Here is a 55865-nt window from a genome sequence, read left to right on the forward strand (position 1 = left end):
GAATGAACGAAGCAATGGACAACGAAGGCAAGCTGCGCGTCGCAATCGACATCGGCGGTACCTTCACCGATGGCGTGGCGACCATGGAACCGGCAGGCCGCATCTGGGTCGCCAAATCTCCAACCACCCCCGCCGATCCGGGGCAGGCGGTCTCCACTGTTCTTGAAGACCTGTTGCAGCAGGTTGACGGTTCGCTCGGCAAGGGCACGGCTCAGCTTGAGGAGGTCGTGCATGGCACGACGCTGATCACCAACACGCTGATCGAGCGCAAGGGTGCCAAGACGGCGCTCGTCACCACCAAGGGCATGAAAGACGTGCTCGATATCGGTCGCGAGTGGCGCTACGACATCTACGATCTCGATATCGAATTGCCCCGCCCGCTTATCGATGGGGAACGCCGCGTCGAAGTGGATGCGCGCGTGGATGCCCAGGGCGATGAGCTGGAGCCGCTGAAGGAAGAAGAGCTCGACGTGCTTATCGAGGCTCTGGCGAAGCTCGACGCGGATTCGATTGCCGTTTCGCTCCTACATTCCTACACCAATACGGATCACGAAAAGCGCATTGAGGAGCGGTTGAAAGACGCTCTGCCTGGAAAGGCAGTGTCGCTGTCTTCTGATCTGGCACGCGAAATCAAGGAGTTCGAACGCACCTCCACCGTTGCGGCGAATGCCTATGTAAAGCCCATCGTCGCTGAATATCTCGATGAGCTGGATAACCGCATCGCGCGAACGAAGCCCGGCACGCCCCTTCGCGTGATGGTGTCGAGCGGCGGCTTCTGTTCGGCCAAGACGGGAGCAGCTTCCCCGATCCTTCTTCTGGAATCCGGACCGGCGGCGGGTGTGCTATCAGCGATGAATACCGCCCGCCAGATCGGCGTCGATCATGTGCTGGCCTTCGACATGGGCGGAACCACGGCCAAAGCCTGCGTGGCGGTGGGCGGCGAACCTCCTGTGACGCACAGTTTCGAGTGCGCGCGTGTAGAACGTTTCAAGCGGGGCTCGGGTCTGCCGATCCTCATTCCGAGCATCGAGCTTATCGAAATCGGTGCAGGCGGAGGTTCCATCGCGCATTGCAATCGTCTCGGCCTCCTGAATGTAGGCCCGGAATCGTCCGGCTCCGTGCCGGGACCGGCCTGCTATGGACGAGGCGGTACGGATGTCACCGTCACGGACGCGGATCTTCTGCTGGGTTACCTCAGCAAGGAAAATTTCCTCGGCGGCACCATGAGGCTCGATCTGGAAGCTTCAAAGAAGGCGGTTGCGGACCTCGCTTCCGAACTCGGGGTGGAACCCATCGATGCCACCTGGGGCATCTGCAATGTAGTCAATGAGAATATGGCGAGCGCCGCACGCATCCACATTGCGGAGAACGGACACGACCCCCGCGATTTCACGATGATCGCGACCGGCGGAGCTGGTCCTGTCCATGCGGTAGAGGTGGCGCGCAAGCTGCGCATTCCACGGGTGCTGATACCCATTGCAGCCGGGGCGGGCTCGTGCCTCGGCATGCTCGCCGCACCGCCGCGCATCGACCGCGCATGGTCCAGCCCACAGCGCCTGGCAGATGTGGACTGGAAGCAGGTGACAGACAATCTGGAGGCCCTTCGCAAGGACGCGGAAGGCGAGCTTCTGGCTGCGGGGGCTGACGACATCGAATGGAGCGTCGGCGCTGAAATGCGCTATGAGGGACAAGGAGCCGAGATATCGGTCAGCGTTCCATTCGCCGCCATTCACGGTAAGCCGGGGGCAACCCTGCTTGGTGCTTTCGAAGCCGAATATGAGAAGCTTTATGGCCGGCTTGTGCCCAACGCCGTGGCCCAGGTCATCACCTGGAGGCTGGTTGGACGTTCGCCCAGCAAGGCTCACAATTTCGAATGGGGCGAAGACCGTGCCGGGTCGGAGCCGAAGCCTGCCGCCCATCGTCCCATCTTCCTGCCGCTGCGCAAGGACTACGAGGAAGTCGCAGTCTACGATCGTTATTCCGTCGCGGCGGGAACGACGTTGCAGGGGCCTCTCATTCTCGAGGAGAAGGAATCCACAATCGTCGTGGCGGTCTCTGCTGATGTGACCATTCTCGAGGATCTAACCGTTTCCGTCACGATCAAGGAATTCGAATAAGATGAACAATGTCGAGCGTTTCAATACGGCGGCGAATGAAGAACGTTCCGCTTCGGAAGCGAAATTCAACCCGATCGACCTCGAAATCCTCTGGAAGCGGCTGATCAGTATTGTCGACGAGGCGTCGGCAGCCTTTGTGCGAACCTGTTTCTCGACACTCGTCCGCGACGGCAATGATTTCGCTATCGTGCTGACGGACACCAAGGGGCGTTCGCTTGCCCAGTCCACGATGAGCCTTCCGGGTTTTATCGGCTGCCTTCCGGCGACGGTGCGACATTTCCTCGATCTCTATCCCGCCGAAACCATCAGGCCGGGCGACGTGTTTATCACGAACGATCCCTGGAAGGGCTCAGGACACGTGCATGATATCACGACGGTGACGCCGCTGTTCCACAAGGGAAAACTCGTAGGCTTTGCAGCGGTCGTTTCACACCTTCCCGATATAGGGGGACGGCTGCGCAGCAATTCAAGCCGCGAGATTTATGAGGAAGGCCTGCAGATCCCCATGATGAAGCTCCTGGATGCGGGTGAACCGAACCAGGTGCTGATCGATATCATTTCGCAGAACATCCGTGTTCCCGAGCAGGGGCTTGGCGATATCTGGGCACAGGTCGCCGGTTGCCGCACCATGGGGGAGCGCCTGCATGGTCTTCTCGAAACGGTGAGCCTTGACGATCTGGGGGCGGAGGTGCGCCGGCGCTCGGAAAACGCGATGCGTGACGCGATCCGGAAAATTCCCGACGGTGTCTACAAATCCCAGGTGCAGCATGACGGGTTCGAAGAGCCGGTCATCATCAATTGTTCTCTGACGGTGAAGGGCGATGAGATCGATATCGATTTTGCCGGCACAAGCCCACAATTGCCCTATGCGCTCAATGTGGTTCCGATCTACACTTTCGCTTACACCGTCTATGGCCTGAAGGCGCTGCTTTGTCCGGATATCCCGAACAATGAGGGAAGTTTCATTCCGATCTCGACACATGCGCCTGTGGGATCGCTTCTCAATCCATCCTATCCGGCGGCCTCGGGAGGCCGCAGCGCAATCGGCCACCTCCTTCCGCATGCAGTCTTCCAGGCACTGGCGGATGTGCTCCCGGCACGGGTGTGGGCGGCGGGCTCTCCGAACTCCTCCCTCACCATGTCTGGGGAATACCGTTCGAAGCGTTTTGCCGTGGTCAATTTTCTCAATGCAGGACAGGGTGCGAATTCCAGACGTCCGGGATTCTCGGCAACAAGTTTCCCGGCTAATCTTGGTAACACACCTGTGGAAATGATGGAGACGCTTGCGCCGATCCGCGTTCTGCGCCGCGAGCTGCGTCGCGGCAGCGGCGGTTGCGGCCTGCATGAGGGTGGTTCTGGGATCAGCTTCGAGTTCGAGATCATGCCGGACGCGTCCGACGTCATGACCTCGTTTCTTATGACGCAATGCAAGTCGCCAACGAAGGGGCTTGCGGGAGGCGGCGCCGGCAAACCGGGCCAGCTTCTGCTCAACGGTGACCGCATCGATCCGACGATGCCGCGTGTGCTCAAAGCCGGCGATCGTGTGCTGATGGAGACCGCTGGCGGCGGTGGGTACGGCGCGTCGGACAAGGCTGCCTGAATGGAAGGAAAACCGTATGAACGACAATAGCGATATCAAGCACCTGGACCAGAACAACCGGCGCAGCCGCGCGGTCGTTCACAACGGGCTGGTCTATACGGCGGGTCAGGTGCCGGACGATATGTCGCTCGATATCGAGGGGCAGGCGCGCCAGGTTTTTGCGAAGATCGACCAACTTCTGCATGAGGCGGGGACCGACAAGTCCCGCGCCTTGACCGCGCAAGTCTGGCTGAGTTCGCGGGATGATCTGGGTGCGTTCAACGCAGTCTGGGACAGCTGGGTCGTGCCCGATCATACGCCCACCCGCATTTGCGGACGGGTGGATATGAACAATCCCGCCTGCAGGGTGGAGATACAGGTCACCGCGGCAATCTGATTGCCGCGTCAAAGCCATTCGATTCCGGGGAGGCTCGGCAACAAAAACAAGAAAATGCGCACATCTGGATTAGCAAGAAGAAGCCAAACAAAAGGGGAATGCTATGACTATGAATCGCAGGAAACTGCTGGGCTACGGCGCCCAGCTTTCAGCGCTTTTGGCGCTTGGAGTTCCCGGCAGGGCAGCGGCGGAGACCCGCTCGGTGCCGTTCTCGCTCGACTTCCGCATCTATGGCGGCAACAGTCCCTTCTTCCTGGGCAATGCGGCCGGCATCTATGAAAATGCCGGTTTCACCGCGGCACTTGAAGGTGCCTCCGGTTCTGCCGATTGCGTGCGCCGGCTGGCAACCGGTACGCATGATTTCGGGTTTGCGGACATCATGACGCTGATCGAGTTCTCAGCGGCGAACCCTGATGGCGCTCCCAGGCTCATCATGCCGATCCTCGACCACTCGCCCGCGAGCATCATGACGATCGGCGGCGACAAGATCACCAGCCTCGAACAGTTGAAAGGCAAGAAGATCGGGGTCGCCGCCAACTCGGCGGCCACCAAGATCATGCCGGGCATTCTCAAGCTCAACAACATCGCCCCGGACGAGATCGAGTTCACGGCGGTGGATGTGCGCATTCGCGACACGATGCTTCTCAAGGGCGAAGTCGATGGCGTCGTGGGCTACGACTACACATCGGTTTTCAATTTCGTGGGAAACGGTGTGAAGCGCGAGGATATCAATATCCTCTATTTCTCAGATTTCGGTTTCGATTTCCCGGCAAATGCGCTCATCGCAAGCCAGAAGATGATCGATCAGGAACCGGAGCTCTGCAAGGCGGTGGCGCTTGGCGCGGCGCGTGCCTGGGGGGCAGCCTACAAGGATCCGGGTGCAGCGGTCGATGCCGCAGTCGCGCGCGAGCCGCTTTTGGTGCGTGACGTCGAATTGCAGCGTCTTCAGTTTATTCTCGATACCCATATCTCCACTGAATCGGTGAAGGAACACGGTATCGGCTATCTTGAGCCTGAGCGTATTTCGAAAGGGCTCGCACTGATGGCGGAAGGATTCGGTCTCTCCACTCAGCCTAAGCTGGAAGACTTCTACGCGGATGGTTTCCTGCCGGACGCGCAGGACCTGAAGATCCTTGGCTGACGCCCTCTGTCCCTTGTACGAACACCGGCTCATCAGGGTCGGTGTTCGGCCATAGCCATGCCAAGATCCTCCAAGGACGTAGCTGAACAATATTCACGCTGAGCGGTATTGCGGGCATGATCCGCGAAAAGAGCCAATTCAGGCAATCACGCCGTATCCAGCTTTTGCTGCGCCACCGACGCAGCAGACGGAGCCAGATCAATGAGCGATTTCGTGACACTGGAAAGTGTTGATTTACAATATGGCGGCAAGGGAGGGGTCTTGGCGCTGAGCGGAACGGATATGTCCATCCGCAAGGGGGAGTTCGCTGCGGTTGTCGGCCCCTCGGGGTGTGGCAAGTCCTCCCTCATGAAACTGGTGACCGGCCTGACGCCTTCGACCGCGGGGCAGATCAAGGTCGACGGTCAGACCGTTTCGGGGCCGCTCAAATGCGTCGGGATGGCGTTTCAGAACCCGACGCTTCTGCCTTGGCGCAAGCTCCTGTCGAATGTGATGTTGCCGCTTGAGATCGTGCAACCGCATCGTGGCAGGCTGATGCGTCACAGGCAGGAATATGTCGAGAAGGCGCGGGGGCTCTTGAAGATGGTCGACCTCCAGGGGTTCGAGGAACGCCATCCCTGGGAGCTGTCTGGCGGCATGCAGCAGCGCGCAAATCTCTGCCGAGCGCTGATCCACAATCCGGATCTACTGATGCTGGATGAACCGTTCGGTGCGCTGGACGCCTTTACCCGCGAAGAACTGTGGGGTGTTCTCCAGGATATCTGGATGGAGAAGAGGTTCACGACGATCCTCGTCACCCATGATCTGCGAGAAGCGGCTTATCTGGCCGATGTCATCTATGTGATGAGCGCCCGGCCGGGGCGGGTCATTGCGACCCATCGTGTCGACTTGCCGCGCCCGCGCACGCTGGAGACCACGTTCGAACCGCGCTTCATTGAAATCGTGCATACCATCAGAAATGAGATCGCTCAGATCCGAGAGGAAAGCAGGGCTGCCTAGATGTACAGTTCAAACCGCCGTTCCCTGCACCTCCTCATGCCATGGCTGGTTCTGGCCGTCCTTCTGACGGTCTGGCAGCTCTCGGTGGTGGTGTTCGAAATTCCATCCTTCATCCTCCCGTCTCCCGTCGCGATCTACCATGCCTTCCAGGAATATCGCCCGATCATCCTGCATCACGCCTCCCTGACGATGATGAACACCATGATCGGTTTCGGGTTCGGTGTTATCGTGGGCGTATTGCTCGGCATTTTCATCGGCACGATACCCATGGTTTATTCGGGGCTATATCCGGTGCTCATCGGTTTCAATTCAATCCCGAAGGTCGCCCTGGTCCCGATCATCGTGCTTTGGCTCGGCATCGGCCAACCCACGGCCATAGCCACGGCCTTCATTCTCTGCTTCTTTCCGATTGCCGTGAATGTGGCCACGGGGCTTGCCACGGTTGAGCCTGAAGTGGAGGATGTGCTGCGCTCCTTGGGGGCCAGCAAGATCGACCTGATCAGGAAGATCGGCCTGCCCCGCGCCATGCCCTTCTTCTTCGCCTCGCTGAAAATTTCCATTACGCTTGCTTTCGTTGGAACAGTTATCGCCGAGACCATCGCGTCGAATGACGGCATCGGTTATCTGATGATGCAGGCATCGTCGCAGTTTCGTGTGCCGTTGATGTTTGCGGGCGTCGCCGTCATCGCTGCACTCGGTATTCTCACCTATGTGATCTTCGCTTTCATCGAGAAGAGAATGACCGGCTGGGCCATTCGCGGAAAGAAGTAGGGCGCGGCCGAAAGGGGCTTTCATGAATCTGGTTTCAATCGCGATCGCCTTCTGTGCGATCGCGGTGGGGTCTCTGGTCAAGGGCATCACCGGGCTGGGGCTGCCGGTGGTGGCCGTTCCGGTTCTGAGCTATTTTCTCAACCTTCCCCATGCGGTGGGGGTGCTCATCATTCCCATTCTGGTGACGAACGCGTTGCAGGCCTATCAGACCAGGCACGCAGTGCGGAACGTGCCTTTCCTGTGGCCGATGCTGTTGCTTGGTGTGCCGGGTCTGGCGGGCGGCACCTGGGTGCTGACGGTGGTGGCGGCCGAAAAACTCAATCTCGGTCTCGGGTTGATGCTCTTCTTCTATATCGGATTGCGGGTGTTCAGCCCTCAATTCTCCATCAAGCCCAAGCCGGCACTGCGGCTGTCGCCTTTCGTCGGGCTGGCTGCCGGCTTTGTCCAGGGAGCAGCGGGATTATGCGCTGCCGTTTTCGTACCCTTCGTCCACGCGATGAAGCTCGAGCGCGAGGCCATGTTGTTCACCGTGTCGATGGTCTTCCTGGTGTTTGCCATGGTGCAGGCCGTCTCCCTCACGGTTGCCGGGCTTTTTCAGCCCGTCTATTTCGTCGAGGGGCTTCTTGCGCTCATACCGGTCGCACTTTTCATGCCGCTTGGAAGCTGGCTTGGAAAACGGCTTTCACGTCAGGTCTTCGACCGTGTGTTTCTCGTGGTGCTGGCGTTGATTGGTGCCGGGTTGATCGAAACCGCTTTGCGCTAACGCATATCTCCCGGAAGTGGGAACCGGCTCCGGGATAAAGACATGCGTAAGATCAAGAATTTAAAGCGTAAGGAGCAAATCTGAAAGATCGCGACACGCTTTAGAATGCTTTGCATGTTCCCGAATTGCTTCGGCATCTTGTCTTCAGCCAAGCGTATGCCTGCGTACGCCGGGATGCTCCTGAGGGGGAAGCGATCGCGGTTCCTTCTCAGAGACCGCGTTGCGCCGCGATGGCTTCAATCCGTCCTCCGAATTGAGAATTCGTGCGCCATAGATGGAGTCCATTTCGCGAATGGTCTTCATAAGAATTTCCAAAATGCGCCGCGTGGTGGGCGAGAAGGAACGCAGATGCCTTGTAATAAGGCATATCTCGCGCTCGATCCGGGGCTCGTGCAATTCGCGGAACTCGAATTCCGTCATCTGCCCAGTATGGGCCGCGAGTGATGGCAGTACGGTGATGCGGCTGCCAAGCTTCAGCAGGGCGTAGAGCGACGTGGTGCTCGATGCGTGATCATATTCGGAGCCCTGGTCATCCAGCCTGAGCTCAGGAAAGCGATAGATCAGAGCGCCGATACCGGTGTCCTTGGTAAGGCCGACATATTCGTGATGGCGCAGGTCCGCCCAGGTCAATTTGCCCTTGTGGCGGGCGAGGGGATGGTCCTTCGGATAGACTGCGCCGAATGGGTCTGCCAAAACCGGCGTGTAATCCAGATCGGGGAAGTTGTTGAGCGGTGTCGAAAGGCCGAAATCGGTGGTGCCTTCCAGAATGGAACGCTCGATCTTGTCGGACCCTTCATCATGAACGGAAATCGCCACTTCCGGATAGGAGCGTCGAAAGGCAACCAGCGCCGGAGCAAGCACGTGCGGCATCATGGAGGGAGCGACGGCAATCTTGATGTGCCCCCGTTCGCTTCGCGATACAGCCTGAAGATCGGAAACCGCATTGTCAAAATCGCGCAGGATCCGGCCAGCGACTTCCTTGAACCATAAAGCGTCCTTGGTCAGTTCGACACGCCTGGTCGTGCGGTCGAAAAGCTGGACGCCGGCCAGGTCCTCGAGTTGCTTGATGGTGGCGGTCAGCGAAGACTGCGTTTTGAAGAGCTGCTGCGCTGCAAGCGTGAAGGAGCCAGTCTGGGCAACCGCGAAGAAGCATCTCAGGTGCCGGAGAGATATTTGCGCGCCCAGGATGAGCCTCCTCTGGTGCTGATTTCCCTGCCGAAAGACATATCATCTGTATTGATTAATGTCAGGGTTTTTATGATTTGCAATGGCGGCTGTGACCGATATCTTTTGTTTGCCGGCGTGGGGTGATTGCGCTTTGCGGGTCGCCTCGAACGCTCCGGGCATTGTTGGATTTCGACGGGCGACAGGGTTGGGATGGCTTCAGAAGAGAGCGTGAGCACGGCAGACCAGTGGGTTGGAAAATCCGTGCCGCGCAAGGAAGACAAGCGTCATCTGGCGGGGGCGAGCAACTTCGTCGCAGATATTCGTTTGCCACGTATGGCCGATGTCGCCTTCGTGCGAAGCCCAACGGCTCACGGCAGGATTTCCTCTATCGAGAAGCCGGAGGAGCATGCCGACCGCATCTTTCTTCTGACGGATCTGCAGCCCTTGCACCCTATCTCTGGCGGGCCGGAAATGGCGACGTTTCGAAACGCGGCCTATCCGCCGCTTGCGGACGAAAAGGTGCTTTTCGTGGGGCAGGCCGTCGCCATGTGCATCGGTTGCAGTCGCGCTGTCGCCGAGGATATTGCCGAGACCGTCTTTGTCGATATCGAGGAACTCGAATCGGTCATGGATGCGGTCGGGGCTCTTGAGGACGGTGCTCCGAAACTTCATGAGGAATGGCCTGACAACTCTTTTGTCGATGCGACCATTTCCGAGGGCGACATTGCTTCGGTGGCCGATGCGCCGGTGAAGATCCGTCGACGGCTCAAGATGAACCGTCAGGCGACGAACCCCCTGGAGACCCGGGGCGTGGTTGCCTATTTCGACCACAGGCTGGATGAACTCGTCGTCTACACCTCGTCGCAGGGGCCGCATGTGATGCGGCATGGCCTGTCATTGGCGCTCGGGATGGCCGAGCATCGGATTCGCGTCGTCGCTCCGGATGTGGGCGGCGGCTTCGGGGGCAAGAACCGTCTCATGCCCGAGGAGATCGCGCTTGCAGCGCTTGCGCTGAAGGTGGATCATCCGGTGCGCTGGATCGAAGATCGCAACGAACATCTGACAGCCTCGGTGCATGCGCGTGAACATCATTACGACTTGACGCTGTACGCCAGGGAAGACGGCGAGGTGCTTGGCATCGAGGGAACGGTTCATGTGGATGCCGGCGCCTATGCGCTCTGGCCTTCCGGTCCGTTCATGGAAACGAGCATGGCCGCGCGCAATCTGCCCGGGTCATACCGCGTCAGGCACCTGCAGATCGAGACCCATACGAGCGCGACCAACAAACCGCCCATAGGCCCCTATCGGGGGGTTGCCAGGCCAGGTGCCTGCTTTGCGATAGAACGGATGATCGACGAGCTGGCCGATGAGTTGGGGCTCGAGCCAGTCGAGGTGCGCCGACGCAACCTGGTCGGTCCGGAGCTGATGCCTTATCGCACGGCGGGCGGCTTGCGCCTCGACAATGGGGATTACCCGCAAGCCCTTTCGCAGGCTCTTGGGATGGTGGATTTGCCGGCATTGCGCGAGCGTCAGCATCGTGGCGAGCCGGATGGCCGAAAGCTCGGGATCGGCTTCGCCATTTATACGGAGCAGAGCGGCCACGGAACCGCTGAATGGGTCAAGCGCAAGTCGCGCGTGGTCCCCGGTTTCGAAACGGCGACCATACGCATGCTTCCAGACGGGACAGTCCATCTCCTGGTGGGCATTCAGAGCCATGGGCAGGGGCTGGAGACGTCGCTTGCCCAGATCGCCGCGCAGGAACTCGGTCTCGATCCCTCGGCGATATTGGTGCGGCATGGCGATACCGCGCTTTCTCCCCAGGGTTTCGGAACCTTTGCATCCCGCAGCATCGTCTTTTCCGGGGGTGCCGTTGCAAAGGCAAGCCGCGCGCTTGCCAGAAAGATCAAGTCCATCGGAGCGCATCTTCTGCAGGTGCCGCTCGATCAGGTGATCGTCCGGGGCGGTGCGGTGCACTGCGGTGGGGCGAATGTGGCCATGAAGGAGATTGCACGGGCAGCCAATATCCGTCCGGAAATGCTGCCTGCCGGCCTGGGGCCGGGGCTCGATGTGACCGAAACCTACGAGCCGCCGGAATCGGGCGGGGTGTTTTCCTACGGCGTTCATGCCGTCACCCTGCTCGTGCATCCCGTGACGGGTGTGACCGAGATCATCGACTATGTGGTGGTGGAGGACTGCGGAACGCTGGTCAATCCGATGATCGTCGATGGCCAGATCATTGGCGGCGTCGCACAAGGGATCGGTACGGCGCTTTACGAGGAAATTCCCTACAGTGAAAACGGCCAGCCGCTTGCCACGACATTTGGCGACTACATGATGCCCTGCGCATCGGAAATCCCCGCTTTTCGTATCAAGCATAGGGTCACCCCCGCCGAGAGCACGGAATTCGGCGTCAAGGGCATGGGAGAGGGTGGCGCAATCGCGCCACCGGCGGCCATCGCCAACGCATTGAACGATGCGTTTCGCGGTTCTGGGGCCAAATTCCTTGAGACGCCGATGACGCCGCGGCGGGTTTCCGATGCAGTGGCGGGGGCACGCGCCGGGGAGCAGGCCGCATGAAACCCGCTTCCTTCGACTATGTAAGAGCAACCACTCTCGAAGAGGCCGTCGGGGTGCTTGCTGCGGATGATGGCGTAACCGTTATCGCCGGGGGGCAATCGCTTCTGCCGATGCTCAATCTGCGGGTGACCGCCGCCGAAACGTTGCTCGACATTACGCGCCTTGAGGAACTCAAGGCGGTGCGCGAAACGGGAGAGCAGGTTTTCATCGGCGCTCTCGTTACGCATGCCTCCATCGAAGACGGGATTGCACGGGAGGCGTTCGGCGGGCTTCTGCAACGGGTTGCCTCCAAGATCGCCTACAGGGCGGTGCGCAATCTGGGCACGGTTGGAGGCAGTGTCGTTCTGTCCGACCCGTCTGCCGACTGGCCCGCATGCCTGCTCGCGCTTGACGCTACGGCGGTGCTCGCCTCGGCTTCGGGCCAAAGACGCGTTGCGTTGTCGGAATTTCTCGTCGATGCCTATGAAACGGCACTGGAACCGGGAGAAATCCTGACCGGGTTTGAGATTTCGCGTCGCAATGCAGGCGGATGGGGCGTCGGCAAGGTGGCGCGAAAAAGCGGCGCTTTTGCAGATTCCCTCGCCGTTGCGGTGTTGGGCAGGGCGGGGCAGGCAACGCGCATCGCTCTCTCGGGTACTGCGAGTTGCGCGCAACCCATGGCGCGTGTCGCGGCGCTTCTGGATGAGGAACCCGGTGCCCAGGCGGAGCAGCTTGCAAGGGCGATCCGCGCAGACATCACGGATGCACATGAAGAGGCGACACCCTATCAGGAGCGCTGCCACCTTCATACGGTGATGAGCGCCATCACAGAGGCACGGCAATCATGGAGCTGACGCTCACAATCAACGGCAAAACGGAAACGCTTTCGGTGGATGCCCGTGACAGCCTGTCGGACGTGATCCGCGAAAAGCTGAACCTGACGGGGACGCATGTCGGATGCGATCATGGGGCATGCGGTGCGTGCACGGTTCATCTCGACGGGATTCCGGTGCGCTCCTGCATCGTTCTTGCCGTGCGATGCGAGGGAAGCGAAGTGCGTACCATCGAGGGAACGCGCGGCGACGATGCGATGAACGTGATCCGGCGCCATTTTCACGAAAAGCATGCTTTGCAGTGCGGCTTCTGCACGCCGGGAATGCTTATGATGGCGTCCGATATCATCCGAAGATATGGCCGGCCCGACGAAAAGCAGGTGCGTTCCGAGTTGAGCGGCCAGATTTGCCGTTGCACGGGTTACATGGGCATTGTCGCGGCAATTGTCGCAGCCGCCGACGAACTGGCCGGGGAGCCGGCCGCCGGATGATCGAGGCGAAAGGCCGCCTCAATCCATGCCGAGTTGGCGATAGACGCGCTTGACGTAGTCACCGAAGGCATTGGTCGTCTTGATGTCGAGATGGCGCGGATGCGGCAGGTCGATGCTGAAATAGTCGGCCATGCGGGCTGGCCCCGCAGTCAACACCGCACAATGGGAGCCGAGGAACACCGCCTCCTGGATGCCGTGGGTCACGAACACAAAGGTCTTGCGGCTCTCCTGCCAGATACGCAGCATTTCAAGATTCATCTTCTCGCGGGTGATGGCGTCGAGAGCGCCGAAGGGTTCGTCCATCAGGACGAGCTTGGGATCATGGATCAGTGCGCGTGCGATGGCCGCACGCTGCTGCATGCCGCCAGAAAGCTCGAACGGGTATTTGTCGCCGGCCTTGCCAAGCCCGACCATCTGCAAAAGATCGCGGGCGCGTTCGCGCGCGGCGCGCAATGGCAAGCCCAGAATCTGAGCCGGCAGAATGACGTTCTCGGTGATGGTGCGCCATTTCAGGAGAAGTGGCTGCTGGAACACCATTCCCACGTCCCGGCCTTCCACGAAAGAGCCGTGGCCGTCGCCGATGTTGACGCTGCCGCCATCGGCGCTGTGAAGGCCGGCCAGGATTTTCAGGACAGTTGTCTTGCCGCAGCCGGAGGGCCCTACGACAGACAGGAGATCGCCTTCGTTTATGTCGAGCGTCACATCGGAAACGGCAACGGATTCGGCACCGCCCGTCCGGTAGACCTTGCGCACATTCTGCAGGCGGATGAGCGGGGCCGCAGCGGCGGGTTTCGGTTCAATCTGCGCGGTAGCGTTCATGAAAGCCATCTCTCGCGGTTGGCCGCAACGAAATCGTCGTCGGCAAGGTCGGGATGCGCGGCGTAAATCCTGTCGATCTCGGCAGCCTGCCCGGGGGACAGACCTTCTTCAGGATCGAGGCACCAGATGCCTTCCAGAAGGCCCTGACGCCGCAGAACCTCATGGCAGCCGGCGATGCAGCCATGAAAATTGTTGGCGACATCGAAGAAGGCAGCATTGCAGTCCGTAACACGCGCGTCGAGTGCCATGAGGTCGGCTGGCACCGGCCCGCCAACCTCCACGGCTGCATGAATGCGATCGAGAAGCTCGACCGCCTTGCGTGTCCACACCGACCAATGGCCCAGAAGACCTCCGCGAAAGCGCATGCGCACCGTTTCATCACTGTGGCGCGCGCGCGGGATGTCGAACGGCGTGATCAGGTCGGCGACGATGTGATCGTCATTGCCGGTATAAAGCGTGATCCTCTCCTCGGCTCCGGCCGCCACGATCCCTCGCATGACATCGAGGGTGCGATACCGGTTGAAGGGGGCAACCTTGATGGCCACGGCATTGTCGATGGATGAAAAGCGCTGCCAGAAGGATGCGTCAAGCTCGATGCCGCCGACGGCAGTCTGCATGTAGAAGCCGATGATGGGCATTTCGGCGGCGACGGCCTTGCAGTGCTCGATCAGTTCGTCGCCCGATGCGCCGCGCATCGCGCCCATGCTGACCAACACCGCGTGATAGCCGAGGTCGCGGGCAAGCTGCGCCTCGCCTACCGCTTGTGCGGTTCGGCCCGCGACGCCCGCGACCATTACCGCCGGGCGGTTCGCCCAATCGGCGGCTTCCCGGGCCGCAGCCTCCAGAACGGGTTTGTAAAGACCGGTTTCACGAATGGCGAACTGGGTGGTGTGAACCCCAACGGCGAGCCCACCAGAGCCGGCATCGAGGTAATAGCGGGTGAGAGCACGCTGACGACGCGGATCGAGCGAGCGGGACGCATCAAGCGCCAGCGGATGCGCCGGGATCACGGCACCGCGCCGCAGCGTAGCGAGAATTTCCGGTGGCAGTTCAGAATGATGGAGACCCATGGATGCTGCTTCCTATCCGAATTCGGGGCCGGCGATCACGGCGCTTGCCGCTGGGCTGTCCGGCCAATCGTGCGGTCCCTTCTTCATGCGGAGAAAGGGACGTTGCTTGTTGAAACCCGCGGTCTTCAGGTGCGCTGCAAGTCCGGTGCAGTGCGCAGCCACATCGAGAAAGACCGGCCCCTCCAATGAGGCGATGACCGCGTCCACCAGCTCGATCACGGTGCCTTCATCGCTACCGGTGACTGGTCCGATCTGAGTAGCAAGCCGCCCGTCACGGCCAAAGGCATGGGCTGTGCCCATGCTTCTGAAGGTCATTGGGGAGCGGCGGATAAAGTCGCGCAGCAGAAAGCTTCGATCCGCCCCGAAGGCGACGTTGGCGGCTTTCACGGCGAAGTCGGGTGCTGGTTGCGCGAGAGTTGGCTTCCGCGCGCCGCCGTCACCCTGCCAACGTTCGAAGCGTTCGCCCGGCTCGAAGCCCAGATTGCGATAGATGGGTTCGCCCGCAGGGGTCGCATCGAGAAAGGCCGTGCGGCCTTCCTTCTCGATTTCGGCGATGCAATGTCTGAGCAGAGCCGTGCCGAAGCCCCGCCCACGAAAAGCCTTGCGGGTCAGCACCATGCTGATCCAGGCGATGTTGCTGCCATAGGGCATGACGGCAGCGGTGGCTGCGAGCGTGACCTCTTGGAAAAGGCCGAACACCCGGCCCTGCGCGAGAAACAGGCGCCAATCGTCCGGAAGCTGGTTCCAGCCGGCCTCGCAGGAGAGCTCCATCGCCTTTGCGATGTCGTCCTGCGTCAGGGAGATGGCGCGCGTTTCATCAGTAAGCGCCATCGCGCGCCTCGAAATGGGTGGGCTTGTTGTGGGAGGGCATTTCCCTGGACACCCAGTCTGCCGTCCAGGCGATCATCCGGTCGAGCGGGACCACCGGATAGCCGAACAGGCCATTGGAAAGCTTGGCATTGGAAAGCCATGCGCTGGGCGCTTCCGTTCCGGTAACGAGAGGCTTGCGGCCAAGCAGTTCGCCGAACGTCTTTGCCAGCCAGCGCACGGAAATGACCTCGGGGCCGGTCACGTTGATCGGGCTGGTCGGCACGGTCGCCTGTTTCAGGCAGCGCAGTGCGATGGCGTTGGCGTCGCCCTGCCAGATCACGTTGACATGGCCCATGGTGACGTCAATGGGCACGCCGTCTCGCACCTTGACGGCAACGTCATGAAGCACGCCGTAACGCAGGTCGATTGCATAGTTCAGGCGATAGAGGCGGCCTGGCGTGTTGTGGATCTGCGAAAAATGCTCGATCAGTCTTTCGCGGCCGATGCAGGACTGGGCGTACTCGCCGGGCGGATCGAGCGGGTCGCTCTCTTCAGAGCCCATGCTGTCTACGGGCGTAAAGGCATATACGCATCCGGTGGAGAAGGCGACGATGCGGGAGGCCTTGAAAACCTCGGCAACGACGGCAGGCATATAGGTATTGGTCGCCCAGGTGAGCGGCTGGTTGCCGCCGGAACCGAACTTGCGGCCAGCCATGAAGATGACGTTCTTCGCTTTCGGCAGAGCTTCAAGCGCAGCGCGGTCGAGCATGTCGCAGGCAATCGTTTCGATGCCGTGCTTTTCGAGCTCCGTCCTGGCTGCAGGATCGCTGAAGCGGGCAACGGCGATGATGCGTTTTTCGGGTGCCGCGTTGCTGGCGAGGCGGGCAAGGGTGGGACCCATCTTGCCGCTCGCTCCGAGGATCATGATGTCGCCGTCGAGGGCCGCGAGATCTTCGATCAGGGCGCGGGAAGGCGTTGCGATGAAGGCGTCCAGCTCTTCCGGGCTTTCGAAGCGCGAAGGCAGATGGGAGCCGTCGAGAAGTTCACTGCCCGCGATACCGGAGCCTTGAATATTGGGGTCTGCGTTCACGACATCCTCGCGTCTTTGGGAACGATCATGTGTTCGAGAATAAGCACCGCCATGTAGAGCACGATGCCGATCAGCGTGATGAGGGCGACGGCCATGAACATGGCCGGCGTGTCGAGCGCGGCCTGAACCTGGATCATCAGGTAGCCGAGACCGCGGTCGGAAGCGATGAACTCCCCCACCACCGCGCCGGCTACCGCCAGGATGGCCGCCACCTTCATGCCCGAGAAGATGTAGGGCAAGGCGCCAGGAAGCTGGATATAGGCGAACATCTGCCAGCGCGACCCGCGCAGCGATTTCACGAGATCCAGAAGATCAGGCTCTACCTCGCGCAGACCGCGCACCGTGGTCAACAAAATGGGGAAATAGCAGAGCGAGAAGGTGATCAGGATGTTGGTGGAAATGCCGTAGCTGAACCACACGATGACCAGAGGCCCGAGCGCCACCTTCGGGATCATGTTGAGGGTGACGAGAAGGGGAAAGAGCACCATCAGCATGATGCGCGACCAGGAGAAGAGAAGGGCCGAGGCGACCCCGAGAACGGTGGCCAGAAGATAGCCGCCGACGATCTCCAGCCCTGTGACCCAGCTGTTGCCGATCCAGTCGTAACGACCGGAACCCAGAGTGGACAGGATTTCGCTTGGTGCAGGCAGGATGAAGCGGGGCACCTCGAGGGCGCGCACCAGAAACTCCCACAAGGCGAATGCCGCCAGATGCACGACCACGGTGACGATGCGCATCTGATTGGCGCGTCGCCGCTCCAGGCGGGCTGCTTCGCTGATCGTTGCGTCCTCGGTTGCTGCAACCATGCTTCGTTCCCTCTTTATGGATCGAAGCTAATCCGCTTTTGCGGCGCAGTCAACCAACCAGTTGATTACTTGATTTGCGACAGCAATTTCAGGGACGTAGCGCGGACAGGACGAGCGAAATGACGTGTTCGCGGCGGCGTGCGGCCTGGGCGGGCGATGCCATGTCGCGATCGAAGATGACGGAAAGCGTGCTGCGATTGGCAAAATAGAAGAAGGAGAGGGCGGCAATGGAAAGGTAGAGATTGACCGGCCCGAAGCGGTCGTTGAACACACCCGCCCTGACACCGCGCGTCAGTGTCTCCTCGACGAGCTGAACCAGGGGAGAGTGCATCTCGGTCACCTTGTCCGAGATTTTCAGATGGCGAGCCTCCATGCGGTTCTCGTCGTTGATGAGAGCAACGAATTCCGGGTGATCAGCTAGATAATCGAAGGAGAAGCCGACGAGGCGGCGCATTGCCTCTTCCGGGTCGAGATCGGAAAGATGCAGCTCCTGCTCGCGTTCGCGGATCTGGCGATAGACCTCCTCAAGCGCTGTCTTGTAGAGATCGTCCTTGCTGCCGAAATAATGATAGACGAGCTGCTTGTTGACGCCGGCCTGCCGCGCGATGCGGTCGACGCGGCCGCCCTCGAAGCCGAATTCGGTGAATTCGGCGACGGCTGCATCCAGCAGCGCCCGCCAGGTGGCGGCGGGATCGCGCCGTTGAGGTGTATCCGCCTTCCTCGATCGCTTGACGGTTGCGCTATCTTCCATCCTTTATGCCTCCGATGTAACCAACTGGTTGATTGGTTATTGATCCAGCTTAGCATCCATGCCTATAGTTTGCCACTCGGGCCCTCCGCGATCTGCCGGAAGCGCGGACGCCCCGTCCAGAATGCGCCTTTCGACCTTTCACTTCGCTGGAGACCAAGATGACGCTTCGCAGATCCTTCGTGCTGTCAGCCGCGCTTGCAGCCACTTTTCTTCCGTTCGGCGCTCAGGCCGCTGATGTCAACATGGTGCTGAACTGGGTGCCAACGGCAGACCATTCACCCTACTACTACGCCAAGCAGCAGGGCTGGTATGATGAAGCCGGCATCAACCTGACCATCGAGGCCGGTCGCGGCTCAGGCGCGGCGGCGCAGCGTGTGGGCGCGGGCATCTCGCAAATCGGCGTGGCGGATATGGCAACCGTGCTGCTGGCCAAGGGGCAGGGGGCCAACGCGGTGGCGATCATGACCGTCTATGCCAATTCTCCGCAGGGGTTCTACTGGCTGAAAAGCAACGGTATCGAGGGGCCGAAGGATTTTCCGGGCCGCTCTATCGGCAATCCCCCGGCGGATGCCTCGCGTGTCATGTGGCCGCTCTTCGCCAAGACGGTGGGTATCGACGCGGATTCGGTGAAATTCGTCAATGTCTCGCCACAAGCCAAGCTCACCTCGCTCAAGAGCGGCGCCATCGATATCACCAGCGACTTCTACAATGAGCACGATCTGAAGGTTCGTGAATTCGGTGACGATCTCGGTTTCGTCGCCTGGCGCGATATCGGCGTCAATCCCTATGGCAATTCGGTTATCGTGAACGGCGATTTCCTTGCGGGCAACAAGGAGCTGGTCGCCAAGTTCGCTTCCGTCACGCAGCGGGCATTCGCGGCCTGCGTGAAAGATGTGGAGCCATGCCTCAGCGCGCTGATGGAGCAGGTCTCGGGCCTCGAGCACGACAACCAGGTCGACCAGTGGAACCGCATCACCGAATTGATGACCGACGACACGACGACGACGGTTGCGCTGGGAGCGTTCAATCCTGAGCGGATGGATGCCGACTACAAGATGGTCGAGACCTATTTCAATCTGGAGAAGCCGTTCGATATCAAGGCGGCCTACACGAACGAGTTCCTCGACGAATCCATCAAGATGACGAAACGCTGAGCGGTCACGCTTCTTAAAAGTTCAGCTTTCTACCTAACTCCCCTGGGCGGATACCGACCGGGGGAGTTTCCGTTTCGGGAGTTGTTGCGCGGGCAATCGCGTCCTTGTTTGCGAAACTGCAAAGTTCGTCTCCGGTGCCTCCGATAGCGTCTGCCGCAAATGGCATGACGAGGCTTTGGAGGCCGGGCGATGTTCAGATGGGCAAGGCGGGACCTGACGGGAAATTTCCCGGGCATCGCATGGTGGTTTGCGGCGAGCCTGCTTGCCCTTCTGGTGCTTGCGGGGTTCCCGGCAAAGACCCGCGCCGAGCCCCTGCTCGACCGCTATCTCGAACTCGCGCAGCCCTCTGAACTGGTCCCCGGCGCCGACAGCTATGGCCCCGTGCGTGGCGATCTACCCGTCGCGCCCGCACTCAAGGACGGCAAGCCGGTCGGCTGGGTTTTCCTGACATCGGATTTCGTTCCAACGGCAGGTTATTCGGGAAAGCCCATTCACATCCTGGCCGGTGTTTCGGACGAGGCCGTGATTACCGGCGTGCGGCTGGTCAAGCATTCCGAGCCGATCGTTCTTGTCGGCATCCCGGAAGCGCGCATCAGGGAAGTCACCGAAAAATATGCGGGACTGGACCTTCGCAAGGAGGCGTCTTCCGAGAAGGAAGAGCACGAGCTCGACATCGTTTCGGGCGCGACGGTCACGATCATGATCATCGACGATTCCATCGTGCGCGCCGGCATCAAGGTGGCAAAAGCGCTCTCGCTTGGCGGTCTCACGCCGGACACGGAAACGGTGGCAGCCAGGCGTAGCGTCGACCGTGGTGTCGATGCGGTAGAGGACTGGCAGACGCTGACGGGTGACGGATCGGTTCGCCACTTCACCCTCGATGTGGAAACCATCAATGCGGATTTCGCAGCGCTTGGCGATCCGCGTGCGGGGGCCCACACGGAGCCGGGCCCCGACAGCGATGCCTATATCGATGTCTGGACGGCGCTTGTGAGCCAGCCTGCCATAGGACGCAGCCTCCTGGGCGATGCCGAATACGCAAATCTGAAGGCTCTTTTGAAGGACGGCGATGAGGCGATCCTCGTTGCTGGCCGCGGACGCTGGTCGTTCAAGGGATCGGGCTATGTCCGCGGGGGGATTTTCGACCGTATCCAGGTCATCCAGGGCGACATCTCCCATCGCTTCAGAGATCGCGAGCATCGCCGGGTGGGGCGGCTCGCTGCCGCCGGGGCGCCCGATATGACGGAGACGGATGTCTTCATCATTCCGCAAAAGGCAGGGTTCGATGCGGCGGCACCCTGGCGGCTCCAGATGCTCGTGCAGCGCCCGGTCGGGGCGATCGACAAGCTCTTTCTCAATTATGATCTCGGCTACGATCTGCCCGACCGCTTTCTCGTCGCGCAGGAGGCGCCGGCGGTCGCGGCTCCCGCCGCGCGGCCATCCGCAGAAGAAAGCGCTGTGGCGATCCGGGATGCGCTCTGGCTCAGGATCTGGGATGCGAAGCGGAACGAGGTGGTGATCCTCGGGCTGGGGCTCGCTTTCCTGACGGGTATCTTCTTCTTCCAGACCATCGCCACCCGTAACGAGCGTGTTTTCAACATCATCAGGACCGCGTTCCTCGTTTTCACGCTCGTGTTCATAGGCTGGTATGCGAACGCGCAGCTTTCCGTGGTCAACGTGCTTGCCGTCTTTTCGGCGCTGGTCAGCGATTTTCGCTGGGAAACGTTCCTCATGGACCCGCTGCTCTTCGTCATGTGGTTCGCAGTGGCGGCGGCCCTCCTGTTCTGGGCGCGGGGCGCCTATTGCGGATGGCTGTGCCCCTTCGGCGCCCTGCAGGAACTCTCCAACAAGATCGCGCGGCTTCTGCGCGTGCCGCAGGTGACACTGCCCTGGGGGCTGCATGAGCGACTGTGGCCCGTCAAATACGTGATCTTCCTCGGCCTGTTCGGCATGTCGCTCTACTCGCTCGAAATGGCTGAGCATTATGCCGAGATCGAACCCTTCAAGACGGCCATCATCCTGAAGTTCGATCGGCCGTGGCCCTATGTGCTCTTCGCGCTTGCCATGCTTGCGCCCGGCCTCTTCATCGAGCGCTTCTATTGCCGCTATGTCTGCCCTCTGGGTGGCGGGCTGGCGATCCCCGCGCGGCTCCACATGTTCCGCTGGCTCAAGCGCTACAAGGAATGCGGCAATCCCTGCCAGGTCTGTGCGCATGACTGCCCGGTGCAGGCGATACACCCGACCGGCGAGATCAACCCCAACGAATGCATCTCCTGCCTCAACTGCCAGGTGCTCTACCAGCACACGGCGAAATGCCCGGTGGTGGTGGCGAAGATCAAGAAGCGCGAGCGCTTCGAGAAGCAGAACGGGCTGGCGCCGTCCGGCAGCGGACAACCGCCCGTCAATTACAAGCCGAAGGCAAATGCCCCGGCTGCCTCAAACCTCTGACACAAGGAGACGAGAAGATGAGTGAAACATCGATCACACGCCGGGCACTGCTCGGAAGCACGGCCGGGGGCGCTGCCTTCGCCGGGGCCATGATCGCCGGTGGCGCGGGGGCTGGTATCGTCGGTGCTCCGAGCCTCGCGGCGGCAGCCGAAGGCGCCTATCGTGAAATCCATCCGGGCGAGCTCGACAGTTATTACGGTTTCTGGTCATCGGGCCAGAGCGGCGAAATCCGCATCATCGGCATGCCGTCGATGCGCGAACTCGTACGCATTCCGGTGTTCAACCGATGCTCGGCCACGGGCTGGGGCAGCACCAATGAAAGCCTGAAGATCCTGACGGAAGGGCTGCTGCCTGAAACCAAGGCATTCCTCGAAAAACGCGGCATGCAGACTTATCAAAACGGTGACCTGCACCATCCGCACATGTCGTTCACCGAAGGGACCTATGACGGTCGTTATATCTTTGCCAATGACAAGGCGAACACGCGTGTGGCGCGCATTCGCTGCGACGTGATGAAGACCGACAAGATCGTGGAGATCCCCAACACGTCGGACATTCACGGTCTGCGCCCGCAGAAATGGCCGCGTACAGGCTATGTGTTTGCCAATGGTGAACATCGGATTCCGCTGCCCAATGACGGTTTGATTCTCGATGATCCCACGAAATACGTGTCGATCTTCAGCGCCGTGGACGGCGATACGATGGAGGTGAAATGGCAGGTAATCGTCGATGGCAATCTCGACAATTGCGATGCCGACTACAAAGGCAAATACGCCTTCTCGACCTGCTATAATTCGGAAAACGGCGTGACGCTCGCTGAGATGACGGCCAATGAGCAGGACTGGGTGGTCATCTTCAACATCAAGCGCATCGAGGAAGCCGTCAGCAAGGGCGATTTCAAGGAATATAACGGCGTGCCCGTTATCGATGGGCGCCATGGCTCGCGCTATACGGCTTATGTCCCCGTCTCCAACAGCCCGCATGGCTGCAACATGGCACCGGACAAGCAGCATCTGTGCATCAATGGCAAGCTCTCACCCACCGTCACTGTGATCGACGTGGACCTGATCGACGACCTCTTCGAGAAGGGGGCAGAGCCGCGTTCGTGCGTCGTCGCGGAGCCGCAGCTCGGCCTGGGACCGCTTCACACTGCTTTCGACGGCAAGGGCTTTGCCTATACCACGCTCTTCCTCGACAGCCAGATGTGCAAGTGGGACATCGAAAAGGCCAAGCGTGCCTTCAAGGGCGAGGAAATCGATCCGATTGTCCAGAAGATCGATGTCCACTACCAGCCGGGCCACAACCACACCTCCATGGGCGAGACCCTGGAAGCCGATGGCCAGTTCCTGGTGTCGCTCAACAAGTTCTCGAAGGACCGCTTCCTGAATGTCGGACCGCTCAAGCCGGAAAACGATCAGCTGATCGACATTTCGGGCAGCGAGATGAAGCTCGTGCATGACGGCCCCACCTTTGCGGAGCCGCATGACTGCATCATCGTGCGGGCCGATATCGTCAATCCGGTCTCGATCTGGGACCGTGGCGACAGCATGTGGGAGGAAGCCCGCAAGCAGGCGGAAGCCGATGGCGTCGATCTCGACTACGGTGCCGACGTCATTCGCGACGGCAACAAGGTCCGGGTCTATATGCACTCCGTCGCGCCGTCCTTCTCGCTCGAACAGTTCGAGGTGAACGAGGGCGATGAGGTGACGGTCTATGTCACCAACATGGATGAGGTGGACGATCTCACCCACGGCTTCACGCTGGGCAATCACGGTGTTGCCATGGAGGTTGCGCCGCAGGCCACGGCTTCGGTCACCTTCACCGCCGACCGGCCCGGCGTGCACTGGTACTATTGCCAGTGGTTCTGCCATGCGCTGCACATGGAAATGCGCGGTCGCATGCTTGTGAAGCCGAAGGCGGCGTAAGGGGGACATGATGCGCGCCGTTCTTCTTTTCGGTACGGGACTTTTCCTGTTTGCGCAGGCGCTGCAAGGCGCACTGGCAGCGGAAGTCCGCGTTCCGGACGAACCGGGCGCGCTCATCGCCGCCGTCGGGCAAGCCGAGCCGGGGGATGTCCTCCGGCTCGGCGACGTTCGCTATGACGGCCCCATTCTCATCGACAAGGCCCTGTCGCTCGTCGGCACCGGAAACTCCACGGTGGCAGGACCGGGAAGCGGGACCGTCATTGCGATCACGTCCGGAGACGTGCTGGTTCAGGGCATTCGGGTCGAGGGATCGGGCCAGCGCCTCAACGATCTCGATTCGGGCATCGCGATCGCGCGTTCAGCGCGCAATGTGCGCATTCTCGACAACCGGCTGGAAGGCAATCTGATCGGCATCGATGTGCAGGGCGGGCAGGATGTCGAAATTCGCGGCAACCGCATCGTCGGGCGCAACGATCTGCGCAAGAGCGAACGGGGGCCGGGCATCTATGTTTGGAATGCGCCGGGTCTTCTGGTGGAAGACAACGACATAGCGCGCGGGCGCGACGGCGTCTTCATCACCACGTCCAATCATGCGGTCTATCGCAACAACCGTTTTTCGGAGCTGCGTTTCGCTTTCCATTCCATGTATGCGAACGACATCGAGGTGACAGGCAATGTTTCGCGCGGCAACGACATGGGGTTTGCCTTCATGTATTCGCGCAAGCTCAGGATCAGCGGCAATCTTTCCGAGCAGGATCGCACGCACGGGTTTTTTCTCAACTTTGCCAACCAGGCCGAGATCGCGGGCAACGAGGTCCGCGACGGTGGGGAGAAATGCCTGTTCGTCTACAATTCAAACAAGAACCGGATTGCCGACAATCGCTTCGCCGGCTGCGGAATAGGCATTCATTTCACCGCAGGGTCGGAGGGCAATGTGGTTTCCGGCAATGCCTTCATGGGCAATCGGACACAGGTGAAATATGTCGGCACGCGCTGGATCGAATGGAGCGAGAGCGGCCGGGGCAATTACTGGTCCGAACAGGTTGCCTTCGACATAGATGGCGACGGGATCGCCGACAGCCCCTATCGGCCAAACGATCTCGTGGATCAGATCACCTGGAGCCAACCCATGGCCAAGCTGCTCATGGGGTCGCCCGCCGTGCAGCTCATCCGCTGGTCGCAATCGCGCTTTCCGGGGCTTCTGCCCGGTGGCGTAGTGGACAGCCACCCGCTCATGAGCCCGGTCTCAGCAGGCCTTTCCGCCAGTTCCTCGAAGGGGACAACCAATGACATGTGATGATTGCAGCAATGCCGTTTTGTCCGTTCGCGGCGCGAGCGTGCGGTTCGGAGATTTCCAGGCGCTGAGGCAGGTGTTCCTCACGGTTTCTCCGGGTGAGCGGGTGGCGTTGCTTGGGCACAATGGCGCTGGAAAGACCACGCTGTTCAAGAGCGTGCTCGGCTTTCTCGGACTGGAAGGCGGGGTCATTGACGTTGCCGGGCATAGACCCGGATCGCGCGAGGCGCGGCTGGCGGTCAGCTATCTGCCGGAATCGGTCGCCTTCGCGAAGACCCTGTCGGGCATCGAGATCATGCGGTTTTTCGCGCGGCTGAAGGGGATCGATCCGAGGGAGGCTCTGCCGCTTCTGGAGAGGGTGGGTCTGGCCGATGCCGGTGGGCGCCGGGTGGGTGCCTATTCCAAGGGTATGCGCCAACGTCTCGGGCTCGCGCAGGCCCTCATCGGGAAGCCGCGGCTCCTCTTGCTCGACGAGCCGACAAGCGGCCTCGACCCGGTTTCCCGACGCGAATTCTACGAGATCATCGACGCGGTTTCGGCGGAGGGGACAGCGGTGCTCCTGTCTTCGCACGCGCTCACCGAAGTGGAAGGGCGGACGGATCGTATTGCGATCCTTTCGAAAGGGAGGCTTGTGGCGGATGGCCCGCTGCCGGCATTGGCGCGTGAGGCGCGATTGCCGATCACGGTCAATATCAAGGCGAAGGAGGGCCGTGCGGACAGTCTGCACAGCCGGCTTGGCGGCGTTCGGGCCAATGGCAAATCGGTCATCCTTACCTGCCAGCCCGAAGCCAAGGTCGATCTTCTGGGCCAGATGGCGGCGCTTGGAGCCGAAATCGATGATTTCGACATCACCATGCCGAGCCTCGACGACATCTACCGCCACTATTCGCTCGATCAGGAGAAGGGAGCGCAGCCATGAATACGCCTGCAAGGATCGCGGCGGTCGCGGGAACCGAATTCAAGATCGCGTTGCGCAATCGCTGGGTGCTGCTGGCGACCGTGCTGCTCACGCTTTTTTCGCTGGCGCTTTCCTTTCCCGGCACGGGCGGGGGCACTCTCAAGGCAAGCGCGCTCCTGATGGCGGCGGCCAGCATCTCGACGCTTGCGGTCTATCTCATTCCGCTCATCGCGCTGCTCGTTTCCTACGACAGTTTCGCCGGCGAGGTGGAGCGGGGCACCATGGCTTTGATCCTGGCAACGCCGGTGAACCGGGGAGAACTGCTTTTCGGCAAGTTCCTCGGTCTGTGCCTGGTGGTTTTCATCGCAATCGCCGTCGGTTTCGGGATTGCGGTGGCGGTGACGGTCGGCCTTTACGGTTTCGATGTCACGGGCATCGAAGCATGGCTGCGCCTGCTTGCCACGGCGATTTTCCTGGGGGCGGTGTTCGTGGCCGCCGGCATGGCGCTTTCGACCGCGGTTCCACGCACGGGAACGGCAGCGGCCCTTGCCGTGGGGCTTTGGCTGGTGTTGGTCGTGCTCTACGATCTGGCGCTGCTGGCAGGTCTCGTCGTGGATGAGGGCGGCTTCTTCACTAAGGGTCTCTTCCCCTATTTCGTGGTTCTCAATCCCGGAGATGCGTTTCGCATCTTCAATCTGGCGGGGCTTGAAAGCGCAACGCCGGTAAGCGGCCTGGACGGGCTTGCGAACACGCTTCCATTTTCTCCGGTTCTGGCACTGGCGGCCATGGCCTTCTGGCTCGTCGCAATGCTTGGCGCCGGATTGTTCAGCGCAAGGAGGCTGACGCCATGAGAAAGATTGCAATCGCACTTCTTGCGGGAAGCCTGCTGTCGATGCCGCTCACCGGCTGCAGTGACGAGGCGACCGCCGTGACCCCTGCTCCCATCGCCATGACCGACGATGCGGTTGGCCATTATTGCCAGATGTATGTGCTCGACCACGGAGGGCCGAAGGCGCAGATTCATCTGAAAGGGTTCGAGCAACCCCTCTGGTTCGCGCAGGTCAGTGATGCCGTTGCCTATATGCACGACAAGGAACGGACGGCGGATGTTCTGGCGGTCTATGTGAGCGACATGGAAAAGGCTGTTTCATGGGGCGAGCCGGGCGTGGAGAACTGGGTGGGGGCGGACCGCGCCTTCTTCGTGACCGGCAGCCGCCAGATGGGCGGCATGGACGCGCCGGAAGCCATTCCGTTCGGCACGAGAGAAGCGGCGGAAACCTTCGTTCGACGCGAGGGCGGCAGCATCGTCACTTTCGATGCCATCCCGGAAGAGTATGTGAGACCGCAAGCAGCGATGAACATCGAGGGCGTGCAGCAGCAGCCGATGCATGGACACGGGAGCTGACCATGGAAAAACCAGGTGGAATGAATCTGACGCGCCGCAGGGCGCTTTTCATCGGCGCGACGTTTATCGGTGGGGCGTTGGCCGCACGCAGCTTCGCGGCGGGGTCTGCCGTTTCGCGCTGGAGCGGGCAGGCCCTGGGCGCGCATGCGACAATCGAACTGGCGGGAGCCGATGGAGCGCTTGCGCAGGCTGTCTTCGCGCAAATCGAGCGCGAGGTTTCACGGCTTGAAGCAATCTTCAGCCTCTACCGTGGCGACAGTGCACTCTCGCGCCTGAACAGGACCGGAGAATTGGCCGCCCCTCCGCCGGAACTGCTCGAGCTTCTCGCGTTGGCGGGCGCAGTGCATCGCCAGACAGACGGTCTGTTCGATCCCACGGTGCAGCCGCTTTTCGCGCTTTTTGCCGAGCATTACAGCGCCGGAAAGCGCGGGATGCCGGATGTGGCGCAGGTTGAGGCCGCCTTGGCGCGCGTCGGGTTCGATGCGGTTCGTTTCGATCCGGAGCAGGTTCGCTTCGAGCGTTTCGGCATGGCCATGACGTTGAACGGCATTGCGCAGGGCTACATCACCGACCGCGTTGCGGCGCTGCTGCGGGAGAGGGGCTTCTCCAACGTGCTGGTGGACATGGGAGAAATCCAGGCAATCGGAAGCGGTACCGAGGGCAATGGCTGGCGGGTCGGCATTCGCCAGGGGGGAGGAGAGGATGGCATATCGAAGCGGTTGATGTTGACCGACAGGGCGCTTGCCACCTCGATGATGCTTGGCACGGTGTTCGACCAGGCGGGAACAACAGGCCACATCCTGCATCCCCGCACAGGCGTTGCCAGCCGGTTCAATGCGCGTGCATCGGTGGTCGACCAAAGCGCCGCACGGGCCGATGCCCTGTCGACGGCAGCGATACTGATGGATTCCAGGCAGATCGAGGCCCTCAGGCAAGAGGGTGTGGAGCTTTATCTTTGATGCAAAACGAAAAGGCCGGAGACATGCTCCGGCCTTTTCGTTGGAAACGAGGTTTCTACTGATTGTCCAGTTCGGCAAACAGCTCCTCGAACTTGATCTTGGCTTTCTTGGGAGCCTTTGCCGCTTTTGCCGCCTCGGCATTTACGGGGGAACCGACTTCCACCAGCATCACCATGCCGAGCCCGTAATGGGGCTTGCAACGGATGCCATAGACGCCTTCCTTGTCGAAGGTGACGGTGATCTCCTTGTTCAGGACGCCTTTGAAAGGCGTGGCGCCGTCCGGATACATGCCTTCCACGCTTTCTGCATTGTGGCCCTTGTCGGTCGGCACGAACTTCACGGTATCGCCGGGAGCGGCGCGAACGATTTCCGGTTCAAACACCATCGCTCCCTTTTCGCCCTTGTTGAGCATCTTCACTTCGAATTCGGCGGCGCCCGCCGGAACCAGGGCCGTTGCGAGGAGAGCAGCTGCGGCGAAGGCTGTCAGCGCGTTTCTTACGGTTTTCATGGTCACTTACCTCTGTCGTTTTCGAACACGGCGTTTGCCGTTGGCTCCGTTCTAGAGACATTGGCGGCTGCGAACTTTGTCCGCGGACAAACAAGTGGGACGTGTTTGGCACCAGCGGGCAATCGGCGGCTTGTTTGCGCCGGAGCAACGAAGCTTCTCCCGTTACACCCTATGCGTTGAAAATGGGGCGAGCCGGCTCGAAGCGGTGTTCGGCGGTTACGCGGATGGAAGGGATGGCCAAGAAGACGGAAGTCGATAACGACATGGCGCTTGAGGAACTCATGCAAAGATGGCCGGCGACCATCAGCGTGTTCCTGCGCCATCGGATGCTTTGCATCGGCTGTCCGATAGCGGGGTTCCACACATTGTTGGATGCCGCACGGGAGCACGACATCGATCTCGACATGCTGCTGGAGGAGATTGAGGACGCGATTGCGGGGCGGCCTGCCAACACCGCGTCTAGCCGTCCTTTTTACCCTCGCTGATGAGCATCAGCCGGTGCGGGTCCGTGACGGTTACTTTCTGGCGACCACTCTTGATGACACCGAGGTCTTCCCATGAACTCAGCAGGCGGCTGACCGTGTGCAGGGTGGTTCCGGTCATTTCCGCAATGTCCTGGCGCGAAATGGGGAAGTCGATCAGCAGGCCGTCTTCGGATTTGCGACCGATCTGTCTTACGAGGCGCAGCACGGCGTTGGCCACGCGTTGCTCCACCTGGGCGACGGAAAGCTCGATCACCCGTTCCTGCGTTTCCTGCAGGCGGGCGCCCACGGCCTTGTAGCTGTTGGCGGCGAAGAGCGGGAAACGGGCCGTCAGTTCCGGCCACAGTGCCATCGGCCAGCACAGCACGACGCAATCCACCGCGGCGATGGCGCTCGCGGGATAGGTGGTACGGCCGATGGCCGGAGCAATGCCTATGATTGAGCCGGTGCCGAGATAGCGCGCGATGATTTGATGGCCGTCCTTTGTGGTCTGGACAACGCGAACCGTGCCGTCGAGCAGCAGGAAAAACCGGGATGCTTCAGCCTCCTGCTCGAAGACGGGCTTGTACTTGGGAATCCGGGACGAGTTCGCTCTTTCGAGTATGACATCCAGGTCGTCGGGCGAAAGCCCTGCAAAGACGTCCATATGGGCGATCAGGGAACGGTCGATCCTTGCCATTTCAATTCCAGACTTGCGTTAGCGCAAACTCGGCGGCGCCCGTCCCTCTATAAAGAATTGCCGACGCGGCGACCACCCGCCACGAACAGCCGCCTAACAAGGAAGGAACCCGGACATGCCAATCCCCAGGTTGTGGAACTATGAGGGCCCCGCGATACTGTCCTACGGGTTCCGTCCATTCTTCTTTTTCGGGGCTATTTATTCCGGGCTTGCCGTTCTCCTGTGGGTCCCTCTTTTCCAGGGATGGCTTGAGATTCAGACCGCTTTCCATCCGATTGACTGGCACATTCATGAAATGCTGTTCGGCTTCCTGCCGGCCGTCGTTACAGGCTTTCTGCTCACCGCGGTGCCGAACTGGACGGGCCGGCTGCCCGTGCAGGGAAGCAAGCTCGGCATTCTTGTGGCGCTCTGGGTGATCGGGCGCATTGCCGTGCTCTTCTCCGCGTGGATAGGGGCCATTCCTGCTGCCTGTCTCGACGGGCTTTTTCTTCTGGCGGTGACGGCTGCAACCGCAAACGAAATCGTAAGTGGCCGCAATTGGCGCAATCTCAAAGTGCTCATTCCGCTCACCGTGCTGTTTCTCGGGAACGTGGTCTTCCATCTCGAAGCGTATTTTCAGGGCACGAGCGATTATGCGCGGCGCCTGGGGGTGGCCGCCGCCATCACGCTCATCATGCTGATCGGCGGTCGGATCATACCGAGCTTCACGCGCAACTGGCTGGTGCGCGAAAATCCCGGACGACTGCCGGTGAGCTTCGGCAGGCTCGATGTGTTCGCGGTGGTTGCAAGCGTGCTGGCGCTCGGGCTGTGGGTCGCGCGGCCCGAACTTGTGTTGACCGGGGCGCTCATGGTGGCAGCCGGGGGTGTCAATCTTGTGCGGATGGCGCGTTGGGCAGGCGAACGCACGCTGCGCGAGCCGCTGGTGTTTATTCTTCACATCGCTTTTCTTTTCGTGCCGGCGGGCTTCGTTCTGACCGGGTTAACAGTCCTTCTGCCGGCTTTCGTGTTGCCGCAGGCCGGCTACCATGCCTTCGGTGCAGGAGCCATCGGCACGATGACGCTGGCCGTGATGATGCGCGCGACGCTCGGGCATACCGGCCATGAATTGTCGATGAGCAAGGGCGCAATGGCGGTGTTCCTGCTGGCGCTCGTGGCTGTGGTTACGCGGCTTGCTGCAGCCTTCGATCTCGGCGCGGGAGCGCATCTCATCGAGATTTCCGGCGGGGCCTGGGCGGCGTCTTTTCTCGGCTTCGCACTGGTGTTCGGACCGATGCTGCTCAAGCCGCGATGAGGGCGAATGAGGGTTGCCGGCCCTGATGGATGCCCCATAAGGTAGCTGCCGAATGTGTGGCGGCGAGCGGTTGCTCGCAAGTTCAGAGGGGCAGATGAACCAGCGGCAGATCCAGGCATTTCGTCATGTGATGCGCCATGGCTCCATCACGGCTGCCGCGCAATCCCTGAACATCTCGCAGCCCGCCGTCAGCCGGCTGATCGCCGATCTGGAGCGATCCATCGGGTTTCGCCTTTTCCTGCGGCAGGGCGGCAAGTCCGAGCCCACCACGGAAGCGCTGGAATTCATCCAGGAAGTCGAGCGTATGTTCTACGGGCTCGACCGGCTCGGCCAGACAGCGCGTGAAATCAAGGATTTGCGCCGGGCGACCCTGCATGTGGCGACCATGCCCATGGTCAGTTTCGAGATCATCCCCAATGCGCTGAAAGGCTTTCTCGCGCAGCGGCAGGGCATCAAGGTCACGCATGACGTGCACACATCGGCCCGTATCGTGGATATGATCGCCTCCCGTCAACTCGATCTCGGCGTGGCGCAGACCCATATCGAGCGGCGCGATGTCGAGTTTCTGGCTTCGTACCGAACCTATTGCGTGTGTGTTCTTGCGCCTGAGCATCCCTTGAGCGGGCGTTCCTCGCTTTCGCCGAAGGACCTGCGCGGTGAGCCGTTGGTGGCTCTTGCCCACCACACGCTGACGGCGAATTATGTGACCCAGCGCTTTGCCGAAGAGAATGTGAAGCCGGAAATTGCCATCGAAAGCCAGCCTTCCTATTCGGCCTGTGGGCTTGCGGCCAAGGGCGTGGGTATCGCGATCGTGGACCCCATGACGCCGCGCATCTTCAAGGGGAGCCTGAAGGCCATTCCCTTCGAACCGCGCATCCCGTTCGACTTTCACATCGTCAAGCCGGCGGATTTGCCCCTGTCGCGCGCTGCGGAAGAATTTCGCGTGCATTTGCTGGAGACGCTTGCTTCTTTCTCCGAAATCCATTCTTTGACATAACATTTTTGCATGACGCCAGATTATATTTGTATTTGATTTTATGCCCTCCAGCCTGAACCATTGACGATGAGTGGAACCGGCAAAACCAAAGAACAATCTGGGAGTTCAAACGTGAAAATCAGCAAGCTTCTCCTCGCCGCCGTTGCCGCATTCGGCATGGGTGGTTCGGCCAGTGCGGCAGACTTCAACCTGCGTATCCATACGCTCGTGAAGTCGCCGCATCCCTACAACGACATGGCTGCCTTCCTGAAGGAAGACATCGAGGCCAAGAGCGATGGCCGCATCGCGGTGCGCATCTTCGATTCCGGCCAGCTCGGCCAGGATCCCGCCGTCATCAGCGAAATCGGCCTCGGCACGATCGACATGATGATCAGCACGACCAGCAATGCCGTGCAGCAGGTGCCGGAATACGCGATCTTCACCATGCCCTACATCTTCACGAGCATGGACGATGCACTGGCGAAAGTTGGGCCGGGAACGCCCATCGAGGCGCACTTCCAGAAGGTCTATGAAGAGCGCGGCCTCAACATGAAGCTTCTGGCGCTCGGGGCCTCGGGAACGCGCAACATGTCGACGGCCGAGACGGTTGTGAACGGTCCGGACGATCTCAAGGGCCTGAAGATGCGCACGCCGCCGTCTCCGATGGATTCAAAGACCTGGGCCGCTTTCGGCATGCTGCCGGTAACCGTTGCCTGGGGCGAGCTCTACGCCGCGATGCAGACCGGTGTCGCACAGGCGATGGAAAGCTCGTTGCCGGGCTACACCGGCTCGAAGCTCTATGAGGTGGCGCCCAATCTCGCGCTGACTGCCCATACGATCCAGGTCAACCACACCTCGATTTCGAACCGCACCTGGAACAAGCTGCCGGAAGATCTGCAGAAGATCGTTCAGGCGTCGGCCATCGAAGCAAACAAGCTCGGCGTGGAAAAGGCCAAGCAGTATGACGATGAGCTGGTTTCGGAACTCGAGACGAAGCATGGCGTGAAGGTTACCCGCCCGGACACCGCTGCCTTCATCGAGGTTCTCGCGCCCATCCAGACCGAGCTCGCCAAGGAACTCGACCTCGAAGACGAATACGCTCTCGTCAAGGCGAAGTAGTCGCGGCCGGCCGGCGGCCTGTGCCGCCGGCTCCCCGCTTCGGAAAGCAATTTCATGCTGACTCGCATTTCAAACGCGATCGTCAAGGTCACCGAACTCGGCCTGTGGCTCGGCTTTCTCGCAATGGTCGTGACCGTTGGCTTGCAGGTCGGCGCGCGCAATCTGCTGAAGCTGCCCTTGATCTGGACGCTCGATCTCGCGCAGCTTCTGTTCTCCTGGCTGATCTTCATCGGCGCCGCCGTGGCCTTTCGGCGAGGCGCACACTACGTGGTCGACCTGTGGCCTGAAACCTGGGCGCGTTTTCACCTGGTGCTGGAGATCATCTCCATCCTGACTTCCGCACTCGTGATCTATGTGCTCATCGTGCACGGTTGGACGCTCGTCGAAATCCGCAGCACCAGCAATGTGCCTTCGCTCGGCATCTCCCATTCCTGGATGTTCCTGCCCATGCCCATATGCGGAGTGCTGATGCTTATCTTTCTGGTAGAGGCCGTGCAGAACATGGTCCGGAGGGGCGCGCAATGAACCCGCTCCTGCTTCTCATCCTGTCCTTCTTCGTGCTCATTGCGCTGCGGGTGAATATCGGCTTCTCGCTGATCGTCTCCTCGGTCTTCGTGATGTATATCGAGGACCTGCCGCTGACCTCGGTGGTCAACCAGATGTATTCGGGCATCGACAGCTTCACGCTGCTTGCCGTGCCGTTCTTCATGCTGCTTGGGCGAATCCTGAATGCCGGCTCCATCACGGAGCGGCTTCTCAAGGTGGCGGATGCGACGGTCGGCCATGTGCGTGGCGGTCTCGGGCATGTGAATGTGTTCGTGTCGATGATCTTCGCGAGCCTGTCGGGTTCCGCGGCTGCCGACACGGCCAGTGTCGGTTCCATCCTCATCCCGGCCATGAAGAAGGCGGGATATGACCCGGCATTCGCGGTGGCGCTCACGGCGGCATCCTCGACGCTCGGTGTCATCATTCCCCCGTCGATCATCCTCATCGTCTATGGCGCCTTCGGGAATGTGTCCATCGGAGCGTTGTTTCTTGGCGGTGTGGTGCCCGGGTTGCTGATCGGCCTTTTCATGATGCTCTACACCTATGTGCTTGCCATCCGGCACGGCTATCCGGCCAATCCGTTCCCGGGCGTGCGCGTCGTGAGCAAGGTTCTGGTGCGCGGCATTGCGCCTTTGCTCATCCCGGTTCTGGTTCTCGGCGGTATTGTCGGTGGCTACTTCACGCCAACGGAAGGTTCCATCGTGGCGGTCGGCTGGGCATTGTTCCTGTCGCTCGTCGTCTATCGGGACATTCCGCTCAAGGCCATGCCGAAGCTCCTGACAGATGCGGTGATCGATTTCGCGGTGCCGCTTTTCACCGTGGCCGGAGCGGGCATCTTCGGGTGGCTGATCGCCTATCTGGGGGCTGCTGAAATCGTGGTGGACTTCATCACCGGGCTGACCTCCAACCGGTACGGCATCATGCTGCTCCTGATCGGCTTCCTGCTGTTGATCGGCACGGTTCTCAATCCGATCTCCGCGACGCTGATCTTCCTGCCGATCATTCAGGCGCTCGGCAATCAGGCTGGGTTCGATCCCGTGCATCTGGGGGTCCTGAGCACCATCGTCCTGTCGGTCGGCCTGATCACGCCGCCCTATGGCATCTGCCTGCTCATCGCCTCGCAGATCGGCGAGGTGCGGCTTGGCCGCGCCATGTTGGCGGTATTGCCCATTTGCGGGCTGACGGTGCTCGTCGCCTGCCTGTCCCTGTGGTTCCCATCGATCGTGCTCGGGCTGCCGAAGTGGCTCGCGCCGCAATTCTTCTAAGCAAAAGGACAAGACCATGTCGCACATCAAGCCAAAGGGTTCCTTCGTCGCTCTCGTGACCCCGATGAACAATGACGGGTCCATCGATTTCGAAGGCTTTCGCACGCTTTTGAACTGGCATGCCGAGAACGGCACCGAGGCGGTTCTGATCATGGGATCGACCGGCGAGGTTTCCATGCTGTCGCCGGAAGAGCGCCGCGCCATCATTTCGCAGACGGCGAAGATGAAGCCCGGCAACATGCTGATGTATTACGGTTGCACGGGCAACAACACCGAAACAACCATCGACTATGTGCGCTACGCGAAGGCCGAGGGCGCGGATGGAGCCATCATCGCAGCGCCCGCCTATATCTGCGCCGACAATGACGCGATCACCGACTATGCTCTGGAAGTCTGCGACGCCGAGGATTTTCCCATCGGCTTCTACAACAACCCGCCGCGGGTAAAGACTGACCTGCACTGGACGGATATCCTCAAGCTCGCCAAGCATCCCAACATGGTGGTGCTGAAGGAATCCACCACGCGCGTTGGCCAGGTGGCGCAGGTCTGCGCTGCAAAGCCCGATATGTCCATCATGTGCTGCTGCTCGCCCAATCTGGGCCTCGTCATTCCCACCATGTCGCTGGGCGGTCACGGCACGGCCAACATGACCGGCAACATCATCCCGCAGGAGATGGCCGTCATCTCCAAGCCGTGGAAGACGGGCGAGGATGCCTTCGCTTGCCGCGAGGCGTGGCTCGCCAATCTGCCGATGCTGCATTTCGCCTATTCCGCGATCAACCCGGTCGCCATCAAGACGCTGATGCGGATGATCGGCCTGCCTTCCGGTCCGCTGCGCAAGCCGCTGAAGCCGATCTCGGGTGCGGCCCTTCAGGCCGGTGTCGATGCCGTGCGCAAGCTCGGTCTGGAGGAGCGCTATGGTTTCCGCGTTTCGCCCTCGGTGGTGGCCGCCGAATAGGCTGGCATGAAACGATGCGGCGGGACAGGCGTCCAGGCCTTGCCCGCCGTTTCCGACAAAACGGCAAGGAGGATGGTGGATGGACCTCGGTATTCGCGGCCGCAAGGCGCTTCTGACGGGAGCCAGCAAGGGCATGGGCAAGGCCTGCGCCATGGCGCTGGCGCGTGAGGGGGTGGCCGTTACCATCGTTGCTCGCAACGCCGTGGTGCTGAACGAGACGGCTGAGGAAATCCGCGCTGCGACGGGCGCCGAGGTCACGCCGGTCGCAGCCGATGTCACCAAGCCCGAGGGCCGGGCGACCGCGCTTGAGGCGTGTCCCGATCCTGATATTCTCCTGAACAATGCGGGCGGTTGTCCGCCCGGTGATTTTCGGGACTGGACCCGCGACGACTGGATCGCGGCCATCGACCTGATGATGCTGCCGCCCATCGAGATGATCAAGGCGACGGTGGACGGGATGATGGAACGCGGCTTCGGGCGCATCGTCAGCATCGCCTCGCGCAGCGTAAAGATCGCGCAGCCGGAACTTGGCCTTTCCAACGGCGCACGCTCGGGCCTCGTCGGCTTTACGGCGGGCATCGCCCGGATGACAGTTGCGCGCAACGTGACAGTCAACAACCTCCTGCCCGGCATTTTCGACAGTGATGCGCAGCGCGAGCACATTCACGGCATGCTTGAGGGTTCGGGCAAAAGCTTCGACGAGATCTGGAAGGAGCGTGCGAGCGGAAATCCGGCAGGGCGATATGGACGTACAGAGGAAATCGGCGCTTATTTCGCCTTTCTATGCAGCGCCCATGCGGGCTTCATCACCGGCCAGAACCTGCTGATCGACGGCGGTAGCTATCCCGGCACCTATTGAGCCCGTTCTGACGGCGTGAGGTTCGCTTCAGCCGCGCCTTTCAAGGGCGAGCCTGACGCCGAAGGCCACAAGGACCGAGCCCGTGAGGCCATCGATGGCGCGGGTAAATGCCGGGCGCTTGAGGAGCTCGGCAAAAGGGCGTGTCGCCAAGGTGATTGCGGCGAACCATAAAAGGCCCATCGCGGCGTGGATGGCGGCCAGGCCGACACTGAAGGCAACGACAGGAATGTCGGCGGGAATGAACTGCGGCAGGAAGCTGACGTAGAAAACCCCCACTTTCGGATTCAGCAAATTGGTCATCAGGCCGCGCCAGAACCAGCCAAATCCTGTTCCGTTCCGCTCCGGCCGAACCAGATCGGCCACCGGTTTCTCAATCGCGCCGGCGTGCGGACGCAAGGCTGCCCATATCATGCGCGATCCCAGCCAGAGCAGATAGGCCGCGCCCGCATATTGCAGGATGCGATAGCCGATTTCCGAGAGAGCCAGCAGGGCGCCGAGACCCAGGGAGGCGAGCAGCCCCCATGCCAGGACGCCAGCAACCACGCCGGACCCCGCGGCCATGGCCTGTCTTGCGCCTTCGACGGTCGCGGTGCGCAAAACGAGCGCCGTATCCAGGCCGGGTGTGATCGTCAGCAACCCGGCGGCCACGGAAAACGCAACGATTGCAGAAACGGGGTCCATGGCAGTCTCACTGGACTTCGGGTTGATGTTCGATCACGGCCAAGCATTCACGGGGCCAGAGCATTTCACCGGATGTATTCGCCTGCAGCATAGGCGGAATTTTCAAGTCGCACACTGAGCGGATTTCAATATGCGGGACGTATTTTTCACGCGCCTTCGACCGGAAGCCGCGTCGTCGACTTTATCTTGCGCATGATGATCGTGGAACGCATTGCGGCAATCTCACTGTTGCCTGTCATCAGCTTGTCGAGCTGGAATGTCTGATACTCCTCCAGACTTGGCACCAGAACACGCAGGGCATAATCCCATTCGCCGGCTGTGAGGCAGCATTCGACGATCTCCGGCATGCGAAGAATGCGCCGCTCGAAACTCTCCGTTAGGTCCCGAGTCTGGGTCTTCAGGCGAATGTCAACCGCAAATTCCAGATTGAGACCAACAGCTTGCGGCTCAAGCAGGGCCACATATCTGCGGATCACGCCACTGTCTTCCAGAGCCCTGACCCGACGCAGGCAGGGTGCTGAGGAAAGCCCGACGCGGGCTGCCAGATCGAGATTGGTAATGCGGCCCTCCTCCTGGAGGACGTTCAGGATCTTGATGTCCAGCCGGTCGAAACGAGTGCTCATATCGGAAATTTCGCCTTGCACGAAAAGAAAGACCATTTTTTTCAAAGAATGGTCAATCCGAGATCATAACGCAATCCATTTTCTCAAACTTCTTCCTAATCTGGATTGGCAAACTGATTTGGAGAGTGACATGACGACGACTGCGAAGAACTATACGCGGCGCGACCCCGTCGAGCTGCACGATGTGCGTGAAAACGCCCGCAAGCTTGCCATTCTTTATACGGTGGAAGTGGAGATTGCCCGGCTTGCCGGATTGTGGCTGCCGAAAATCCGCGAGATGCCGGAGAAGCTGTGGCTTGGGCGCATGCTCTATGAGGATGCGGAACACGCCATGTGGATCGAGAAGCGGCTCGAAGAGCTGCGCGTACCGCCGGACCTGGTCGCGACTTTTCGCACTCGTACCGCTCCTGCCTTCAAGGCGATGGAGGAGACCGACGACCCGGAATTATTCATGCGCGGACTTCTCCTGTTGGTGAAGCCTGCGCTTCTCGCGGACTACCAGCGCCATATCGAAGCCTGCCCGCCTTATGTGGATGATCCGTCGATCCGCTTTCTGAAGCGCATCGTCGAGGATGAGAAGGAGCATCTCGCCAAGGGGCTTTCGTTGCTTGCTTCCCGGGCCAGCGGACATGCGTTGCCCGCAGGTGCGCTCTGGGATCTTTCGGCACGCTCGGGCGATTTTCTGAAGGGGCAGTTCGTGGGGCAGGAGCCGCGCCCGCAGCCCATGCCGAACTGGCCTCAGGAGGTGGAGCATCTACCGGCGGTCGCGCCGATGCCGCTTTATCCCGGTGATTTCAAGGGCGACATGCAACGCGTCGCGCACGACCTCGTCTTCAGCGAGCTGGAAGCAGCCGAAATCTTTGCGCGGTATGTCTATGAATATCATCAATGCCCCTGGCAGTTTCACTATGAGGCCGCGCGCATCGCCTGGGACGAATGCCGGCACGTTGAGCTCTTGCTCAATGTGCTCGACCGCTATGAGGGGCGCGTCGGGCAGTTTCCAGCCAAGGCACCGGGCTTTGAAGAATTCATGCAGCTGAAATCGCCCGTGGAACGCATGATCATGGTCAGCGTGATCGCGGAAGGCGAGGTCAGTACCGATACGCAGACCCAGCATCGCGATGCGTTCCGCCAGATGGGCGATGAATTCTCCGCGTTGCTCAAGGACTATGAAATGGCCGATGAGGTGAGCCATGGCCAGTTCGGGGAACGATGGGCGCGCAAGTTCTGCGATCAGATGGGGGAAGACTACGATCTTGCCTATGAGAATGCGCATGCAGCGCTTGAGCGTTTCAAGGCGCAACACCCCGAGGCGGAGGGCGAATCGGCAATCCCACTGGTGCGGCTGGGGGCCGACGAAGCCGGAGAGAAACGCACGATCAATGTGACTGCCAAGCGGCTGCTCGGTTATTCCGACGAGCGTATCCGCAAGCTCGTGGCCGAAAGTGGCGGGCGCATGGTCGAGGAAGACACGCTTTGAGCGGGCATGCGAGAGCTGTCTGGGTCGCAGTTGCAGAAAGCGGGGAGGTGGGGCGCCACCTTCTCGCCTGCAATGCCGGCGACCGGCCTTTGGTCTTGTTTCGCAGGGAAAACGGGGACCCTGCCGCACTGGATGACGAATGCTGGCACCGGATGCTGCCGCTGTCGAACGGTCGGCTCGAGGGCGATCAGCTGATCTGCGCTTATCATGGTCTTGCGTTTGACCCTGAGGGGCGGTGTGTGCGGGCCAGGCTTGGGCCGCCGCCAAGAAATGCATGCGTGCAGGCTTATCCCGCTGTTGAAGCGCATGGCATGGTGTGGGTGAGGATAGAAATGACGGAAATGCCCGAAAATGGCGGCTCGATCGGGCTGGGCAGCGTGCGTTCCGCCTTGCCGCCGCAGTGAACCGCATTCGTTTTGGGGAAGTCGGTAAATCGGCTGGCCAACGGCCCCGATAGTCACACGCGGAGACAAGGCGCTAGCCTTGATCCCGGTGCGAAAATTCTAATGTTTGCAGGAAATTTGGAGCGGGCGATGAGATTCGAACTCACGACCCCAACCTTGGCAACCCGTCCGGGCAGTTTTCGCTCCAGCAAGTATTAAACCGCAAAACTACGAAAAACCCCTATACCTCAATAACTTACGTTGACACCCTTTCCGCCGGGCATACGCTTGTTATGCCGTGGATTTCCGTTCTGCTGCTTCCCCCCTGCTTCCCCGGCCATGCTGCACCTGCCCGGGGAAGCAGATTCGGCGGATCGCGCGCGCCTCCTCCGTAGCGATCGACCGAACCGAAGGAAAAGCAGAATTTGAAGGATTGACACAATGCCGAAACTTACAAAGAGACTCGTCGACGCGCTGGAGCGCGATCCCAACCGCGATGTGTTCGTTTGGGATACGGAGGTGCGCGGGTTCGGCGTGCGGACGAAGCCGTCCGGAACGAAGACCTTCATCATCCAGTATCGAAACGAGGAGCGCCGCACGCGCCGGTTAGTGATCGGGCAGTATGGTGTTCTCACGGTGGAGACGGCCCGCGATCTTGCCAAGAAGAAGCTGGCATCGGTGATCGACGGCGCCGATCCCTCGCAGGAACGGCGGGCCGCCCGCGAAGGGATGACGGTGGCCGAGGTCTGCGACTGGTATCTGGAAGAGGCCGAGGCCGGGCGGCTGCTCGGGAGAAACAGGCGTCCCATCAAGCCCTCGTCGGTGGCCGGTGATCGCAGCCGTATCGAGCAGCACATCAAGCCGTTGATCGGAACGCGCGTCGTCGCCCATCTGAAACTGGCCGATATTGAGCGCCTCCAGGCCGACATCGCCGTCGGCAGGTCGGCGCGGGAACGCCGGGCCGGGCGCGGCGGCCAGACGTCGGGCGGCGCGGGCGTGGCCGGGCGCGCTATCAGCACGCTTCGAAGCCTGCTCAATCATGCCCGCCGGCTCGGGATCATCGAACAGAGCCCTGCGAACGGCGTTCGGGTCATCGCCTCAAACAAGCTGAAACGGCGTCTGAGCGCGGGCGAGGTCCGGCACCTTGGCAAAGTCATGAAGCAGATGGAGCGCGAAGGCGAGCATCCGACCGGCCTCGCGGCCATCCGCGTCATGCTGCTGACCGGCTTCAGGCGGATGGAAGTGCTGGCAATGCGCAAGGAGTGGGTAGAGCCGGACAACAATTGCGTAGCCTTCCCCGACACCAAGTCCGGTGCGCAGATGAGGGCGGCCGGTGACGCCGCGATCATGGAACTGATGAGCCAGGGGCAGCGCAGCACGTCGCCCTATGTCTTTCCCGCCGATTGGGGCGACGGTCATTTCATCGGGGTCGTGCGTGTCCTCGACCGGGTGTGCGCCCGAGCCGGTCTGGAGAATGTGACGCCGCATGTGCTGCGCCACACCTTCGCCAGCATAGCGGCCTCGCTGGGGTTTAGCGAACTTACGATCTCGGGCCTGCTCGGGCATGGGCCGAGAGGGGTGACACAACGCTATGTCCACCTCGATGCCGCTCTCATGATCGCTGCCGATCAGGTCGCGGCTGAGATCGCCAGACTACTCGAGGGAGGTGAGGTCTTGTCTATGAAGGAAGCAAAGCGTCTTCGGTATTCGCAAGATGTCAGAGCTGCGATGTTTCGCTGTGTATAACAATGATGCGCAGCTTTGGAACTCTTTCGGCAGCTTATGTCGTAGTTGGTTCGTCCTCATCGGAACATTCAGGACCTTCCGGAATGCCGACAAACTCTCGTATCTCCCGTTCGTCCAACGTCTCGTGCTCAAGCAGGCGGCGGGCGGTCCGCTCAAGCAACTCTCGGCGTCCCGCGAGCAGGTCCACGGTCCGGTTAAAGTTATCGTCGACGATCCGGCGCACCTCCTCGTCGACGGTTGCCGCCGTCTCGTCGGAATAGCCGCGCTCCTGCGGCCCGTACCAGGACTGGTCGGTGGCGAGGAAGGAGCGCCTGTCCTTCTCCAGCGCGACATGGCCGAGCTTCTCCGACATGCCGTAGCGGGTGACGATGGCGCGGGCGATGTCGGTGACCTTGGCAAGGTCGTCCGCCGCGCCGGTGGAAAGATGTCCGAACACGATCTTCTCGGCTGCGCGACCGCCGAGAAGGACTGCCATCTTGTTCTCCAACTCTTCGCGCGTCATCAGGAAACGGTCTTCGGTGGGGCGCTGTATCGTATAGCCTAGCGCGCCGATGCCGCGCGGAATGATCGAGACTTTGTGGACCGGATCGACGCCGGGCAGCGCCATGGCCACCAGCGCATGCCCCATCTCGTGATAGGCGACGATCTCGCGTTCCTTCGGATTAAGCAGCCGGTTCCGCTTCTCAAGGCCGGCGACGATACGCTCGACGGCGTTGTTGAAATCCTCCATCGTCACGGCATCCGCCTTACGGCGGGTGGCAAGCAGCGTGGCTTCGTTGACAAGATTGGCGAGGTCGGCTCCCGTGAAGCCGGGGGTTAGCGCCGCGATTTTTTCCGGTTCGGCGTCCGGCGCAAGCTTCGCCTTCTTCAAGTGCACGTTCAGGATTTGCACGCGGCCGTGTTTGTCCGGCCGGTCGACGAGAACCTGCCGGTCGAAACGACCCGCGCGCAGCAAAGCCGGGTCTAGGATTTCTGGGCGGTTGGTTGCTGCGAGCAGAACAAGGCCCGTGGATGAATCAAAGCCGTCCAACTCGACAAGAAGCTGGTTCAGCGTCTGCTCCTTTTCGTCATGCCCGCCTGCCATCGGGCCGATGCCGCGTGCGCGGCCGAGCGCATCGAGCTCGTCAATGAAGATGATGGCGGGCGCCTTGGCACGTGCCTGCTCGAAGAGATCGCGCACACGCGCGGCGCCGACGCCGACGAACATCTCGACGAATTCCGAACCCGAGATAGAGAAGAACGGCACGCCCGCTTCGCCGGCGACGGCTTTTGCAAGCAGTGTCTTGCCGGTGCCGGGCGGACCGACGAGCAGAATGCCCTTCGGCATACGCCCCCCTAGCCGTCCATAGCCGTCCGGGTCTTTGAGGAAGTCGACAATCTCCTTGAGTTCGTCCTTGGCCTCGTCGACGCCGGCGACGTCTTTGAAGGTTACGCCGGTGTCGGACTGGACATAGACCTTGGCCTTGGATTTGCCGATCTGCATGAGACCACCCCCCAATCCTCCGGCACCCATCCTCCGGAGCATGAACATCCAGACGCCGACGAACAGCGCGACCGGGACGATCCACGACAGAAGATCGCGCAGGAATGTACTCTCGATCTGCCCGGTGACGACGACATCCCGCTCCAGGAGCTGACGCGCCAGATCCGGCTCTACTCGCGTGGTGATGAACATTTGGCGGCCGTCGACCGGCTCCTTAAATGTTCCCTGGATGAAGCGGTCCGATACCGCCACTTCCGCAATCACGCCCTCGTCGAGATAGGTCTCAAACTGACTGTAGGGAATCTGCACGACCTGCGTGACGGTCGTGAACACATACTGGAAGAGCATGAAGATGAAAAGCGCTGCAATCCAGTAGCCGATATTGAACTGGGTCTTCTTGTTCATCTCCGTGACAATCCCCTCGAAAGAACGGCGATTGTTTGACTGATGCCTACGGCCGGTGGCTTCCCTGCAGGCGGAGAATACTGGCCCGGCACGAAGCCGGGCCAGTGAATGGCTCAAGCGGTCGAATATGGCCGCCCCGGCGTCGACCAAAGACTGCTGGCGGCAACGAACGCGATCACCAGACCCGCCACGACATGCGCAATAGTCGCTGCGTCGAGGTGTGCAAAGCTCAGCAACCACGGGGCAATGATCGCCCACAGGCCGAGCCCAAGATTTGTCCATTCTTCGAGCTCATAGAACGCAACCAGCGCGATGCTGGCGATGATCGCGACGGCTGCGCCAACAATCCAGGCGTTCCAGGCCGCATACGGCTCAGCCGTATAGCCGAGATACCACGGACTAAGCGCAAGACCCAGGCCGACGATGATGTTGATGACATCGAAAGCCGACCGATTTTCGAAGTACTTCAGCATCCTATCCTCCTTATTGTCCGGTTTGTTGCTCGTCAGTGGATCGTCCCGGCGTGATCCGGGACGTCAGAATGACCGATGCGAAGCCGATCCCTGCCGGGATCAATCCGCAGCGGTCGCCGCTGCCCGACACGGAAGGGCGCAAGTTCCTCATCCGTGAAGGCGCCGGCGGCGATCTCGTGAAGTGCGAGGTCCTGTGCCGGCAGGTCTCTCCTGTCGATTCGAGGCTCCTTTCCGGCTTTCAGTGCGCGGCTGCGCATGGCGGCAGCCAGCGTCAGCGCAAATCTGTCAGGCAGGACCTGCTGGCTATCGAAAACAACAAAAGGGTCCATGATCCACCTCATGCCGCTTCTTTCCGCGACTGGTTCTCCGACACGTCGCGCTCGAGAGCGAGCAGGGCCTGCTCCACTTCGTCGAGCCTGGAGGGCCGTCCGTTTTCGGGCATGCCTTCGTTGGTCGCCTGATCGATCAGGTATTCGGTGTAGGCCCAGTTCATGAGAATCGAGCGTTTCGCGTCCAGCGACAAAGTACGATCGCTGACTATTTTCATAGGCGCAGCCCAGTTCGCGGATCCGTCGGGATCGTTGCGGTTGGCGGCACCGATCATGGCGCGGCCATAAGTTTCCGAAAGCCGCGACAGGCCCAGCCGATCCAGTGTCGAATCCGAGAACGTGCGGCTTGCCCGCCTGTCATCGTCCGTCTCGTTTTTCCTGTCCTGCTCCATTGTCTGAACCCTGTATTGAAGACCCTGACGTTCGGCATAGCGAACAGCCTGGTCGAGTGTCGGGAAGCACAACTCGACCTGCTGCAAGGTATCCTTGCTTCCGGTGTAGCCCATCAGCGGCTCTATGAAGGACGCGCTGCGGGCCTCGAACACCAGCTTCCAGCCGTTCCGCGCAGGCGCCGATGTGGTTGCGGAGCGCGATGGCCTGAAAATACGCGCGACCGCGTCGTCGGGAAATACAGACCGCCCCATGCCCAGCGGCGTCCGCCGGTTGTCGTTGGCTCTTGTGTGGCGACGATGAGCATTTGTGTTGCCGCCGGGCTTGTCGTTGACTTCCATCTCCATAGTCATGCCTCCATCCGTTGGCGACGGACCTGACCGGCGGCGGGAGCCGCCGGTCAGGTTGCCGTGCGTCAGCTGTTGATGGCGATACGCCTGACCTGCGACTGCGCCTTCTCGGTCTTGGGAAGGACGAGGTTGAGCACGCCATTCTTGAACCTAGCGTCGATCTTGTCCTCGACGATTTCCGTGCCGACCGGAATGCGACGCTCGAAGCGACCGTAGATCCGTTCGGAGAACTGCTTCTCCTTGTCTTCGGTTTCGGAGCGCTTCTCGCCGCGCAGCGTCAGCACGCCATCATCAAGCAGGACTTCGATGTCCTTTTCCTCGAGACCGGGCACCTCGGCGGTTATGCGGATCTCCTTGTCGGTCTCGGAGATTTCAACGCTCGGCCATCCTGCTCCGAATCCGGACAGAGCGCCAAGAGCCGGCAGGTTTCGGTCAAAGGAACGAAAGACATCATCGAACAGCCGGTTCACTTCGCGATGCAGCGACAGGAACGGGTTACGCTCGTCCTCACGATAGACGGTGGGAGCCTGGCTGGTGCTCGTGTTGCGGCCCCATGGAATAAGGTCACGTACGTTCATGGTCATTCTCCTTTCTGTTCTCGATTGTGCACAGCTTTGCCGTTGGCGCCGGGCGGATGCCCGGCGCCTCGTGATCGCTTGTTGATCGTCGAATCAGGCTGCGATCTTCTCGGCGGTGTGCGTGTTGGCTTCGATCCGCGCCGGTGTGGCTTCGCTGGTGATCTCGATCCGGCGCGGCTTCATCTCTTCGGGGATTTCGCGCTTGAGTTCGATGGTCAGCAGCCCATTGACCAAGCTCGCGTTCTCAACCCGCACATGGTCGGCCAACTGGAAGCGGCGCTGGAACGAACGCCCGGCAATGCCGCGGTGGAGATACTCGACATTGTCGTCACCCGACTTCTGGCCGGCGACGATCAGCAGGTTCTGCTCCTGCGTAATCGTCAACTCGTCCTGGCTGAAGCCGGCCACCGCCATGGTGATGCGGTAGTCGTCCTCGCCAAGCCGGGCGATGTCATAGGGAGGCCAGTTGTCGATGCTCTCTACGCGGTTTGCGGCTTCGAGCGCGTGCAGCATTCGGTCGAAGCCAACGCTCGACCGGAACAGGGGAGTAAAATCGAAAGTCGTGGTTCTCATAGCCACATCCTCCTTGAAGCAACATGGGTACAAGATGGTCCGGTTCACCCGGGCGCCACCCCTTTTTTGGCAGCGGCGCAGGATCGATCTGGTTGCGCGGTTTTTCGGTTTCAAGAGGTTGGCAAGGAAAAAATTCCCTGCTCGATTTCAATGGGTTCAGGGTTGGGAGCCCAGCCTGACTTTTTTCTTTCGATCTCGGAAGACATGCGGGAAAGACCTATGGTGGATCATTTCCGTTCCGGGCCCGGTCGATCACGATCTGGCGGCGAGCCTGATCGCCACCGGGCCGGCATCGAGGATTTACGGGAAGCCTGGTAACTGGTTGAAAAATGACAAAGCCCTGATCGGCGCGGGACGCCCCTGCCGGATACGAGCACTCCTGCGTTGATCTATCTATTCGGACCGCAGGATCAGCCTGACTGTGGCCGGCCTCCGTCGATCAGTGAATGGATATGATCCCATCGACCGCCTTCCACTCGGAAGGCTGGATTAACCGATGGTGGGCGATGCTCACCGAGTGCAGCGCGCCCTCCAACGTCTCGGTCCAGTAGTCAAGAAAGCCCCTCAATTCAGGAAACCCAGGCGCCAGATCGTAGTCCTGCCAGACATAGACCTGCAGCAAGCTCGGGTGATCCGGCAAGTGATAGTGGATCTCTGCCGTGGTCAGGCCGTAGCCATCCATCTGCATGCGAAATTCGCGACTGACGATTGCTGCCATTGCTTACTCCTTCTATGCGTCCAGCCTTTCCCTTTCGCCCGCCGAATGCCGGACAACTCGCTCGCGATCGCTCGCATCCCGGTCGAGCCGGCGCAGCGCATCCATGATGTCGTCGAAGGCCACCGGCTTCTGCGCGCCCGGCGGCTGACGCAAGGCAGGCATCGAATCCACCGCACAGGCATCTGACGCCCATGACGACAGGATGGCGCGCTTCTCGCCTCGGTCGAGCGTGGCGTCACGCAGTACGTCGTCGGGATGCCGGTAGTGGCGGGCCGGCGAGAGCAGCCGGTCGAGCGCGATGTCGTCGGCCTGCGGCGCGAGCGAGGGAATGATCGTCGAAAAAGCGGTTCGGCCCATCGTATTCCTCCTTCCGTTGTTGCCGTTCCGGAACCCCATGTCGATCAAGTTTCGACCCCTTAAATCCGAGGCGACGATCGTGAGATTTTGTTCGATCGGTAGGAAAATTCAAGTCCTGTCGCGACCAAGTGGGCGCGACTTTAGCTCATGATTCCATGGCACTAGCAGCTGGTTCCGGCGAGTGCCAAAATTTTTGCCTTTCCCTCTTGAAATCGAAAAACGCCAAAACCAGATCGCTATGCGCGCGACGCCGACAAGGGTTGCGCGGCCCCGCTCTGGTCCTCCCGGATCGGCGCGGAGGGATCTCTCAAAATCTGTTTGTCCTTGAGGAGAACGATATGACGTTCCGTCCATTACATGACCGTATCCTGGTTCGCCGCATCGAAGCCGACGAGAAAACCGCGGGTGGTATCATCATCCCCGACACCGCCAAGGAAAAGCCGAGCGAAGGCGAAGTCATCGCCGTTGGCCCGGGTGCGCGCGACGATGCGGGCAAGATCATTGAACTCGACGTCAAGGTCGGCGACCGCATCCTGTTCGGCAAGTGGTCCGGCACCGAGATCCGGCTCAACGGCGAAGACCTGCTCATCATGAAGGAAAGCGACGTGATGGGCGTCATCGAACAGCCCGCCACGCTGAAGAAGGCCGCCTGACGGATTCGTCGACCATTAACCAGTCCCACCAACCAGTCAACGAAAGCTGCCTATTGAAGGAGTGATCCAATGGCTGCCAAGGAAGTCAAGTTCAACACCGAAGCCCGCGAGAAGATGCTGCGCGGCGTCGATATTCTCGCCAACGCCGTCAAGGTGACGCTGGGTCCCAAGGGCCGCAACGTTGTCATCGACAAGTCGTTCGGCGCGCCGCGCATCACCAAGGATGGCGTTTCGGTCGCCAAGGAGATCGAGCTTGAGGACAAGTTCGAGAACATGGGCGCCCAGATGGTGCGCGAGGTCGCCTCGAAGACCAATGATCTCGCCGGCGACGGCACCACGACCGCGACCGTCCTCGCCCAAGCCATCGTCAAGGAAGGCGCGAAGGCGGTGGCGTCGGGCATGAACCCGATGGACCTGAAGCGCGGCATCGACAAGGCGGTCGACGCCGTGGTGGCCGAGCTTAAGGCCAACGCGCGCAATATCTCGAAGAACGACGAGATCGCGCAGGTTGGCACCATCTCGGCCAATGGCGATGCCGAGATCGGCCGCTTCCTCGCCGAAGCCATGCAAAAGGTCGGAAACGAGGGCGTCATCACCGTCGAGGAGGCCAAGACCGCCGAGACCGAGTTGGAAGTGGTCGAAGGCATGCAGTTCGACCGCGGTTATCTCAGCCCCTACTTCATCACCAATCAGGACAAGATGCGGGTCGAGTTCGAGGACCCCTATGTCCTGATCCATGAAAAGAAGCTCTCCAACCTTCAGGCCATGCTTCCCGTGCTCGAAGCGGTCGTCCAGTCCGGCAAGCCGCTTGTCATCATCGCCGAGGACGTCGAGGGTGAGGCTCTGGCCACGCTCGTCGTCAACCGTCTGCGGGGTGGTTTGAAGGTCGCGGCTGTCAAAGCACCGGGCTTCGGCGACCGCCGCAAGGCCATGCTGGAGGACATCGCCATCCTAACCGGCGGCACCGCGATCAGCGAGGATCTCGGCATCAAGCTGGAGAACGTCACGCTTGAGATGCTCGGCCGGGCCAAGAAGGTCGTCATCGAGAAGGAGAACACCACCATCGTCGATGGCGCCGGTTCAAAGGCCGAGATCGAGGGCCGCGTGAAGCAGATCAAGACCCAGATCGAAGAGACCACTTCCGACTACGACCGCGAGAAGCTTCAGGAGCGTCTCGCCAAGCTCGCCGGCGGCGTGGCCGTCATCCGCGTCGGCGGCGCGACCGAGGTCGAGGTCAAGGAGAAGAAGGACCGCGTCGACGACGCGTTGCATGCCACCCGCGCGGCGGTCGAGGAAGGCATTCTGCCCGGTGGCGGCGTGGCGCTGCTGCGGGCGCAGAAGGCGCTGGACAACGTTCAGGTGGACAACACCGACCAGAAGCACGGAGTCGAGATCGTGCGCCGGGCCATTGAGGCGCCCGTGCGCCAGATCGCCGAGAACGCGGGCGCGGAAGGTTCGATCATCGTCGGCAAGCTGCGCGAAAAGACCGACTTCGCATTCGGCTGGAACGCCCAGACCGACGAATATGGCGACCTGTTCGCGCAGGGCGTGATCGATCCTGCCAAGGTGGTACGCACTGCCTTGCAAGATGCGGCGTCCGTCGCCGGCCTGCTGGTGACCACCGAGGCGATGATCGCGGAGAAGCCGAAGAAGGAAACGGCCCCGGCGATGCCCGCCGGCGGCATGGACTTCTGAGGATCTGGCGCTGAAAGTGACCGCTCCCGTATCAGGAGCGGTCAGGAGCAAAGCATAGATCGGAGACTGACATGAGCCTCATGCCAGACTTTGACCATGTACCTGTGCCGCATCATCCGCCGTCCGAGTTCCTGTCGCACGATGCGGAGGCGCGCACGGCATTGGCCCCGCTGATCGAAACCCTGCTCGACAGGCTCGTGATGGCTGGATGGGATCGGCGCACGGCGGCCTCCGCGCTGATGTTCCAGGCGGCGGCGCAGGTGTCGGCCCTCTCGCGAGACGGCCGGCCACAATGATCCAGGAACCTCGCCTCCGGGCGGGGTTCATTTCCAATCGAACCAGACGCGCGAAGGACCGGCGGCGGAAGATCTCTTCCGGCACGACGGGATCGTCGCATCCAACACGAAGGAAAAATATCGGGAGATCGACAATGTTCATCGGCCTGCCTCGCGCCCCGCAGATTGTCGCCATCCTTGTCACGTGCCTTGCATTGTCATTTTCCGGTGGCGCCGTGCAGCCCGCTGCCGCACAGGATGTGGCATCCGGCGGGCATGTCGAGCGTTCATTGCCTGACGTGCTGGAGGAGATCACACCCGCGGTGGTCAACATCGCGGTCACCTCCCGCGCACCTGCCGAAACCAACCCGCTCTTCAACGATCCCTATTTCCGCCGCTTCTTCGACCTGCCGCAGATGCCACAGCAAAGGCCCCGCATGAGCGCTGGGTCCGGCGTCATCGTCGACGCGGACAAGGGTTACATTCTCACCAACCACCATGTCGTCGACGGCGCGAGCGAGATCGCCGTCACGCTGAAGGATCGCCGCCGCTTCACTGCCGAACTGGTCGGCAGCGACAAGGCGACCGACATCGCTTTGCTCAGGGTCGATGCGTCCAACCTGACCGCCCTGCGGCTGGGCGATCCGTCGCGTCTGCGCGTCGGCGACAGCGTGGTCGCCATCGGCAATCCGTTCGGGCTCGGCCAGACCGTTACCTCCGGCATCGTCAGCGCGCTGAGCCGTAGTGGGCTGAACGTCGAAGGCTATGAAGACTTCATCCAGACCGACGCTTCCATCAATCCCGGCAATTCGGGCGGCGCGCTGGTGACGGCGGACGGCCAGCTTGTCGGCATCAACACCGCGATCATCGCGCCGGCCGGCGGCAATGTCGGCATCGGCTTCGCCGTTCCCATCGACATGGCATCGGCGGTGATGACGCAGCTAATTGAGCATGGCGAGGTCCGGCGCGGACGCATCGGCGTCTCGATCCAGGACCTGACCCCCGACCTTGCCGAGGCTCTGGGCATCGATGCCAGTTTTGGCGCGGTCGTCGCCAGCGTCGAGGATCGCTCGCCCGCAGCACAGGCCGGCATTCAGGCCGGTGACATCATCATTGCCGCCGACGGGCGCGAGATCTCGGGTTCGGCCGATTTGCGCAACCGCATCGGCCTGTCGCCTGCGGGCTCGAGGGTGGAGATCGCCTATCTGCGCGATGGCGCCCGGCGGACGGCGACTCTGACCGTGAATGGCGAATCGAGTCCCTCGCGCGCCTCTGCGAGAGCCATGCCCGACCGTCTGGCTGGTGCAGATTTCCAGGATGCGTCCGGCAACGTGCTGGTCGCCAACGTGGCTCCGGGCAGTCCTGCCGCACAGGCCGGTCTGCGCACCGGCGACGTCATCGTCGCCGTCAACCGCCGGCCAGTCGGGACCGTGGCCGAACTGACGCGGCTGCTCGGCGAAACGCGCGGCACCATCGCGCTCGATCTCTTCCGGGGAGGGGCGCGGCTCCTGCTCGTCGTTCGTTAGGACGCGCCTTCCGCTTTGCTGACTGTTCGTTGTGAATACGGGAGAACATGATGAGGACATTCACCACAACATTGATGGCAGCCGCGCTCGGCGCAATGCTGATGGCGCCGCTGCCGCTTGGCGCACAGGAAACCACTGCGGCGCAGCAATCCGCCGAACTCAGCGGCTTCTGGCTGACGACGTCCTGGCCAGAGATGACCATCAAGCCGGGCGAAACGCAGTCGGTTTCGCTGTCGCTGCGCAATGAAAAGCTGCCGCCCCAGCGCGCCACGATCGAAGTGTCGGGCGTGCCGGAAGGCTGGGCGTGGTCGCTGAAAGGCGGCGGCCGGGAGGTGACGGCAGCGATCGTCTCGCCGGATTCGACCGAGCGACTGACGCTCGAACTCACCCCTCCGGAAGACGCTTTCACCGACGGCGAACACGCCATCGAGGTCCGCGCCCGCACCGCAGCAGAGACGGTGACCCTGCCGCTTGTGGTGCGCCTGTCGGAAACCGAGGAGGCCGCCTCCGGCCTTTCGCTTGAGCCGGAATTGCCTGCGTTACGCGGCACCGCGCGCTCGACCTTCTCCTTCAAGATCAAGGTGAAGAACGAAGGCGCGGAAGACGGGCTGTTCAATCTGACAGCCAGCGTGCCGGCCGGCTTCCAGACACGCTTCAAGAAGGGTTATGGCTCGGAAGAGATCACCGGCCTGCCCATCGCCGCCGGCGCGATCGAGACGGTCACGATGGAGGTGATCCCATCGCGTGGGGTCGCAGCCGGGCGCTATGAAGCCGGGTTCGAGGTTTCCGGCGAAGGGCTTTCCGGAACCACGCAGCTCAGCCTCGACGTAACGGGCGAACCGCAGGTCGCCATCGTCGGCCCGCAGGAGCGCCTGTCTGGCGAGGCGGTGGCCGGCAGAGAGTCGAGCTTCACCTTCACCCTCGTCAACACCGGAACTGCTCCCGCGACCGATCTGGAGCTTTCCGCCACGCCGCCCTCCGGCTGGACCGTCGCGTTCGAGCCGCGGGACGTTGCCCAGATCGCGCCGAACTCCACCGGCGAGGTCAATGTAAAAATCACCCCATCCGAACAGGCGATCGCCGGCGATTACATGGTGTCGGTGCGGGCCTCCAACGACACCGTCTCCGAAAACGTGCAGTTCCGCGTCACGGTCAGGACCTCGACGATGTGGGGCGCTGCAGGGCTTGGCGTGATCGCCGTCGCCGCGCTGGTGCTGGGCGGCGCAGTAATGAGGTACGGGCGGCGATGAGCACGGTCGTTCTCGAAGCGAAGGGCCTCGCCAAGCGCTATGGCGACGCGGTGGCCGTGGCCGGCATCGACCTCTCCGTCAACCAGGGTGAGGTGATCGGCCTGCTCGGTCCCAACGGCGCGGGCAAGACCACGACGATCCTGATGCTGCTCGGCCTCACGGAAGCGAGCGAGGGAAGCGTCAGTATCCTGGGCAAGGACCCGCTGCGCCGGCCGCTGGAGGTCAAGCGCGAGGTCGGCTACCTGCCGGACTCGGTCGGCTTCTACGACACGATGACCGGCAGGGAGAACCTCGCCTATACGGCGAAGCTCGCTGGCATGTCGCGCGAACTGGCGAAGGAGCGCATCGCGGCAGCACTCGAGAAGGTGCGGCTCAGCGCCCCCGCCGACCGTCCGGTCGCCACCTATTCGCGGGGCATGCGCCAACGCCTCGGCATTGCCGAACTGCTGATGCGCGACTGCAGGATAGCGATCCTCGACGAGCCGACCTCGGGCCTCGATCCGCAATCGACGCAGGAGCTGCTCGACCTCATTCTCGATCTGTCGCGCGGCGGCATGACTATTCTGCTGTCCTCGCACATGCTCGACGTGGTGCAGTCGATCTGCAGCCGCGTGGCGCTGTTCAATAAGGGCCGCATCGGCTTCTTCGGCACGATCGAGGAACTGGCCGCGAGGATCGGGCGCGGTTCCTTCGTCATCGATGTTGAGGCGGATGGGATCGACCTCGGCCAACTCGCGGGCAAGACCGACGGCGTGACATCGGTTGCATCCGCCTCCCACGGCCTCTGGCAGGTCGAGGCGACGCGCGATGTGCGGTCCGATCTCGCAAAACTCGTGGTCGAGGCCGGCGGCAGGCTGAAGAACCTCGACCTGCGCCGCGCCCGCCTCGACGAAGCCTACAACCGTTACTTCAGGGAGGTTGCCAATGCAGCGTGAAGGATCTCCGTTCAGGGGTGTGGGCACGGTGGCGCTCAAGGAAGCGGCCGACCACATGACGAGCGCCCGAATGCATCTCATCATGCTGCTGGTTCTGCTCACGGCCATCGGAGCGGTCTACGGCGCCATCGACCGCATCCGCGACACGACGGCGCAAGACGCCTATCTGTTCCTCAAGCTGTTCACGGTGGCGCGCGAGCCGTTGCCGTCTTTCGCTGCATTTCTCGGCTTCCTGCTGCCGCTGGTGGCTATCGCGCTCGGATTTGATGCCATCAACGGCGAGTTCAACCGGCGCACCATGAGCCGGCTGCTTGCCCAGCCGATCTATCGCGACGCCGTGCTGTTCGGAAAATTCCTCGGCGGCCTGCTGGTCATCGCCATCGCCCTCCTGACACTGTGGCTGATGATGGTCGGGCTTGGCATGCTCTTCCTCGGCCTGCCGCCTTCCGGCGCGGATATCGTGCGCGGCGTGTTCTGGCTTGCCGCGACGCTCGCCTATGCCGGCGTCTGGCTCGCGCTCGCAATCGCATTCTCGACCGTAATCCGCTCGCCCGCCACCTCGGCATTGGCCGCGCTCTCCGTCTGGCTAGTGCTCACCGTGTTCTGGGGCATGATCGCGCCGCTGGTCGCGGGGATCGTCGCGCCGATCGACCCGTTCGATCCGATGAGCGTGCTCAACCGCTTCGAGTGGCAGCAGGCGATCGCCCGCATCTCCCCGCAGACGCTCTATGGCGAGGTCACGGGGCTGTTACTGGACCCTGCCGCGCGCTCCGTCGGGCCGCTGTTCATGCACCAGATGCAGGGCGCGGTGATCGGCGCGCCGCTGCCGACCATGCAGAGCCTGCTGATCGTCTGGCCGCAAATCTCCGGGCTGATCGCCGCCATGCTGGTCCTGTTCACGCTTGCCTATGTCGTGTTCCAGCGGCAGGAGGTGCGGGCATGATCGCCGCGCGCTTGCGCCAATGCCTCGCCATCCTCCGCTGGACTCAAGCCGACCTTGCGGAGGAGTTGGGCGTTCCCGTCGAGCAGGCTGGCGAATGGCTGACGGGACGAACCCATGTGCCCGTCGCCGTCGCCGCGTGGCTTGAGGCGCTAGTCAAGGCCCATCGCAGCGTGCCGAAGCCCGACATTCTTGAAAGCAAGGCAATATTAGGCCATCTGGCGTCGGCCATGGATTCATCGCAGCACAGTCCAGGTATTTTGCAATGACGTCAGACATCGAGGAAGCCGAGACCAGATCGTTCGAGGCGGATGTCGCCCGTCTCCTGCACATAATAGTGCATTCGGTCTATTCCAACCGCGATGTGTTCCTGCGTGAGTTGACCTCGAATGGTGCCGTTGATGTTCAGTTAGGATGCGGTGACGGCGATACGGACTGGGGCTGCACTAAAGGCCAAGGCGACCGTGAACGGCCGCGCCCAGTAAGTCAATTTCTCGATTTCGCTTTCCAGTTTCACGTCCGCGCTAGCGCGGGCGCCAGAGCTATCGACACAATGATGCGGCACAGGCCAACCGTAGCCTGAAAGGAGGAGTCAGCCGAAGCCGCGTCGCCGCTCTTGAGGAGGGAGCACATTGGCGATGGACGGAACGAACCCGCCACTCTGGGAACGTCCAGTGCGCTGGCCGGCGGACGGACTTCCATTCGACATGAGGGCGCTGCGCTATGTGCTGGCGGCGGCCGAGCAGATGAGCTTTTCGGGCGCGGCCTGTGCGCTCGGCATGAAAGTATCCAGCGTCAGTCGCCATGTGCGCGACTTTGAGGACGAGATCGGGATTTCCCTGTTCGAGCGAACCACGTCGGGCGTCCGGTTGACCGATGCCGGAAGCCGGTTCCTGGACGACATCATCCCGGTTCTCCAGATGGCCGAGGCCGTGCTGCAGCGCGCCGGCGCGGCCGGGCGCGTCGAGGAAGGCACGGTTCGGGTGGGCATAATCACGACCCTTGCCGGCGGCTTTCTGCGCGAGCTGGTCGCTTCCTATCGGCGCTGCTATCCGGGCGTCGAGCTCGACATTCAGGATGGCGGCCGGCGCGAGCA

Annotated in this window: 58 protein-coding genes (1 of these 58 only partly in view); 39 read left to right on the plus strand and 19 right to left on the minus strand. The window is 61.3% G+C overall.

Features of this window, described 5'->3' with window-relative positions:
- Positions 1-2: 2 nt before the first annotated feature.
- The 7 genes from NA8A_RS19175 (at position 3) to NA8A_RS19205 (ending at position 7767) form a co-directional block, all read left to right on the plus strand.
- Positions 3-2117, plus strand: a complete 2115-nt coding sequence (locus NA8A_RS19175; protein ID WP_009452036.1) for a hydantoinase/oxoprolinase family protein — start codon at positions 3-5, stop codon at positions 2115-2117.
- A gap of 1 nt (position 2118) precedes the next feature.
- Complete coding sequence (locus tag NA8A_RS19180; RefSeq protein WP_009452037.1) at positions 2119-3717, plus strand: hydantoinase B/oxoprolinase family protein; 1599 nt, start codon at positions 2119-2121, stop codon at positions 3715-3717.
- Between the two features lie 16 nt (positions 3718-3733).
- Complete coding sequence (locus NA8A_RS19185) at positions 3734-4093, plus strand: RidA family protein (protein ID WP_009452038.1); 360 nt, start codon at positions 3734-3736, stop codon at positions 4091-4093.
- 103 nt (positions 4094-4196) lie between these two features.
- Positions 4197-5234: an ABC transporter substrate-binding protein gene (locus tag NA8A_RS19190; RefSeq protein WP_009452039.1), complete on the plus strand. Its 1038-nt coding sequence runs from the start codon at positions 4197-4199 to the stop codon at positions 5232-5234.
- 201 nt (positions 5235-5435) lie between these two features.
- Positions 5436-6233, plus strand: coding sequence for an ABC transporter ATP-binding protein (locus NA8A_RS19195; protein WP_009452040.1), 798 nt, complete (start codon positions 5436-5438; stop codon positions 6231-6233).
- Positions 6234-7004, plus strand: coding sequence for an ABC transporter permease (locus NA8A_RS19200; RefSeq protein WP_009452041.1), 771 nt, complete (start codon positions 6234-6236; stop codon positions 7002-7004).
- Positions 7005-7026: 22 nt separating this feature from the next.
- Entirely contained in the window at positions 7027-7767 is a 741-nt protein-coding gene (locus NA8A_RS19205; protein WP_009452042.1) for a sulfite exporter TauE/SafE family protein, read from the plus strand.
- Positions 7768-7911: 144 nt separating this feature from the next.
- Here the strand turns inward: NA8A_RS19205 and NA8A_RS24455 are convergent, their stop codons facing one another.
- Complete coding sequence (locus NA8A_RS24455) at positions 7912-8940, minus strand: LysR family transcriptional regulator (protein WP_338086170.1); 1029 nt, start codon at positions 8938-8940, stop codon at positions 7912-7914.
- On the opposite strand from NA8A_RS24455, the gene NA8A_RS25550 reads away from it, so the two are divergent.
- The 4 genes from NA8A_RS25550 to NA8A_RS19225 all read left to right on the plus strand — a co-directional run bounded on the left by NA8A_RS25550 (position 8827) and on the right by NA8A_RS19225 (position 12814).
- Positions 8827-9078, plus strand: a complete 252-nt coding sequence (locus NA8A_RS25550; RefSeq protein WP_240532825.1) for a hypothetical protein — start codon at positions 8827-8829, stop codon at positions 9076-9078. The genes NA8A_RS24455 and NA8A_RS25550 overlap by 114 nt on opposite strands.
- Before the next feature lie 84 nt (positions 9079-9162).
- The gene (locus tag NA8A_RS19215) at positions 9163-11511 is read left to right on the plus strand and encodes a xanthine dehydrogenase family protein molybdopterin-binding subunit (RefSeq protein ID WP_338086168.1); all 2349 of its coding nucleotides are present in this window, start codon (positions 9163-9165) and stop codon (positions 11509-11511) included.
- Positions 11508-12344 (plus strand): FAD binding domain-containing protein, encoded by an 837-nt coding sequence (locus NA8A_RS19220; protein ID WP_009452045.1) that lies wholly within the window; start codon positions 11508-11510, stop codon positions 12342-12344. Before NA8A_RS19215 ends, NA8A_RS19220 begins: the two co-directional genes overlap by 4 nt.
- On the plus strand, positions 12335-12814 hold the full coding sequence (locus tag NA8A_RS19225) for a (2Fe-2S)-binding protein (protein ID WP_009452046.1): 480 nt from the start codon (positions 12335-12337) through the stop codon (positions 12812-12814). The genes NA8A_RS19220 and NA8A_RS19225 overlap by 10 nt, the downstream gene beginning before the upstream one ends.
- A gap of 18 nt (positions 12815-12832) precedes the next feature.
- Here NA8A_RS19225 and NA8A_RS19230 read toward each other — a convergent pair whose 3' ends face one another.
- The 6 genes from NA8A_RS19230 to NA8A_RS19255 all read right to left on the minus strand — a co-directional run bounded on the left by NA8A_RS19230 (position 12833) and on the right by NA8A_RS19255 (position 18160).
- Complete coding sequence (locus NA8A_RS19230) at positions 12833-13633, minus strand: ABC transporter ATP-binding protein (RefSeq protein ID WP_009452047.1); 801 nt, start codon at positions 13631-13633, stop codon at positions 12833-12835.
- Positions 13630-14703, minus strand: coding sequence for a dihydrodipicolinate synthase family protein (locus NA8A_RS19235; RefSeq protein WP_009452048.1), 1074 nt, complete (start codon positions 14701-14703; stop codon positions 13630-13632). The genes NA8A_RS19230 and NA8A_RS19235 overlap by 4 nt, the downstream gene beginning before the upstream one ends.
- Positions 14704-14715: 12 nt before the next feature.
- A complete protein-coding gene (locus tag NA8A_RS19240) occupies positions 14716-15534 on the minus strand; it encodes a GNAT family N-acetyltransferase (protein ID WP_009452049.1) in 819 nt (272 codons plus the stop codon).
- Positions 15521-16603, minus strand: a complete 1083-nt coding sequence (locus tag NA8A_RS19245) for an NAD-dependent epimerase/dehydratase family protein (RefSeq protein WP_009452050.1) — start codon at positions 16601-16603, stop codon at positions 15521-15523. The genes NA8A_RS19240 and NA8A_RS19245 overlap by 14 nt, the downstream gene beginning before the upstream one ends.
- Positions 16600-17409 carry an ABC transporter permease gene (locus NA8A_RS19250; RefSeq protein WP_009452051.1) on the minus strand — a complete coding sequence of 270 codons (810 nt, stop codon included), beginning with the start codon at positions 17407-17409 and terminating at the stop codon, positions 16600-16602. Before NA8A_RS19250 ends, NA8A_RS19245 begins: the two co-directional genes overlap by 4 nt.
- Positions 17410-17497: 88 nt before the next feature.
- Positions 17498-18160, minus strand: a complete 663-nt coding sequence (locus NA8A_RS19255) for a TetR/AcrR family transcriptional regulator (RefSeq protein WP_009452052.1) — start codon at positions 18158-18160, stop codon at positions 17498-17500.
- A 158-nt stretch (positions 18161-18318) separates the two neighbouring features.
- Between NA8A_RS19255 and NA8A_RS19260 the strand changes: the two genes are divergently transcribed.
- From NA8A_RS19260 to NA8A_RS19295, 8 genes are all read left to right on the plus strand, one after another.
- Positions 18319-19314 carry an ABC transporter substrate-binding protein gene (locus tag NA8A_RS19260; protein WP_009452053.1) on the plus strand — a complete coding sequence of 332 codons (996 nt, stop codon included), beginning with the start codon at positions 18319-18321 and terminating at the stop codon, positions 19312-19314.
- A 189-nt stretch (positions 19315-19503) separates the two neighbouring features.
- Positions 19504-21762: a NosR/NirI family protein gene (locus NA8A_RS19265; RefSeq protein WP_009452054.1), complete on the plus strand. Its 2259-nt coding sequence runs from the start codon at positions 19504-19506 to the stop codon at positions 21760-21762.
- Positions 21763-21779: 17 nt separating this feature from the next.
- Positions 21780-23687: a TAT-dependent nitrous-oxide reductase gene (gene nosZ, locus NA8A_RS19270; RefSeq protein WP_009452055.1), complete on the plus strand. Its 1908-nt coding sequence runs from the start codon at positions 21780-21782 to the stop codon at positions 23685-23687.
- 7 nt (positions 23688-23694) lie between these two features.
- Positions 23695-24984 (plus strand): nitrous oxide reductase family maturation protein NosD, encoded by a 1290-nt coding sequence (locus NA8A_RS19275; RefSeq protein WP_009452056.1) that lies wholly within the window; start codon positions 23695-23697, stop codon positions 24982-24984.
- Positions 24974-25900 (plus strand): ABC transporter ATP-binding protein, encoded by a 927-nt coding sequence (locus tag NA8A_RS19280; RefSeq protein WP_009452057.1) that lies wholly within the window; start codon positions 24974-24976, stop codon positions 25898-25900. Before NA8A_RS19275 ends, NA8A_RS19280 begins: the two co-directional genes overlap by 11 nt.
- Positions 25897-26730 (plus strand): ABC transporter permease, encoded by an 834-nt coding sequence (locus tag NA8A_RS19285; protein ID WP_009452058.1) that lies wholly within the window; start codon positions 25897-25899, stop codon positions 26728-26730. Before NA8A_RS19280 ends, NA8A_RS19285 begins: the two co-directional genes overlap by 4 nt.
- Positions 26727-27284 carry a nitrous oxide reductase accessory protein NosL gene (locus NA8A_RS19290; RefSeq protein WP_009452059.1) on the plus strand — a complete coding sequence of 186 codons (558 nt, stop codon included), beginning with the start codon at positions 26727-26729 and terminating at the stop codon, positions 27282-27284. Before NA8A_RS19285 ends, NA8A_RS19290 begins: the two co-directional genes overlap by 4 nt.
- Positions 27285-27286: 2 nt before the next feature.
- Positions 27287-28243, plus strand: a complete 957-nt coding sequence (locus NA8A_RS19295) for an FAD:protein FMN transferase (protein ID WP_202802957.1) — start codon at positions 27287-27289, stop codon at positions 28241-28243.
- Between the two features lie 55 nt (positions 28244-28298).
- Here NA8A_RS19295 and NA8A_RS19300 read toward each other — a convergent pair whose 3' ends face one another.
- A complete protein-coding gene (locus tag NA8A_RS19300; protein WP_009452061.1) occupies positions 28299-28751 on the minus strand; it encodes a pseudoazurin in 453 nt (150 codons plus the stop codon).
- Between the two features lie 233 nt (positions 28752-28984).
- On the opposite strand from NA8A_RS19300, the gene NA8A_RS19305 reads away from it, so the two are divergent.
- Complete coding sequence (locus NA8A_RS19305; RefSeq protein WP_074896884.1) at positions 28985-29236, plus strand: DUF1858 domain-containing protein; 252 nt, start codon at positions 28985-28987, stop codon at positions 29234-29236.
- On the opposite strand, the gene NA8A_RS19310 is transcribed toward NA8A_RS19305, so the two are convergent.
- The gene (locus NA8A_RS19310) at positions 29211-29912 is read right to left on the minus strand and encodes a Crp/Fnr family transcriptional regulator (RefSeq protein WP_009452063.1); all 702 of its coding nucleotides are present in this window, start codon (positions 29910-29912) and stop codon (positions 29211-29213) included. The genes NA8A_RS19305 and NA8A_RS19310 overlap by 26 nt on opposite strands.
- A 115-nt stretch (positions 29913-30027) precedes the next feature.
- Between NA8A_RS19310 and NA8A_RS19315 the strand changes: the two genes are divergently transcribed.
- The 7 genes from NA8A_RS19315 (at position 30028) to NA8A_RS19345 (ending at position 36926) form a co-directional block, all read left to right on the plus strand.
- Positions 30028-31203: an NnrS family protein gene (locus NA8A_RS19315; protein ID WP_009452064.1), complete on the plus strand. Its 1176-nt coding sequence runs from the start codon at positions 30028-30030 to the stop codon at positions 31201-31203.
- 94 nt (positions 31204-31297) lie between these two features.
- Positions 31298-32200, plus strand: a complete 903-nt coding sequence (locus tag NA8A_RS19320; protein WP_009452065.1) for a LysR substrate-binding domain-containing protein — start codon at positions 31298-31300, stop codon at positions 32198-32200.
- A 111-nt stretch (positions 32201-32311) separates the two neighbouring features.
- Positions 32312-33298 (plus strand): TRAP transporter substrate-binding protein, encoded by a 987-nt coding sequence (locus NA8A_RS19325; protein ID WP_009452066.1) that lies wholly within the window; start codon positions 32312-32314, stop codon positions 33296-33298.
- A gap of 54 nt (positions 33299-33352) precedes the next feature.
- Positions 33353-33823 carry a TRAP transporter small permease gene (locus NA8A_RS19330; protein WP_009452067.1) on the plus strand — a complete coding sequence of 157 codons (471 nt, stop codon included), beginning with the start codon at positions 33353-33355 and terminating at the stop codon, positions 33821-33823.
- Entirely contained in the window at positions 33820-35109 is a 1290-nt protein-coding gene (locus NA8A_RS19335) for a TRAP transporter large permease (protein WP_009452068.1), read from the plus strand. The genes NA8A_RS19330 and NA8A_RS19335 overlap by 4 nt, the downstream gene beginning before the upstream one ends.
- A gap of 16 nt (positions 35110-35125) precedes the next feature.
- Positions 35126-36067: a dihydrodipicolinate synthase family protein gene (locus NA8A_RS19340; RefSeq protein ID WP_009452069.1), complete on the plus strand. Its 942-nt coding sequence runs from the start codon at positions 35126-35128 to the stop codon at positions 36065-36067.
- A 79-nt stretch (positions 36068-36146) separates the two neighbouring features.
- Positions 36147-36926: an SDR family oxidoreductase gene (locus tag NA8A_RS19345; RefSeq protein WP_009452070.1), complete on the plus strand. Its 780-nt coding sequence runs from the start codon at positions 36147-36149 to the stop codon at positions 36924-36926.
- 27 nt (positions 36927-36953) lie between these two features.
- Here the strand turns inward: NA8A_RS19345 and NA8A_RS19350 are convergent, their stop codons facing one another.
- Both NA8A_RS19350 and NA8A_RS19355 read right to left on the minus strand, forming a co-directional pair.
- Positions 36954-37607 (minus strand): LysE family translocator, encoded by a 654-nt coding sequence (locus tag NA8A_RS19350; RefSeq protein WP_009452071.1) that lies wholly within the window; start codon positions 37605-37607, stop codon positions 36954-36956.
- A gap of 146 nt (positions 37608-37753) precedes the next feature.
- On the minus strand, positions 37754-38230 hold the full coding sequence (locus tag NA8A_RS19355; protein ID WP_040673153.1) for an Lrp/AsnC family transcriptional regulator: 477 nt from the start codon (positions 38228-38230) through the stop codon (positions 37754-37756).
- A 130-nt stretch (positions 38231-38360) separates the two neighbouring features.
- Here NA8A_RS19355 and NA8A_RS19360 point away from each other — a divergent pair, with 130 nt between their 5' ends.
- The 3 genes from NA8A_RS19360 (at position 38361) to NA8A_RS19370 (ending at position 41839) form a co-directional block, all read left to right on the plus strand.
- Positions 38361-39710 carry a ferritin-like domain-containing protein gene (locus NA8A_RS19360; RefSeq protein ID WP_009452073.1) on the plus strand — a complete coding sequence of 450 codons (1350 nt, stop codon included), beginning with the start codon at positions 38361-38363 and terminating at the stop codon, positions 39708-39710.
- Complete coding sequence (locus NA8A_RS19365) at positions 39707-40114, plus strand: Rieske 2Fe-2S domain-containing protein (protein WP_009452074.1); 408 nt, start codon at positions 39707-39709, stop codon at positions 40112-40114. The genes NA8A_RS19360 and NA8A_RS19365 overlap by 4 nt, the downstream gene beginning before the upstream one ends.
- 420 nt (positions 40115-40534) lie before the next feature.
- Entirely contained in the window at positions 40535-41839 is a 1305-nt protein-coding gene (locus NA8A_RS19370) for a tyrosine-type recombinase/integrase (protein WP_009452075.1), read from the plus strand.
- Positions 41840-41873: 34 nt separating this feature from the next.
- Here the strand turns inward: NA8A_RS19370 and ftsH are convergent, their stop codons facing one another.
- The 8 genes from ftsH to NA8A_RS19415 form a co-directional block, all read right to left on the minus strand.
- Positions 41874-43727, minus strand: a complete 1854-nt coding sequence (gene ftsH, locus NA8A_RS19375) for an ATP-dependent zinc metalloprotease FtsH (protein ID WP_009452076.1) — start codon at positions 43725-43727, stop codon at positions 41874-41876.
- A gap of 113 nt (positions 43728-43840) precedes the next feature.
- Positions 43841-44200: an SPW repeat protein gene (locus NA8A_RS19380; protein ID WP_009452077.1), complete on the minus strand. Its 360-nt coding sequence runs from the start codon at positions 44198-44200 to the stop codon at positions 43841-43843.
- 32 nt (positions 44201-44232) lie between these two features.
- A complete protein-coding gene (locus tag NA8A_RS25365; protein WP_202802958.1) occupies positions 44233-44529 on the minus strand; it encodes a DNA-directed RNA polymerase subunit omega in 297 nt (98 codons plus the stop codon).
- Between the two features lie 8 nt (positions 44530-44537).
- Entirely contained in the window at positions 44538-45266 is a 729-nt protein-coding gene (locus tag NA8A_RS19390; RefSeq protein ID WP_009452079.1) for an NADH dehydrogenase ubiquinone Fe-S protein 4, read from the minus strand.
- A gap of 68 nt (positions 45267-45334) precedes the next feature.
- Entirely contained in the window at positions 45335-45847 is a 513-nt protein-coding gene (locus NA8A_RS19395) for an Hsp20/alpha crystallin family protein (protein ID WP_009452080.1), read from the minus strand.
- 93 nt (positions 45848-45940) lie between these two features.
- Complete coding sequence (locus NA8A_RS19400) at positions 45941-46420, minus strand: Hsp20 family protein (protein WP_009452081.1); 480 nt, start codon at positions 46418-46420, stop codon at positions 45941-45943.
- A gap of 439 nt (positions 46421-46859) precedes the next feature.
- On the minus strand, positions 46860-47138 hold the full coding sequence (locus tag NA8A_RS19410; protein WP_009452083.1) for an usg protein: 279 nt from the start codon (positions 47136-47138) through the stop codon (positions 46860-46862).
- 12 nt (positions 47139-47150) lie between these two features.
- Positions 47151-47495 (minus strand): hypothetical protein, encoded by a 345-nt coding sequence (locus tag NA8A_RS19415; protein WP_009452085.1) that lies wholly within the window; start codon positions 47493-47495, stop codon positions 47151-47153.
- A gap of 338 nt (positions 47496-47833) precedes the next feature.
- Here NA8A_RS19415 and NA8A_RS19420 point away from each other — a divergent pair, with 338 nt between their 5' ends.
- The 9 genes from NA8A_RS19420 to NA8A_RS19465 all read left to right on the plus strand — a co-directional run.
- Entirely contained in the window at positions 47834-48148 is a 315-nt protein-coding gene (locus tag NA8A_RS19420; protein WP_009452086.1) for a co-chaperone GroES, read from the plus strand.
- A gap of 69 nt (positions 48149-48217) precedes the next feature.
- Positions 48218-49843, plus strand: coding sequence for a chaperonin GroEL (groL, locus tag NA8A_RS19425; protein ID WP_009452087.1), 1626 nt, complete (start codon positions 48218-48220; stop codon positions 49841-49843).
- Between the two features lie 71 nt (positions 49844-49914).
- Positions 49915-50139 (plus strand): hypothetical protein, encoded by a 225-nt coding sequence (locus NA8A_RS19430; protein WP_009452088.1) that lies wholly within the window; start codon positions 49915-49917, stop codon positions 50137-50139.
- A gap of 134 nt (positions 50140-50273) precedes the next feature.
- Entirely contained in the window at positions 50274-51644 is a 1371-nt protein-coding gene (locus NA8A_RS19435; protein ID WP_009452089.1) for a DegQ family serine endoprotease, read from the plus strand.
- Between the two features lie 47 nt (positions 51645-51691).
- Complete coding sequence (locus NA8A_RS19440) at positions 51692-52894, plus strand: COG1470 family protein (RefSeq protein WP_143088100.1); 1203 nt, start codon at positions 51692-51694, stop codon at positions 52892-52894.
- Entirely contained in the window at positions 52891-53829 is a 939-nt protein-coding gene (locus tag NA8A_RS19445) for an ABC transporter ATP-binding protein (RefSeq protein ID WP_009452091.1), read from the plus strand. The genes NA8A_RS19440 and NA8A_RS19445 overlap by 4 nt, the downstream gene beginning before the upstream one ends.
- Positions 53819-54772: an ABC transporter permease gene (locus NA8A_RS19450; protein ID WP_009452092.1), complete on the plus strand. Its 954-nt coding sequence runs from the start codon at positions 53819-53821 to the stop codon at positions 54770-54772. The genes NA8A_RS19445 and NA8A_RS19450 overlap by 11 nt, the downstream gene beginning before the upstream one ends.
- Complete coding sequence (locus NA8A_RS19455; protein WP_009452093.1) at positions 54769-55038, plus strand: helix-turn-helix domain-containing protein; 270 nt, start codon at positions 54769-54771, stop codon at positions 55036-55038. The genes NA8A_RS19450 and NA8A_RS19455 overlap by 4 nt, the downstream gene beginning before the upstream one ends.
- A gap of 369 nt (positions 55039-55407) precedes the next feature.
- Positions 55408-55865 carry the start of a LysR family transcriptional regulator gene (locus NA8A_RS19465; RefSeq protein ID WP_009452095.1) on the plus strand. 511 nt of this gene lie beyond the right edge of the window, so the window shows 458 of its 969 coding nt (coding positions 1-458); its start codon is at positions 55408-55410; its stop codon lies off the right edge, out of view.

Source organism: Nitratireductor indicus C115 (assembly GCF_000300515.1).
GTDB classification, from domain to species: domain Bacteria; phylum Pseudomonadota; class Alphaproteobacteria; order Rhizobiales; family Rhizobiaceae; genus Nitratireductor; species Nitratireductor indicus.

Coding starts and splice junctions, on each gene's coding strand:
- NA8A_RS19250 (WP_009452051.1), bottom strand. CDS start 17,409: ATGGTTGCAGCAACCGAGGACGCAACGATCAGCGAAGCAGCCCGCCTG.
- NA8A_RS19180 (WP_009452037.1), top strand. CDS start 2,119: ATGAACAATGTCGAGCGTTTCAATACGGCGGCGAATGAAGAACGTTCC.
- NA8A_RS19410 (WP_009452083.1), bottom strand. CDS start 47,138: ATGGCAGCAATCGTCAGTCGCGAATTTCGCATGCAGATGGATGGCTAC.
- NA8A_RS19275 (WP_009452056.1), top strand. CDS start 23,695: ATGATGCGCGCCGTTCTTCTTTTCGGTACGGGACTTTTCCTGTTTGCG.
- NA8A_RS19360 (WP_009452073.1), top strand. CDS start 38,361: ATGACGACGACTGCGAAGAACTATACGCGGCGCGACCCCGTCGAGCTG.
- NA8A_RS19285 (WP_009452058.1), top strand. CDS start 25,897: ATGAATACGCCTGCAAGGATCGCGGCGGTCGCGGGAACCGAATTCAAG.
- NA8A_RS19175 (WP_009452036.1), top strand. CDS start 3: ATGAACGAAGCAATGGACAACGAAGGCAAGCTGCGCGTCGCAATCGAC.
- NA8A_RS19220 (WP_009452045.1), top strand. CDS start 11,508: ATGAAACCCGCTTCCTTCGACTATGTAAGAGCAACCACTCTCGAAGAG.
- NA8A_RS19235 (WP_009452048.1), bottom strand. CDS start 14,703: ATGGGTCTCCATCATTCTGAACTGCCACCGGAAATTCTCGCTACGCTG.
- groL (WP_009452087.1), top strand. CDS start 48,218: ATGGCTGCCAAGGAAGTCAAGTTCAACACCGAAGCCCGCGAGAAGATG.
- NA8A_RS19240 (WP_009452049.1), bottom strand. CDS start 15,534: ATGGCGCTTACTGATGAAACGCGCGCCATCTCCCTGACGCAGGACGAC.
- NA8A_RS19305 (WP_074896884.1), top strand. CDS start 28,985: ATGGCCAAGAAGACGGAAGTCGATAACGACATGGCGCTTGAGGAACTC.
- NA8A_RS19350 (WP_009452071.1), bottom strand. CDS start 37,607: ATGGACCCCGTTTCTGCAATCGTTGCGTTTTCCGTGGCCGCCGGGTTG.
- NA8A_RS19330 (WP_009452067.1), top strand. CDS start 33,353: ATGCTGACTCGCATTTCAAACGCGATCGTCAAGGTCACCGAACTCGGC.
- NA8A_RS19435 (WP_009452089.1), top strand. CDS start 50,274: ATGTTCATCGGCCTGCCTCGCGCCCCGCAGATTGTCGCCATCCTTGTC.
- NA8A_RS19345 (WP_009452070.1), top strand. CDS start 36,147: ATGGACCTCGGTATTCGCGGCCGCAAGGCGCTTCTGACGGGAGCCAGC.
- NA8A_RS19380 (WP_009452077.1), bottom strand. CDS start 44,200: ATGCTGAAGTACTTCGAAAATCGGTCGGCTTTCGATGTCATCAACATC.
- NA8A_RS19185 (WP_009452038.1), top strand. CDS start 3,734: ATGAACGACAATAGCGATATCAAGCACCTGGACCAGAACAACCGGCGC.
- ftsH (WP_009452076.1), bottom strand. CDS start 43,727: ATGAACAAGAAGACCCAGTTCAATATCGGCTACTGGATTGCAGCGCTT.
- NA8A_RS19355 (WP_040673153.1), bottom strand. CDS start 38,230: ATGAGCACTCGTTTCGACCGGCTGGACATCAAGATCCTGAACGTCCTC.
- NA8A_RS19225 (WP_009452046.1), top strand. CDS start 12,335: ATGGAGCTGACGCTCACAATCAACGGCAAAACGGAAACGCTTTCGGTG.
- NA8A_RS19440 (WP_143088100.1), top strand. CDS start 51,692: ATGATGAGGACATTCACCACAACATTGATGGCAGCCGCGCTCGGCGCA.
- NA8A_RS19415 (WP_009452085.1), bottom strand. CDS start 47,495: ATGGGCCGAACCGCTTTTTCGACGATCATTCCCTCGCTCGCGCCGCAG.
- NA8A_RS19280 (WP_009452057.1), top strand. CDS start 24,974: ATGACATGTGATGATTGCAGCAATGCCGTTTTGTCCGTTCGCGGCGCG.
- NA8A_RS19315 (WP_009452064.1), top strand. CDS start 30,028: ATGCCAATCCCCAGGTTGTGGAACTATGAGGGCCCCGCGATACTGTCC.
- nosZ (WP_009452055.1), top strand. CDS start 21,780: ATGAGTGAAACATCGATCACACGCCGGGCACTGCTCGGAAGCACGGCC.
- NA8A_RS19390 (WP_009452079.1), bottom strand. CDS start 45,266: ATGGAGATGGAAGTCAACGACAAGCCCGGCGGCAACACAAATGCTCAT.
- NA8A_RS19205 (WP_009452042.1), top strand. CDS start 7,027: ATGAATCTGGTTTCAATCGCGATCGCCTTCTGTGCGATCGCGGTGGGG.
- NA8A_RS19335 (WP_009452068.1), top strand. CDS start 33,820: ATGAACCCGCTCCTGCTTCTCATCCTGTCCTTCTTCGTGCTCATTGCG.
- NA8A_RS25365 (WP_202802958.1), bottom strand. CDS start 44,529: ATGGACCCTTTTGTTGTTTTCGATAGCCAGCAGGTCCTGCCTGACAGA.
- NA8A_RS19430 (WP_009452088.1), top strand. CDS start 49,915: ATGAGCCTCATGCCAGACTTTGACCATGTACCTGTGCCGCATCATCCG.
- NA8A_RS19450 (WP_009452092.1), top strand. CDS start 53,819: ATGCAGCGTGAAGGATCTCCGTTCAGGGGTGTGGGCACGGTGGCGCTC.
- NA8A_RS19255 (WP_009452052.1), bottom strand. CDS start 18,160: ATGGAAGATAGCGCAACCGTCAAGCGATCGAGGAAGGCGGATACACCT.
- NA8A_RS19260 (WP_009452053.1), top strand. CDS start 18,319: ATGACGCTTCGCAGATCCTTCGTGCTGTCAGCCGCGCTTGCAGCCACT.
- NA8A_RS19300 (WP_009452061.1), bottom strand. CDS start 28,751: ATGAAAACCGTAAGAAACGCGCTGACAGCCTTCGCCGCAGCTGCTCTC.
- NA8A_RS19290 (WP_009452059.1), top strand. CDS start 26,727: ATGAGAAAGATTGCAATCGCACTTCTTGCGGGAAGCCTGCTGTCGATG.
- NA8A_RS19190 (WP_009452039.1), top strand. CDS start 4,197: ATGACTATGAATCGCAGGAAACTGCTGGGCTACGGCGCCCAGCTTTCA.
- NA8A_RS19230 (WP_009452047.1), bottom strand. CDS start 13,633: ATGAACGCTACCGCGCAGATTGAACCGAAACCCGCCGCTGCGGCCCCG.
- NA8A_RS19310 (WP_009452063.1), bottom strand. CDS start 29,912: ATGGCAAGGATCGACCGTTCCCTGATCGCCCATATGGACGTCTTTGCA.
- NA8A_RS19265 (WP_009452054.1), top strand. CDS start 19,504: ATGTTCAGATGGGCAAGGCGGGACCTGACGGGAAATTTCCCGGGCATC.
- NA8A_RS19340 (WP_009452069.1), top strand. CDS start 35,126: ATGTCGCACATCAAGCCAAAGGGTTCCTTCGTCGCTCTCGTGACCCCG.
- NA8A_RS19420 (WP_009452086.1), top strand. CDS start 47,834: ATGACGTTCCGTCCATTACATGACCGTATCCTGGTTCGCCGCATCGAA.
- NA8A_RS19370 (WP_009452075.1), top strand. CDS start 40,535: ATGCCGAAACTTACAAAGAGACTCGTCGACGCGCTGGAGCGCGATCCC.
- NA8A_RS19395 (WP_009452080.1), bottom strand. CDS start 45,847: ATGAACGTACGTGACCTTATTCCATGGGGCCGCAACACGAGCACCAGC.
- NA8A_RS19200 (WP_009452041.1), top strand. CDS start 6,234: ATGTACAGTTCAAACCGCCGTTCCCTGCACCTCCTCATGCCATGGCTG.
- NA8A_RS19195 (WP_009452040.1), top strand. CDS start 5,436: ATGAGCGATTTCGTGACACTGGAAAGTGTTGATTTACAATATGGCGGC.
- NA8A_RS19400 (WP_009452081.1), bottom strand. CDS start 46,420: ATGAGAACCACGACTTTCGATTTTACTCCCCTGTTCCGGTCGAGCGTT.
- NA8A_RS19445 (WP_009452091.1), top strand. CDS start 52,891: ATGAGCACGGTCGTTCTCGAAGCGAAGGGCCTCGCCAAGCGCTATGGC.
- NA8A_RS19455 (WP_009452093.1), top strand. CDS start 54,769: ATGATCGCCGCGCGCTTGCGCCAATGCCTCGCCATCCTCCGCTGGACT.
- NA8A_RS19295 (WP_202802957.1), top strand. CDS start 27,287: ATGGAAAAACCAGGTGGAATGAATCTGACGCGCCGCAGGGCGCTTTTC.
- NA8A_RS19320 (WP_009452065.1), top strand. CDS start 31,298: ATGAACCAGCGGCAGATCCAGGCATTTCGTCATGTGATGCGCCATGGC.